The organism is Streptobacillus felis (genome assembly GCF_001559775.1).
Classification (GTDB): Bacteria; Fusobacteriota; Fusobacteriia; order Fusobacteriales; family Leptotrichiaceae; genus Streptobacillus; species Streptobacillus felis.
In genome coordinates this window covers 1-44969 of the sequence record NZ_LOHX01000121.1, presented here as the reverse complement: position 1 = coordinate 44969, position 44969 = coordinate 1, and the positions used below count along the sequence as shown (strand labels likewise).

At 27.8% G+C, this 44969-nt stretch carries 37 protein-coding genes and 2 tRNA genes; 30 read left to right on the top strand and 9 right to left on the bottom strand.

Translation table 11 applies throughout. The features are described from left to right. Positions 1 to 609, top strand: a 609-nt coding sequence (locus AYC60_RS08875) for a hypothetical protein (RefSeq protein WP_197416927.1), incomplete at its 5' end; no start/stop codon positions are given. Positions 610 to 829: 220 nt separating this feature from the next. Here AYC60_RS08875 and AYC60_RS02145 read toward each other — a convergent pair. Next, positions 830 to 3886, bottom strand: coding sequence for an alpha amylase N-terminal ig-like domain-containing protein (locus AYC60_RS02145; RefSeq protein WP_067320759.1), 3057 nt, complete (start codon positions 3884 to 3886; stop codon positions 830 to 832). Positions 3887 to 3977: 91 nt separating this feature from the next. Here AYC60_RS02145 and AYC60_RS02140 point away from each other — a divergent pair, with 91 nt between their 5' ends. The 10 genes from AYC60_RS02140 to AYC60_RS02095 are packed head-to-tail and all read left to right on the top strand — an operon-like array spanning position 3978 to position 15719. Then, complete coding sequence (locus AYC60_RS02140) at positions 3978 to 5021, top strand: oxidoreductase (RefSeq protein ID WP_067320756.1); 1044 nt, start codon at positions 3978 to 3980, stop codon at positions 5019 to 5021. 7 nt (positions 5022 to 5028) lie between these two features. After that, entirely contained in the window at positions 5029 to 6168 is a 1140-nt protein-coding gene (locus AYC60_RS02135) for a nucleotidyltransferase family protein (protein WP_067320753.1), read from the top strand. 13 nt (positions 6169 to 6181) lie between these two features. Then, a complete protein-coding gene (locus AYC60_RS02130; RefSeq protein ID WP_067320750.1) occupies positions 6182 to 7102 on the top strand; it encodes an alpha/beta hydrolase in 921 nt (306 codons plus the stop codon). Between the two features lie 40 nt (positions 7103 to 7142). After that, on the top strand, positions 7143 to 8462 hold the full coding sequence (locus tag AYC60_RS02125) for an MFS transporter (protein ID WP_067320747.1): 1320 nt from the start codon (positions 7143 to 7145) through the stop codon (positions 8460 to 8462). A gap of 12 nt (positions 8463 to 8474) precedes the next feature. Then, positions 8475 to 9284: a transketolase gene (locus AYC60_RS02120; protein ID WP_067320744.1), complete on the top strand. Its 810-nt coding sequence runs from the start codon at positions 8475 to 8477 to the stop codon at positions 9282 to 9284. Positions 9285 to 9291: 7 nt separating this feature from the next. Beyond that, entirely contained in the window at positions 9292 to 10218 is a 927-nt protein-coding gene (locus AYC60_RS02115; protein WP_156447640.1) for a transketolase family protein, read from the top strand. Between the two features lie 11 nt (positions 10219 to 10229). Next, positions 10230 to 11198 (top strand): cell division protein FtsX, encoded by a 969-nt coding sequence (locus tag AYC60_RS02110; RefSeq protein ID WP_067320737.1) that lies wholly within the window; start codon positions 10230 to 10232, stop codon positions 11196 to 11198. 1 nt (position 11199) lies between these two features. Further along, positions 11200 to 12483, top strand: coding sequence for a murein hydrolase activator EnvC family protein (locus tag AYC60_RS02105; RefSeq protein WP_067320734.1), 1284 nt, complete (start codon positions 11200 to 11202; stop codon positions 12481 to 12483). Between the two features lie 15 nt (positions 12484 to 12498). After that, entirely contained in the window at positions 12499 to 14226 is a 1728-nt protein-coding gene (locus AYC60_RS02100; protein WP_067320731.1) for a phospho-sugar mutase, read from the top strand. 8 nt (positions 14227 to 14234) lie between these two features. Continuing rightward, a complete protein-coding gene (locus AYC60_RS02095; RefSeq protein WP_067320727.1) occupies positions 14235 to 15719 on the top strand; it encodes a methyltransferase regulatory domain-containing protein in 1485 nt (494 codons plus the stop codon). Positions 15720 to 15766: 47 nt separating this feature from the next. Here the strand turns inward: AYC60_RS02095 and AYC60_RS02090 are convergent, their stop codons facing one another. Together AYC60_RS02090 and tsaD are read right to left on the bottom strand one after the other, a co-directional pair. Continuing rightward, complete coding sequence (locus AYC60_RS02090; protein WP_067320725.1) at positions 15767 to 16759, bottom strand: DUF4912 domain-containing protein; 993 nt, start codon at positions 16757 to 16759, stop codon at positions 15767 to 15769. Next, complete coding sequence (gene tsaD / locus AYC60_RS02085) at positions 16760 to 17758, bottom strand: tRNA (adenosine(37)-N6)-threonylcarbamoyltransferase complex transferase subunit TsaD (protein ID WP_067320722.1); 999 nt, start codon at positions 17756 to 17758, stop codon at positions 16760 to 16762. Between the two features lie 104 nt (positions 17759 to 17862). Here tsaD and AYC60_RS02080 point away from each other — a divergent pair, with 104 nt between their 5' ends. The 16 genes from AYC60_RS02080 (at position 17863) to AYC60_RS02005 (ending at position 36175) form a co-directional block, all read left to right on the top strand. After that, on the top strand, positions 17863 to 18423 hold the full coding sequence (locus AYC60_RS02080) for a histidine phosphatase family protein (protein ID WP_067320719.1): 561 nt from the start codon (positions 17863 to 17865) through the stop codon (positions 18421 to 18423). Between the two features lie 287 nt (positions 18424 to 18710). After that, the gene (locus tag AYC60_RS02075; RefSeq protein WP_067320716.1) at positions 18711 to 21197 is read left to right on the top strand and encodes a DNA translocase FtsK; all 2487 of its coding nucleotides are present in this window, start codon (positions 18711 to 18713) and stop codon (positions 21195 to 21197) included. Between the two features lie 12 nt (positions 21198 to 21209). After that, positions 21210 to 22268: a rod shape-determining protein gene (gene mreB, locus AYC60_RS02070; RefSeq protein WP_067320713.1), complete on the top strand. Its 1059-nt coding sequence runs from the start codon at positions 21210 to 21212 to the stop codon at positions 22266 to 22268. An 8-nt stretch (positions 22269 to 22276) separates the two neighbouring features. Next, complete coding sequence (gene scpB, locus AYC60_RS02065; RefSeq protein ID WP_067320710.1) at positions 22277 to 22810, top strand: SMC-Scp complex subunit ScpB; 534 nt, start codon at positions 22277 to 22279, stop codon at positions 22808 to 22810. After that, a complete protein-coding gene (locus AYC60_RS02060; RefSeq protein WP_067320707.1) occupies positions 22797 to 23483 on the top strand; it encodes a pseudouridine synthase in 687 nt (228 codons plus the stop codon). Before scpB ends, AYC60_RS02060 begins: the two co-directional genes overlap by 14 nt. 260 nt (positions 23484 to 23743) lie before the next feature. Continuing rightward, positions 23744 to 26251 (top strand): ATP-dependent Clp protease ATP-binding subunit, encoded by a 2508-nt coding sequence (locus AYC60_RS02055; RefSeq protein ID WP_067320704.1) that lies wholly within the window; start codon positions 23744 to 23746, stop codon positions 26249 to 26251. Positions 26252 to 26321: 70 nt separating this feature from the next. Continuing rightward, on the top strand, positions 26322 to 27353 hold the full coding sequence (gene hrcA / locus AYC60_RS02050; protein ID WP_067320701.1) for a heat-inducible transcriptional repressor HrcA: 1032 nt from the start codon (positions 26322 to 26324) through the stop codon (positions 27351 to 27353). Between the two features lie 8 nt (positions 27354 to 27361). Next, on the top strand, positions 27362 to 27919 hold the full coding sequence (locus AYC60_RS02045) for a nucleotide exchange factor GrpE (RefSeq protein ID WP_067320698.1): 558 nt from the start codon (positions 27362 to 27364) through the stop codon (positions 27917 to 27919). Between the two features lie 11 nt (positions 27920 to 27930). Beyond that, a complete protein-coding gene (gene dnaK, locus AYC60_RS02040) occupies positions 27931 to 29736 on the top strand; it encodes a molecular chaperone DnaK (protein WP_067320695.1) in 1806 nt (601 codons plus the stop codon). A 42-nt stretch (positions 29737 to 29778) separates the two neighbouring features. Beyond that, positions 29779 to 30645, top strand: coding sequence for an aldose epimerase family protein (locus AYC60_RS02035; RefSeq protein WP_082762543.1), 867 nt, complete (start codon positions 29779 to 29781; stop codon positions 30643 to 30645). Next, the gene (gene dnaJ / locus AYC60_RS02030; protein WP_067320692.1) at positions 30645 to 31793 is read left to right on the top strand and encodes a molecular chaperone DnaJ; all 1149 of its coding nucleotides are present in this window, start codon (positions 30645 to 30647) and stop codon (positions 31791 to 31793) included. Before AYC60_RS02035 ends, dnaJ begins: the two co-directional genes overlap by 1 nt. Before the next feature lie 72 nt (positions 31794 to 31865). Further along, positions 31866 to 32336, top strand: a complete 471-nt coding sequence (gene tsaE / locus AYC60_RS02025; RefSeq protein WP_067320689.1) for a tRNA (adenosine(37)-N6)-threonylcarbamoyltransferase complex ATPase subunit type 1 TsaE — start codon at positions 31866 to 31868, stop codon at positions 32334 to 32336. After that, a complete protein-coding gene (gene tsaB, locus AYC60_RS02020; protein WP_067320686.1) occupies positions 32305 to 32976 on the top strand; it encodes a tRNA (adenosine(37)-N6)-threonylcarbamoyltransferase complex dimerization subunit type 1 TsaB in 672 nt (223 codons plus the stop codon). The genes tsaE and tsaB overlap by 32 nt, the downstream gene beginning before the upstream one ends. Beyond that, positions 32963 to 33856, top strand: coding sequence for a signal recognition particle-docking protein FtsY (ftsY, locus tag AYC60_RS02015; RefSeq protein WP_067320683.1), 894 nt, complete (start codon positions 32963 to 32965; stop codon positions 33854 to 33856). The genes tsaB and ftsY overlap by 14 nt, the downstream gene beginning before the upstream one ends. Positions 33857 to 33932: 76 nt before the next feature. After that, a complete protein-coding gene (gene pta, locus AYC60_RS02010) occupies positions 33933 to 34958 on the top strand; it encodes a phosphate acetyltransferase (RefSeq protein ID WP_067320680.1) in 1026 nt (341 codons plus the stop codon). A gap of 20 nt (positions 34959 to 34978) precedes the next feature. Next, positions 34979 to 36175: an acetate/propionate family kinase gene (locus AYC60_RS02005; RefSeq protein ID WP_067320678.1), complete on the top strand. Its 1197-nt coding sequence runs from the start codon at positions 34979 to 34981 to the stop codon at positions 36173 to 36175. A gap of 22 nt (positions 36176 to 36197) precedes the next feature. Here AYC60_RS02005 and AYC60_RS02000 read toward each other — a convergent pair whose 3' ends face one another. The 6 genes from AYC60_RS02000 to AYC60_RS01975 form a co-directional block, all read right to left on the bottom strand. Next, on the bottom strand, positions 36198 to 36695 hold the full coding sequence (locus AYC60_RS02000) for a flavodoxin (protein ID WP_180135683.1): 498 nt from the start codon (positions 36693 to 36695) through the stop codon (positions 36198 to 36200). Positions 36696 to 36704: 9 nt separating this feature from the next. Beyond that, entirely contained in the window at positions 36705 to 39356 is a 2652-nt protein-coding gene (gene recJ, locus AYC60_RS01995) for a single-stranded-DNA-specific exonuclease RecJ (RefSeq protein ID WP_067320671.1), read from the bottom strand. 8 nt (positions 39357 to 39364) lie between these two features. Continuing rightward, on the bottom strand, positions 39365 to 39991 hold the full coding sequence (locus tag AYC60_RS01990) for a hypothetical protein (protein ID WP_067320668.1): 627 nt from the start codon (positions 39989 to 39991) through the stop codon (positions 39365 to 39367). A gap of 138 nt (positions 39992 to 40129) precedes the next feature. Further along, a complete protein-coding gene (locus AYC60_RS01985; RefSeq protein WP_067320665.1) occupies positions 40130 to 41182 on the bottom strand; it encodes an extracellular solute-binding protein in 1053 nt (350 codons plus the stop codon). 1 nt (position 41183) lies between these two features. Then, a complete protein-coding gene (locus AYC60_RS01980; protein ID WP_082762542.1) occupies positions 41184 to 42614 on the bottom strand; it encodes a UDP-N-acetylmuramoyl-L-alanyl-D-glutamate--2,6-diaminopimelate ligase in 1431 nt (476 codons plus the stop codon). A gap of 3 nt (positions 42615 to 42617) precedes the next feature. Beyond that, positions 42618 to 43568: an alpha/beta hydrolase fold domain-containing protein gene (locus AYC60_RS01975; RefSeq protein ID WP_067320662.1), complete on the bottom strand. Its 951-nt coding sequence runs from the start codon at positions 43566 to 43568 to the stop codon at positions 42618 to 42620. Positions 43569 to 43691: 123 nt separating this feature from the next. On the opposite strand from AYC60_RS01975, the gene AYC60_RS01970 reads away from it, so the two are divergent. From AYC60_RS01970 to AYC60_RS01960, 3 genes are all read left to right on the top strand, one after another. Beyond that, positions 43692 to 43767: transfer RNA gene (locus tag AYC60_RS01970), tRNA-Val, on the top strand. A 7-nt stretch (positions 43768 to 43774) separates the two neighbouring features. Further along, positions 43775 to 43851: transfer RNA gene (locus AYC60_RS01965), tRNA-Asp, on the top strand. 102 nt (positions 43852 to 43953) lie between these two features. Beyond that, the gene (locus tag AYC60_RS01960; RefSeq protein WP_067320659.1) at positions 43954 to 44886 is read left to right on the top strand and encodes a two-partner secretion domain-containing protein; all 933 of its coding nucleotides are present in this window, start codon (positions 43954 to 43956) and stop codon (positions 44884 to 44886) included. Positions 44887 to 44969 lie beyond the last annotated feature (83 nt).

The window sequence follows — 44969 nt, the reverse complement described above, 5'->3', positions numbered from 1 at the left end:
AATTTAGATATTAATTTATCATTTCCAATAAAGAATAATAAGATATATCTAAAATATAGTAATACAAGATATTTAAGAAGTATAATTACAGATAATGAGAATATATATGATATATCGGGACTAAGTAATAGATATGAAATAAAGGTTGATAGAAAGATAAATAAAACTATTGATTTAATAAGTTCATATTCATATATAGATAGAAGATCATATGTAGAAGATGTATTAAGTAGAAGAGATAGTATACATAATTTTTCTATAGGTTTAGATAGTAGAATTAGAGATGACCATAAACTATTATTAAAATTAAATAATAAGATAGAAAATGGAAAATATTTACAATCCTTTAATTTAGATTATGGATATAGAGATATTGTAGGTGTTAGAAATATTATAGATGGTAGTGTTTTAAATACTAGTTTAGATATAAACTTAAAGTATAAAAAACTTTATTCAAGTATAGGATTTGATACAGACTATAAGACATTTAATCCTAGGGTAAAGCTTGGGGTAAATTTTGATTTATCAAGATTAAATATAGACTCGTCTATAGAATACAATAAAAGATTTAGAGCACTTTTTGCTTTGAAGTTTGATGTGGTAAAATAAGAATTTGGAGAGTATTGAAATAAGTCTGTAAATTGAAAAAATATAATTTGTATATATGCAACTAGATAAGTAACAAAAGCTGTAACCCTTTATTTTAAGGACTTACAGCTCTTTATATATCAATCAATTGACAAAGTCAGGAAAAATGTACCTCCAAACTTTTAACATTTCTGTGTCGAGTTTATTGGTATATCTTCTATTCCCATTATTTTTTGATTTTTTATTCCTTATCCTTTTTAGGTAGATAGAATATATATCCTTTTTTTGCTTTAATATCAAATTTCATTTTCCCATTTATATCACTCTTAATTTTCTTACCTGATAATAAATCTAAGTAAGTTTTAGAATTATGGAATGAAGTTATAGTAATATTGCTATGGTTTTCAAAACTATTATTTAATACAACTATTATACTTTCATCTTTATCGTATCTTTCATAAGCAATAATATCTTTTTCGTTATTGAAATATATTGGTTTGATTCTACCGTAAACTAAAGATTTATGCTCTTTACGTATTTTAATAATTTTTCTATACCATTCAAAAAGCTCCATATCTGGTTTTTGAGAGTATACTTCACCGTTATTAATATATGAAGTATTTCTTTCATCATCGTACCAAAATTCATCCCAAAGCATAGGTTTTCTACAATAAGGGTCTGTTGCACCCCACATTCCAACTTCATCTCCATAATAAAGCATAGGGGCACCTATGTATGTCATTTGGAATATAGAAATTAATTTTAAAACATCTTTTGGTTTGATATGGCTGTTTTTCCAATCTATAGTTGTGTTAGGATGATAATTTCCAGCAAGGTCAGGTCTAATAATATTATATCCCTTTTCATATTGTTTACCTTCTTCTAGATTTCTACCTATTCTATCATTGACTATTCTAGAGTACAGTCTATCAGTATCATGAGAACCATTAAGGTTTTGACAAGCCTGTACAGCTTGTAATGGATACCATGTTCTTTTCTCTCTTAACTCTAAGAAAAATTGTTCGGCACTTAGTTTGTAACTATCATCAAAATTATTTCCTTGATTAATAAAGTAACCTATTACAGCTTTTAACCATTCATAGTTCATTACAGCATCAAATTTATCCCCAGAATTAATATCATCTCCAGCATTAGACCAAAGTTCTGCAGTAATGTATGCTTCTTTTTTACAATTTTTAACAACTTGTCTCCATTCTTTCCAGAACATTTGATTTTCTAAATTATTTGGAACATCAAGTCTCCAACCATCTATACCATCATCTTCTTGCCAATTAGAATGTTCTTTACCATCAGGACCTAACATCCATTTTCTAGTAATATTGAATATGTAATCTTTCCATTCTTCATTAAAACTATCAAATACAGGTAAAGTATCAAATCCAGCCCAACCATTGTATTTTAAATTTTTTCTATTTAGGTTTACAATATTGTATGCTTCTTCTTCTGACATTTCATCTTTTACTTTGCTATAGTTTTTATAATCTGTGAACTTATACCAATTTGCATATTTAGAATCCTTGCCTTCAGCAAGAGCTAAATTAAATGCAAAGTTATAGTTACTACTATGGTTAAAAACAGCATCAAATATTACTCTAATACCATTTTTATGTAATTCCTTAATTAAATCTACCATAATTAAATCAGATTCTGTCCAAACCCAGCTGCTTGGATCATCAGTTTCAAGATATCCATTTTTGCCTTTATTTTCTCCTGTTAAACTAACTTCTAATAATTCGAGCTCTGAATTATTAACACTTTCTTTTCCAAGAACATCTAGATAACTCTTATTACCATACTTGTTTTCTGGATTAATATATACATTATGTAATTTACCACTAGTTCTAATAGTACCAAAATCTGGTGATATATGTCTAAAATCATTTGCACCATATTTATGGTTTTGGAATGAATAAAATACTGGATTTAACCATACTGCATTTATTCCTAACTTTTTAAGGTATGGGATTTTCTCTTTAATACCTTTTAAATCTCCACCAAACATTCTTGCATATTTTAAAGAGTAATTAATGTTTGATTCCATATGAACTTCCCAATTAGTTCTTTCACTAAAATCTGAACACCATCTATTTCTTTCGAATTCTAATGCAAATTCATTTTTATTCCATCTATAATCTTTAATGAATTTGCTTTCATAGTTAAGATTTTTTTTGAATTTTTCAGGTCCAAATTCATTGAAAATAGGGTCATTATACATATCACCATTGTAGAATCTATCAGGGAATATGTTGTACCATATAGCTTCTCTAGTCCAATAAGGTATATAGAATATGTTTTCATTTTCTTCTTTAGAGTAAATAAAAGATTCTGTTAATTCTTCTTCTAATCCATTAATTCCATAGTAGTTTTTAACTCCTCCATCTTCAAGTATGAAGAAATATTCGAAGCTTTCTATATCTTCCTTAAATGTTAATATTCTTTTGAAGTAGTCAAAAGAATTAGTATAGTCTATGTATCTTTCAAGCTCATATATTCTATTTAATCCTTTTCCTTCTTTAGTATAAGGAACTACAGAGATATATAGTCTTTCTACATCAGACATTTGAGTTCTTATACTGATTTCAAATTCTTTTTCAGTAATTTTATTGAAATATATTAACTTATTAATATCATGTAATATCGCAGTTATTTTACTTCCTGTATTAATATTCTTGCTAATTTCATTTACAAATTTACCATTACCTAATTCACCTTTTGGGAATAGATTACCGTTTTCCCCTACTACTAATATTTCGTTTTTTTCTGGGAACCATTTATGGTCAATAAGGAATTTGTATTCATAAAATCCATTTTCTACATTAAGTATCACTTCATATAAATTGTCTTTTATATGATTTATAGGTTCTGTATCAGGACACCAATTATTAAAATCACCGGATATTTCAAAAATTTTTGGATTATGGATACCAAATTTTGATATATCTATGTTAAATCTCACGAACTTCTTTTTTTGTAGTAAGAAATTAAAATCATGAGGGTTAAATTCAACTAAAATATCTATTCCAGATTGTATACCAGATATAGATTTTGGGGAACTTTTACTGTCTGCATAAGCTCTAAATTCAGAAGCAAATGGACTAGTATGATTGTAGGTAATATTGAAATTTTCTTTATTTCCATTTTCAATTCTAGTTATAGTAAAAAAATATGATGCAACCTCTACTCTTGCCCATTTATATACATATCTATCGTGTTTTTTTCTTAATTTTACTTCTTTGAAAAATTTACCATCTTTGTAAATTCCTAAAATATATTCCATTTTAAAAAATCTCCTTTCACAATCAGTTCTATTATACCAAAAAATGTAAAAATATGCTATACTTAAGATAAATAAAGGAAGGTAGGGATATATGGAATTATTAGATAAATTTTACTTAGGGGATTTAGAACTAAAAAATAGAGTGGTGATGCCTCCTATGGATACATATGAATCTATAAATGGTTTCGTAAATGAATTTCATTTTGCACATTATGGTGCAAGGGCTATAGGAAATGTTGGATTAATAATACAAGAAGTAACATCGGTAAGAGCAGATGGTAGAATAAGTACGCAAGATTTAGGTATATGGAAGGATGAGCATGTTGAGGGGTTAAAGAAATTAGTTGATAGTGTTCATAAATTAGGTAGTAAAATAGGAATACAGATTGGTGATGCTGGAAGAAAGGGTCTTATAAAGGATGGAGATATATTATCAAGTTCGAACATTCCATTTAATGATTATTTTAACAAACCAAGAAAAATGAATAAACAAGATATTTTAAATGTAATAAATGATTTTAAACTTGCATCAAGAAGGGCACAACTTGCAGGTTATGATTATTTAGAATTACATGCAGCACATGGATATTTAATTAATCAATTTCTTTCTGAATTTTCAAATGATAGAAATGATGAATATGGAGGAAGCTTTGAAAATAGGACGAGGTTTTTAAAAGAAATATTAGTTGAAGTAAGAAAAGAGTTTAGGGGAGTAGTGGGTATTAGAGTTTCAGCATTTGAATGGACTAAGGATGGATATTTACCTGAAGAACTAGCTAAAGCATTACTAAGTTTTAAGGATAGTTTTGATATTGTTCATGTAAGTAGTGGTGGAACAGTAAATGAAGGAGAACTTTCGTTTTATCCAGGATATCAACTTAACTTTGCTAAGAAAATGAAAGCAATTTTAAACAAACCAGTTATATCAGTGGGTCAAATAGATAGCTTTGATATTGCTGAACTTGCTATTAGAGAATTTGATATAGATTTAATAGCGGTAGGTAGGGCCTTACTTAGAAATCCAAACTGGATTATGGATGAATCTTTTAAAAATGGTTTAGAGATGGAATCTAGGAAAGTGATAAATAGAGGTTATTATAGGGAGAGATTTTTAGAAAAAAAATTAAGAAAATAGGAGTGTTATGGAAGAAAAAATTGTAGGAGTTGTTGCAGAATTCAATCCTTTTCATAATGGACATAAATATCAAATTGATGAGATAAGCAAACAAAGGCCTAGAATAAAGATAGCTGTAATTTCAGGTAATTTTGTTCAAAGAGGTGAAATTTCTATAATAAATAAATTTATGAAGGCAGAACTTGCTATATTAGAAGGTTATGATATAGTTGTTGAATTACCTGTTTATTATTCTATACAAAATGCAGATGTTTTTGGTGAATTTTCTGTAAAAATACTAAATGAATTGGGTTGTAATATTCAAGTTTTTGGAGTAGAAGAAGAAAACACCGAAAAGCTATATAGCATCATAAGGTTACAAAATAAAAAAGAATACCTAGATAAGTTAAAAAACTATGTTAAAATGGGTAATTCATATATTAAATCACATGAAATGGTACTTGCTGAATATGGATATAGGGATGTGTATAAGTCAAATAATATATTGGCACTTTCATATATCAGGACTATTGAAAGAAATTCATTTAATATTAGACCTTATGGAATAAAGAGGGTTGGAAGTGGATATAACGAAGAGGTAAGTTATGGTAATATTGCTTCTGCAACTATGATAAGATCTAAGGAAATAAATGAGGTATCAAATTTTGTTCCCAAAAATACTTTGTACATGCTAAGTAAAAGGGTATATAGAAATCATGAGGAAAAAATATTTGAATGGTTTAAATATCTTTTCAATGTTAAAACAAAGAATGAATTAATAAAAGTATATGATTTTAATGATAGTATGTATAATAGGGTGAATAAATATATTAAGGATGCTACTGATTATTATGACTTTGTTAATAAATTTAAAAGTAGAAATTTTAGTATTAATAGACTAAGAAGAATAATGCTTAATTTAATTCTTTATATAGATTCTGAAGATATTAAATTGTATGATGAAATAAAGTATATAAGAGTACTTTCTGTAAATGAAAAAGGTGCTAAATATATCAAAGAATTAAATAATCCTAAAGTTTTTGTAAATTGGAAAGATATAGAAAAGAATATTACAAATAAGTTAATAAAAATAGAAAAAAATGCTTTTGCTTTCTACGAAATACTTACAAAAGAAAAAGAAATTTTAAATTTGAAATATATAAAATAGGAGGAGGTATTATATGTTTTTATTTGATAGTTATCTTTTAAACGCAATAGAGAAGTATCCAAGAGTTACACTTGAAATGTCTTTAAAAGATGTAATGAAAAGTAAAAATAGGTTAATTTGTGGAAAATATTCCCCTCTTTCTTTTGATATGGAATTTGAGGAAATTGAATATAGCTCAGGTAATATTAAGCTTTATGGTTGGTATATTCCTGTAGATGGAGCAAAAAAAACAATAGTTATTAATCATGGGAGGAAAAATAATAGGGTATTTAGTTTGAAATTTTTACAACTATTTATAGATATGCAACTTAATGAGAAGTACAATATATTTTTACCTGATTTAAGGAATTCAGGTAAATCAGATATTGCTAAAACAGCTTTTGGTTATAGATTTGCAGAAGATATTAAAAACACACTAATAATGTTAAATGAAAAATTTTATACTACAGATTTTGTTCTTTATGGTTTTTCTCAAGGAGGTATGGGAAGTGCTTTAGTTCCTTATCTATATGCTGAAGAACTAAGTTTAAAAGGAATAAATATTGAAAAAATGATACTAGATTCACCAGTATCAAATATAAAGGAAACAATATTACACCATTCATTGTTTTTAGGGCTGAAAATTCCTTCAGTAATTATGAGTTTTCCACTTGCAAGATTTAATTTTAAGATAGATGGGAGATTAAATGAATTAAGGCTTTCAAAAGTTTTAGGTAAGGTTCCTACATTAATACTTCAATCTGAAAAAGATGATGTAACACCTTATGATATGATAAATAAGGAATATCAGATAATCAAAGACTTGTGCAGTCATGATGATGGTTTAGTAAAACCGATATTTAAGGTATTTAGGAAAGGTCAACATGTTAGAATTTATTTGCAATATAAATGGGAATATACAGATTCTATACAAAATTTTTTGAATTTGGAGTAAAATATGATAAAATATACAGTGGGGGAAAAAGGAGATAAATATGTCAAAGAGATTAACTAAAGCAACATACATTTTTTATGGACTTGGTGTTGCATATTTTATGCTAGATCAGATTTTTAACCAGTGGATACAATATTTTTATTTACCATCTGAGAAGGCAATTGCAGATTATGGTATTAGTGTAATAATGCCACCTATATATCTTGCTATAGCTTTTGTTATAATGAGATTCGTAGATGCGATAGCAGATCCTATAGTTGGATATATGTCGGATAATTCAAATTCGAAAATAGGTAGAAGAAGCATATATATGTTAACTGGGATTATACCACTTGCACTTTCTATGATAGCTTTTTTTTATCCATTAACAAGTAGTGTTTTAATTACAACACTTTATTTAGCTTTTGTAGGTAGTGTCTACTTTGTGGCTTATACATTAGTAGGAGGTCCGTATAATGCTTTAATACCGGATCTTGCAACTAATAAGGAAGAACGGTTAAACCTTTCTACTTCACAATCAGTATTTAGATTAGTATTTACAGCAATACCATTAATTCTAAGTCCTGTCATATTATCTAATATGATTAAATCAGGTATGAATTTCATAACTGCAATAAGAATTATGGTTACAGGATTTTCATTTTTAAGTGCTGTTATAGTAATAGTTTCAGTAATATTATTAAAAGAAAATAAGATTGCTGTCAAAAAAAATAGTGATGCAAAGAAAATTAATTTTAAGGATGCATTCTCTTATTTAAAAAACAAAGAAATAATGCTATATTTCATAGGTTTTTTCTTTTTCTTTTCAGGTTTTAATATTATTAGAAACTCAGTATTATACTATGTTACTGTAATATTAGGTCAAAGCGAAAAAGCAGCAAGTATACCAACTACTATACTTTTTGTGGTTTCTGCACTTTTCTTCCCTATAACACAGGCTTTATGTAAGAAATTTGATTATAGGAAGATTATGCTTTTTGATCTTGCATTAATAATATTTGGAACTTTTGGATTAATATTTTTAGGTGCAAAATCTAAATTATTATTTTTTACTATGTTTTCTATAGTAGGAGCTGGAGTAAGTGGATCGGCATTCATATTTCCACCTGCTATGCTTAGTGAAATATCAACAAAACTTTATGAAAAATATAATGTGAGTGTTGAAGGAATGATGTTTGGTATACAAGGACTATTTTTAAAACTTGCATTATTACTTCAAATTGTAACTACTACCTTAGTACTACCTTTAGGAGGAAATGGTGGAGCTACTAAATTAGGTGTGTTAGCAACTTTAGTAATAGCTATAATATTTTTAATCATATCTTTTTTAAGCTATTTTTTAAAAAAGAGTGAAATATAATTGGAGGACGAGATGGGAAAAAAAGAATTAAAAGAGATTTCAACACGTATTAGAAGAAATATAGTGGAAATGATATACCACGCGAAATCTGGGCATCCTGGAGGTTCACTTTCAATTGCAGATATTTTAACAGTACTTTATTTTGAAGAAATGAACATAGATCCTAAAAATCCATTAATGCCTAATAGAGATAGATTAGTATTAAGTAAGGGACATGCAGTTCCAGGAGTATATGCTACATTAATGGAAAGAGGATATATAGATAAAAGCTTAATAACTGAATTAAGAAAATTTGGATCTCCTTTACAGGGTCATCCAGATTTAAAAAAATTACATGGTATAGATATGTCTACAGGTTCATTAGGGCAAGGATTATCAGCTGCACAAGGTATGGCCCTTTCTGCTAAAATTTTTGGTGATGATTTTAGAGTATATGTAATACTTGGTGATGGTGAAATGCAAGAAGGGCAAATTTGGGAAGCATTTATGTCATCAGCTCACTTTAAATTAGATAATTTAGTTGCATTCTTAGATTCAAATGACTTACAAATAGATGGTAATGTGTCTAAGGTTATGCCTATTAATCCTATTGCAGATAAGTATAGAGCATTTAATTGGCATGTAATAGAAATTAATGGCCATTGCTTTGATGAAATAAGAGCGGCTTTAAAGGAAGCAAGAGAAACTAAAGGGAAACCAACTGTTATAATAGCTAAAACCTCTAAAGGTAAGGGAGTTTCATTTATGGAAGATAATGCAGGTTGGCATGGTAAAGCACCAAATCTTGAAGAATTAAATAAAGCTTTAGAAGAATTAAAGTAGTAGGAGGATAAAAATGAAAGCGACAAGACAAGCATACGGAGAAGCATTAGTTAAATTAGGTAAAGTAAATAAAGATGTAGTAGTTTTAGAAGCTGATTTATCAAAATCTACTATGACTACATTCTTTTGTCAAGAATTTCCAGAAAGACATATAAATTTAGGTATAGCAGAAGCTAATATGATAGGCACAGCAGCAGGTATAGCCACTACAGGTAAAGTACCTTTTGCATCTACATTTGCAATATTTGCAGCAGGTAGAGCATATGATCAAATTAGAAATTCAGTTGCCTATCCTAAATTAAATGTGAAAATATGTCCAACACATGCCGGGATTTCATTAGGAGAAGATGGTGGATCTCATCAATCAGTTGAAGATATTGCTTTAATGAGAGTAATACCAGGTATGGTTGTATTACAACCTGCAGATGCTACAGAAACTGAAAAAATGATTTTTGCTGCAGCAGAATATCAAGGTCCTGTATATATTAGACTTGGAAGATTACCTGTTGCAGATATTTATACAGATGGGTATGAGTTTAAAATTGGTAAGGCTACTACATTAACAGAAGGGGAAGATGTTGCAATAATTGCAACAGGTTTACTTGTTAATGAAGCACTAAAAGCTGAAAAAATACTAAAAGAAAAAGGAATTAATGTTAGAGTAATAAATATGTCTACTATTAAACCGTTAGATGAAGAAGTTGTTTTAAAAGCAGCAAAAGAATGTAAGTTTGTAATAACTTCAGAAGAACACTCTGTAATAGGAGGACTTGGAGGAGCAGTAAGTGAATACTTATCTGAAAATCATCCTGTTAAAGTAATCAAACATGGAATTAATGACATGTTTGGTCAAAGTGCTGATGGTAATGTAATGTTAGACAAATATGGTTTAAGAGCTGAAAGAATAGTAGAATTAGTTCTTGAAAATATTTAAGGAGGAAAACAATGATAGGTAAATTATTCGGAGGGGTTAAGGACAATATTAAAGCGGAAAAGGGAGCTTTCTTTTCAGCTGTTACAACATTCATATTAATATTTACATTGATAAATATATATATATTCGGTGCATTAAATGCAGATTCATATAGATTAAAGGAAGAACAGGCTAACCAAGTTATCTTATACATCAACGATTTAAATGATGAAGAAAAACAAGCTCTTCAAGCTAAAGTTTTAAACTTAGATGGAGTAAGTTCATTAAGATTTGTATCAAAAGATGTAGCTTTAAAATCTCTAGAAAAAGAATTAAATGTTGACTTAAGTTCAGAAGCAAATCCACTAGAAGATGCATTCTTTGTTCATTTAAAAAGAGATGTAAATATAGATGAATTAAGTACAAAATTAAGTGGATTAAGTGAAGTTTCAAGTATAGATTTAAGAGCAAAAGTTGTAAACCAAACAGTAATGTTTAGTTCAGCACTAGACTATTTCTTAAAATATGCAAGTATATTCTTAATAGTTTTTGCTGTAATAATAATATTTAATATAGTTGGATTAACAGTTAAAACAAGAAAAAGAGAAATACACGAAAGCTTATTAGAAGGAAAATCTAAAGGATTTATAAAAACAACTTTCTTTTTAGAATCAGTATTAGCAGTATTAATTTCTGGAGGAGTAAGTTACTTTATGTATGTTAAGATTAGAGAAGCAATAGTTAATCTAATTGAAAAAGCTAAAGGGATAACTGCAGTTCAAGGATTTAGTACTTTAGAAAAAGAATCATATGTATTATTAGTTGTTTTAGGAATAACATTAGTTTTAGTATTCATAATTAATTATTTATTCTTAAATAGATACTATAATTTAAAATACTATGAAAAAATTAGAAGAGAAGAATGTAATTGTCCTGTAGTAGAAGAAAAAGTTGAAGAAGTAGTAGAGGAAGATTTCCAAGATCTAAGAGAGGAGCAATAATATGAAGAAAAAGATTATGCTTTTTCTTGCTCTTTTATCTTTTGCGGCTTTTGGAGATAATATTGATAAAAATAAGAATAGAATAAATCAAATAGACAAACAAGTTAAAGATAATACTAATAAGATTAATAACAATAATAGTAAAATTAATAATGCTAAAAAGGATGAAGCAGCTATTAAAAAAGAAATACAAGGTTTAGATGCTTTAATTTCTAAATTACAAAAAGAATATAGTATTATTGAAAATGAATATGTAACTTTACTTAAAGAAATAGGTAAAAGTGAAAAAGAAATTAGTTTAAGTATAAAGAAAATTGAAGAAAGTAGTAGAAAAATAACGGAAGGGAAAACGGATTATTCTAACAAGATTAAAACATGGAATAAGGTATTTAACTCTAAAGTTTTTCAGAAGAATTCATTTTCTGCAGAATCTGCAAAGAAAACTAATGATTTAATAAAAATATTAGAGCAAGATCAAAGTAATATACAAAAAATTGAAAAGTATAAGCAACAAGAAGAAGATCACAAGAGACAAGAAGAATTTTTAAAGAATAAAACTCAACAAGAAGCAAAAAAAGTTGAGAAGAAAAAGTTAGAATTAGAAAATAAAAGAGATGAGTTAAGAAGGGCTAAATCTAGTAAGGATAAGGCTGTTAAAAACTTACAATATCTACAAAGTAGTTTGAAAAATGAAAACAAAAAAATAGAGAAAACAAATTCTAATTTAATAGCTGAGAAGAAAAAATTAGAACAACAAATAAATGCTATTATAGCAGCCGCTAAGAAAAGAGAAGCAGAAGAAAGAAGAAAGGCTGAAGAAGCTAGAAAGAAAGCTGAAGCTGCTAAGAAAAATCAATCTAGTGGTGAAACAAATACTAAATCAGAACCAGTTAAAGAAGTTGTTGTTCCTAAAGGTACAGGTAAGTTTATAATGCCTATAAATGGAAGTATAGTAGTAGCTTATGGTCAAGAAAAAACTAAAGGTATTACAAGTAAGGGGATAGAAATACGTGGAAGTTTGGGACAGGCAGTAAAAGCTTCTGATAGTGGAGTAGTACTTTATTCTGGTTCATTAAAAGGACTTGGAGCTGTAATTATGATAGACCATGGAGACTTTATAACAGTATATGGAAATCTTTCATCTGTTAGAGTTGCAAGTGGAGCTAAGGTAACTAAAGGTCAGACTATAGGTGTGTTAGGAAGAGATAGTATTACAAAAGAGCCTAATCTATACTTTGAGGTAAGAAAAGGTGTAAATTATGTAAATCCAGCAAATTATTTATAATGAAGGAGAAGTAAAATGAATTATATGGATAAATATAATGAGTGGTTAAGTAACAAAAATTTAGATACAGATTTAAGAAAACAATTAGAAGAAATCTCAAATGATGAAAAAGAAATAGAAGATAGATTCTATCAAGAGTTAGAGTTTGGTACAGCAGGATTAAGAGGTAAATTAGGAGCGGGTACTAATAGAATGAATGAATATGTTATAGCTCGTGCTACACAAGCTTTAGCAAACGTAATTAAAAAAGAAGGTCAAGAAGCTATGGATAGAGGTGTTGCTTTTGCACATGACTGTAGAATATTTTCTCCAGAATTTGCACTTAAAGCTGCATTAGTTATGGCAAGTAATGGTATACGTGCTTATTTATTTGATAGTTTAAGACCAACTCCAGAATTATCGTATGCTATTAGATACTATAAAACTATATCTGGAGTTAATATTACAGCAAGTCATAATCCTAAAAACTATAACGGATATAAAGTATATTGGGAAGAAGGTTCTCAAATTAAATCTGTAATATCTGATGCTGTATTTGAAGAAATTTCAAAATTAGATATTTTTGGAAATTATGTAACTTTAACTAAAGAAGAAGCAATAGAAAAAGGTCTATTAGTAATGATAGGAGAAGAAGTAGATGAGGCTTTCTATAAAGAAGTAATGAATACTTCTTTAAGATCTAATGATGAATTAGATATGAGTATTAAATTAGTATATACACCACTAAATGGAGCTGGAAATATACCTGTTAGAACAGTTCTATCTAGAAAAGGTTATGAGAATGTTTATGTTGTTAAAGAACAAGAAATGCCTGATGGAACTTTCCCTACATTAGTTTATCCAAACCCTGAAGATTTAGCAGCATTTGAATATTCAGAAAAATTAGCATTTGAAAAAGATGCAGATATATTAATAGCAACAGATCCAGATTGTGATAGATTAGCTGTTGAAGTTATGCATAAAGGTAAAATAGTGGCATTAAATGGTAACCAAACAGGAGTATTATTAATTAACTATATAATATCTACTATGAAAGAAAAAAATATATTCCCAGAAAATCCAGTTATAGTTAAATCTATTGTTACAGGAGAAATGGGAACAGCAGTAGCAAATAAATATGGAATAGAAATGATAGATGTATTAACTGGATTCAAAAATATTTGTGCTATAGCAAATATGTATGAAGAAAGTAAAGAAAAAAACTATATCTTTGGTTATGAAGAAAGTATAGGATATAACATAGGAACTTTCTTAAGAGATAAAGATGGTGTTTCAGCTTCACTTATGTTAACTGAAATGGCAGCTTATTACAAAAAACATGGAAAGACACTTATAGATGTTCTTTATGAATTATTTGAAGAATTTGGATACTATAAAGAAAAAGGAGTATCTGTAGTACTTGAAGGTATGGAAGGAGCTCAAAGAATTAAAAGAATGATGGTTAAATTCAGAGAAATATTCCCAAGAACTATAGGAGATGCTAAAGTTAAAGAAGTTATAGACTACAAAGCACAAACAGTTTTAAATGTTGAAACAGGAGAAATTACTCCATGTCATATTGAAGCTACGGATGCTGTTAAATTCTCATATGATGATGGAAGCTGGTATACATTAAGACCATCAGGAACTGAACCTAAAATTAAACTTTATGTTTATGTTAAAGATGGTGTAGAAGAAAAATCAGTTGAAAAATTATCAGTATTTGAAAAAGAAGTTTTAGAAATTTTATACAGCATAGATTGAGGTAGATGATGGACAATATAAAAGAAGTTGAAAAAACATATGATACAATACCATATATTTCAAAAAGTTTTAAAAAATGTCAGCCAATACATTTAAAAACTATGATGAGAATGTTAGGGTTTGAAACTCCAAAACTTTTAAATTCTAGAGTTTTAGAGATAGGATGTTCTTTTGGTGGTAATATTATACCTATGGCTATAGCTTATCCTAATTCTGAGGTAATAGGTCTTGATTTATCTAAGGTACAAATAGATGAAGGAAATGAAATAATAAAAAAAATAGGTCTTAAGAATATAAAATTATATCATAAAAATATTTTAGAGTATGACAATGAATTTGGAAAGTTTGACTATATCATTTGTCATGGGGTATTTTCATGGGTTCCTGATGAAGTAAAAGAAGCTATATTAAGGGTAATTAAATCAAGTTTAACAGAAACTGGTGTAGCAGTTATTTCATATAATACTTATCCTGGTTGGAAAAGAATAGATGTTGCTAGAGATTTAATGTTATTTAGTATAGACAATTTAGTAGATAGATCTCTTGAAGTTAATGAAAAAGATAAAGTTGAAATGGGGAAAAATGCAATAAGGTTTTACTTAAATAACTCTATAGTAGACAAAAATATGAAAGATGTATTAGAAAATTTATTAGATAAGGATACTCACTATATTTATCATGAATATTTTGAAAAATACAATGATCCAATATACTTATATCAATTTTCAAAAATGCTTGAAAAACATGGATTGATTCATGTTGTTGATAGTAGTATATCTAACTCATTTCCTAATTTTAATAATGAAGTTAAATCTGCAATAAATAATGAATGTGGTGATAATAGGTTAGCGAAAGAACAGTATTATGATTTTTTAAGGAATACTCAATTTAGGACTAGTATTATAACTCACAGTAATAATACGTCTAAGATAAATTTAACGGATAATATTTACTTAACGGATTTAGATGATATTTATGTTAGAGGCTTATATGTAAAAGAGGAAGAGTCTTGGAAGTATGGTAATAGAAATATAAATGGAAATAATGAAGAAATATTTAATTATTTAACTAAAATTTATCCTAAAAATGTTCAAATAAAAACATTAGTTGAAAAATTTGGTAATGAAAATTACAAAAGTATATTTTCATTAATATATAATGAAGAAATTGAATTTAATATTTCCCCACGTGGAGAAAAAATATATAATAAGTTCGGTAAAAATTATTTAAATTATTTAAAATATTATCTTGAAGATAATAGTAAAATTACTTTTTCAAATTATAAAGGTGAAATAATAGATATTTCTGACTACTTTAAAGTTATTATAGATTTTTTAGATACAGATGATATAAATTCTATTAAAGTCAAGATAATAGAAAAATTTGAAGATGGTTCTTTAGTCTCAAATGGAGATAAAAGTTATGATGAGCTTGCAGATTATATTATAGATAATATTAAAAATTTAATTAATTTTTTTGAATTTTATAAATAAGAAAAAGGTTTGAATTTTAGAAAATCTAATATTCAAACCTTTTTATATTAATTAATTTTATTTGATGAACCTAAAAATGATGATCCTTGATAAGAAGATCCATTTAATAATTTAGATTCTTCTTCTCTTCTTACTAATGATTGTATTTCTTCATCTGATAATAATTCTTTATCTAATACTTCTTGTTGATATCCTAAATATGATTCTATGTTATTTTTATCAACAGACCTAAAGTTAATAATTTGATATCCATTAATATTTTCTATTTCAGATATTCCCCATATTACATCAAAGTTATTTGACGGTACTGGATTTGGAACATTTGCTTCAGTTGAGTGTGCAACTTCTATAAAGTTATTGAATTCATCTAAGTAACCTAAGTATACTATATATTCTTGATTAGGATCTACATTGTTAATATACATACTTCCATTTCTAGTGAAAGTTTGTATTTTTACTTTTTCTTCTCCTTCAATAGTTTTTAATATTATTATAGGATTTTCATTATTTAATCTTATTTTTTGACTTAAATCATAGTAATAATCTTCTCTTATTTCCCAATATGTGAATAATGTATCTGTATTTTTAGGAATTAGAACGATTTCATTTTTATGGTATTGTTCAGGAAGTGGTCTTTTATTAAAATATTTAGCTTCTTGTTGTTCAAATAAAATATATTTAGACATTTCTACTTTCATTTTATCTTCATCATGATTATTTTCAGTGAAAGTATAACCTCTATTTAAATATTTTGGTTTTCTTCTATAAATATGCTTTAAAGAAATTTGATTAGGATAGTTTCTATAACTACCAATTTTAACCCTTTTAAGTTTTAAAATTTCTCTTAGACTTAAATCTGAAGTTTCTAAATCTATCATTTCTACTTTTTCGACATCATCATTTTTTACCATAGTCCCAACCTCTTTTACATTTTTTTTTTCTTTTAAGTCAATTACCGTGTTTTCAGTTTTTTTTCTTTTGTTTTTTATGTATGCGACTGCTAATAGTAATATAAGTACTGATATAATAGTTCTGTACATTTAGAATCCTCCTTGTTTTTTTCTTTTTGTATTTATTGCATCTATAAACATATTCTCTTCTTTTAAGTTTTTATGATAACAAGCTGCAGCAATCATTGCAGCATTGTCGGTACAATATTCAAACTTAGGGAATATTATATCTATATCTTTAAAATTATCTGATTTGACTATAGCTTCACGTATTGCCTTATTTGCTGAAACTCCTCCGACTACTGATAAACTTTTAATATTATTCTCTTTTGCTGCCGTAGATAATTTGGCTACTAATACTTCAATAACCTTATCTTGGAAGGCTTTAGCTACATCTTCTTTTGAAAAATCTTCACCTTTCATTTTCTTCTTATTAATGTAGTTAGTAATAAATGTTTTAATTCCACTAAAACTAAAATCATATCCTGAAACTTGAGGAGTTGGTATTTCAATACTATTATTACCCATAAATGCCAATTTTTCAAGTAGGGGACCTCCAGGATATTCAAAACCTAAAATTCTTGCAACCTTATCATAGGCTTCTCCTATAGCATCATCTAGGGTTTCTCCAAGTAAATTTAATTCTTTATTTTCATTAATTAAATATAGGGAAGTGTGTCCTCCTGATGCTACTAAAGTAAGCATAGGCAATTTTGGTTCATTATCTATAAATGTTGAAAAAATATGCCCATCAATATGATTTACAGGTATTAATGGTATATTATTTGATAAACTTAGTCCTTTTGCAAACATAAGGCCAACTAAAAGTGACCCTATAAGTCCAGGAGTATTAGTAACAGCAATATATGATATATCACTAATTTTGCAGTTTGCTTCTTTTAATGCTTTATCATATACTGTTAAAATATTTTGAATATGGTGTCTTGAAGCAATTTCAGGAACTACTCCACCATATTCTTTATGTATATCTATTTGACTTGCAATAACATTACTTAAAACTTTTTTACCATTTTCAAGTATGGCAACAGATGTTTCATCACAAGAACTTTCAATAGCTAAAATTAACATAATATATACCTCTTTTCTAGTTTCATTTTAACAAATTTTAATAAACTTGTAAAGGGGAATATATTGTGATAGAATGGTAATGATTAAAAGTTTTGGAGGTAAAAGTGAAAGTATATTTAGTAAGACATGGAAAGACAGAATGGAATCTTGCAGAAAAGATACAAGGTTGGGCAGATTCACCATTATTACCTGATGATAAATCTCCTGAAAAGGCAGCAGAGAAATTAAGGGGTATACACTTTGACTATATTTGCAGTAGTGATTTAGGAAGGGCAGTTGAAACTAAGAGAAGAATATTAGATATATTAGGTTTAAAAAATGATGGAAATGAACATCCTGAATTTAGAGAAGTTGGGTTCGGGGTATTAGAAGGAGCACCTATAGAACTTCTTAAGACTGAATATGCAGAATTATGGAGAAAATATAAGACATATGTAAAAGATTTTACTCCCTCAGATCATTTTGAAGGTTTTGAAAGTGTAAAAGATGTAAGGAAAAGAGCTTTAGATAAATTAGAGGAGATAAAAAGAATTTATGGTGAAAATTCAACTATATTAGTTGTAGCCCATGGTTCGATTATGTCTATATTAGAAAATGATGGTAGAGAATTAGAAGAACCAGCAGTAATAATTGAAAACGGAGGAATACTTGAATTAAACATCTAAAATTCTAATTAAATTCTAAGAATAAACTATACCTAAAACAAAGGAATGTACTATATAATCTACTCATACCAAGAGAAAAAGCGAAGAACTTTTTCTTCATAACTCCTTTTTAAGGCCGTTTTACCAACGGCTTTTTGTTTTATAAAATATATACTAGTTAAAATTAACCTCTTTATTGAATAATCAGTAAGGAGGTTTTTTATTCACTGTAATTTTGTAAACATTTTCTCTTTAAAAAAAGTGGTATATATGTTAAAATTAAAGTAATGTATTTAGGAGGAAAATATATGTCTAAGGAAAAGAAAAGAAATAATAAAATAAATAAGAATATTAATAATATTAAATATAATGTATGGGTAAATACTACTATACTGGTGATATCAATTTTTCTACTAGGTATAGTACTTATGGAAAAATTCATATCTACAGATACATTTATAGAAACTTTTTTAGGTTTAATAGTAACAAATTTAAAGATTGTTTTTGGTAAAACTTTAATAATTTTACTATTATTGGTAATAATTTTTAATTTTTTTGCTATTAAAAATAGAAGAAAAATTTCTTCTATGCCATTAATAAGAAAGGTGGTTTGGGTACTTGCATTTCTTTTCTTTGCTATGACTTTAACAGTATTTAGCTTAGGAGAGATTACAGGTACAACTATTTTAGATGCAGGACAAGAAATACTATCATATGCATTTATGCAAAAAGGTGGAGGGGTTATAGGAGCTATAATGTCTATACCTTTTTACTCTTTAGTTAACTACTCTTGGTTTTTCTTTTTAAGTTTATCTCTTTGTTTAATAACTACCTTCCTTGCTATGGGTAAAACTATAAGGCTAATATATCTAAGTATAAATAATACTTTAGAATATTATTCTAGTGAAGAATATTTAAATAAAAAGAAAATAATAGAAGCAAAAAAAGTTTATGAAAAAAGAATGCAAGAAACTGAGGACAAACAGTTTGAGGAAGATTTTGTAAACTATTTTGTAAATAAGACTAACAAGAAATTAGATGATGAAATATTTAAAAAATTAGATGAAGATAAAGAAGGAAAAGAAGTAGAGTATTATAGTGAAAAAGAACTTACAGAAAAACAAAAAGAGTGGAATAGATATTATGACAGAATGCTTGAGATCAGAAAATATGAAATTGAAAAATCAAAAATAGAACAAGAAAGAAAAGCTCTTCAAAAAATGGAAGAAGATAATAAAGCAATATTAAGTAAAAAAGAAGAGATAGCTGAAGTAAAAGAAGAAGTATGCAATCCTGTAATAGAAATGGAAGAAGTGTTTGAAGATGAAGTGGAAGAAATAGAGGATGTATTAGAAGAAGAATTTGAAGAAGAAATAGAAACAAAAAATGTGGAATTAAATCAAGAAATGCAGGCCATAGATAGAGAAGAACTTAAAGTTGCTCTTTCAGAGGTATTTAAAGATAAAAGTATGGATCCTGAGAAAATTGCTGAAATGAAAAGAGAAATAGAAAATAATATAGAAAACCTTGAAGAAGTATTAAGAAACTTTGGTGTAGATGCTAAGGTTGTTGATTATGGTACAGGACCTACTATAACAAGATATGAAATAAAAATACCTAAAAATGTTAGAGTTAAAAAGGTAACTGAACTTGAAGATGATATAGCTATGTATTTAAAAGCTGAAAGAATAAGGATAGAAGCCCCTATACCAGGTAAGGATGCTATAGGAATAGAAACTCCTAATAAGATTAAAGAACCTGTATACTTTTCTAACCTTATTAAGTCCAGAGAATTAGATCAAGGTATATTACCTGTAGTTTTAGGTAAAGATATAGTTGGAAATAATAAGATAATAGATATAGCAAAACTTCCTCATTTATTAATAGCAGGTACAACAGGAAGTGGAAAATCTGTATGTATAAATACTATAATCTCATCACTAATAAGTAAAAAAAGTGATGATGAAGTTAAATTCATAATGGTTGATCCTAAGATGGTTGAGCTTATGCCATATAATGGTATAGCACATCTATTAACTCCTGTTATTATAGATCCTAATATGGCAGCTATAGCACTTAAGTGGGCGGTTAATGAGATGGAAGAAAGATATAAGAAGCTTGCTAGTCTTGGTCTTAGAAATATAGAGGCATATAATAAAAAATACTATAGAGAAAAATTACCGTATATAGTAATAATAATAGATGAGTTAGCTGACTTAATGATGGTTGCATCAAATAATGTAGAACAATCTATTGCAAGAATTGCACAAAAAGCAAGAGCAATAGGAATACATTTAATAGTTGCAACTCAAAGACCTTCGGTAGATGTAGTTACTGGTATGATTAAAGCTAATTTACCAAGTAGAATATCATTTGCTTTAAGATCAAATACAGACTCTAGAACTATATTAGATCAAGTTGGAGCTGAAAAACTATTAGGAATGGGAGATATGTTATTCTTAGATAATGGTAAGGCTAAACTTGAAAGAATACAGGGAGCATATATATCTGATGATGAAATAAATAAATTAACAGATATTATTAAGAGTAAGAAAGTTGCTGTATATAATGAAGAGATATTAGTAGAAGAAGAACAAAACAATAATAATAGAGATCCACTTTATGAAAAAGCTGTTGAAATAGCTAAAAGACCTAATATAGATAGATTATCTATTTCTTTACTTCAAAGAGAATTAAGTACAGGATTTAATAGAGCATCTAAATTATGTGAAGAGCTTAGAAATAATGGTGTGATAGATGAACAAAATAGATATATTAATTCAGAATTAAATTAGAGAGAGGGAATTATGTTTAAAAATTTAATTAAGGCATTCAAGAAAAATTTTAGTTTAAGTAAAAATACTAAAGATATAGGGATAGATTTAGGTACAGCAAATACTGTACTTTATGTAAAAGGGGAAAATATAGTAATTAATGAACCAACATATGTTGCTATAAACACAAAAACTGATGATAGTATAGAATTTATTGGAAAAAAAGCTAAGGAAATTATGGGTAGAACTCCTGGATATATGGAAGTTAAAAGACCTTTAAAAAATGGAGTAATATCTGATTATGAAATCACTGAAAAGATGTTATCTATATTCTTAAGTAAGATAAAAAAAGGTGAACTATATAATGATAGAGTAATAATATGTGTTCCAAGTGGAGTTACTCAAGTTGAAAGACGTGCGGTTGTTGATGCAGTTAAAGATGCAGGAGCTAAAGAAGTGTACTTAATTGAAGAACCTATAGCAGCAGCTGTTGGAGCTGGAATAGACATGTTTGAACCTAAGGGTCATTTAATAGTTGATATAGGTGGAGGAACTACTGAAATAGCCTTTATAGTTTCAGGAGGAGCAGCAAAAACACATTCAATAAAAACTGCAGGAGATCAGTTAAATACTGATATAATAGAATATATTAGAGATAATTTTAATTTAAATATAGGAGAGAAAACTGCTGAAGATTTAAAAATAGCAGCTACAAATTCTGAAGATTTAGAAGAGCTATATCAAATAAAAGGAGCTGAATCTGTTACAGGTATACCTAAAGAAATTAGAATTTCAGTTAAGGAAGTTAATGACGCTATTAATAAGAGTGTGGATCATATAATTTATGAAATAGATAAGGTTATAGAAGAAATAACTCCTGAAATAGCAGCGGATATTTATGAAACAGGAATATATTTATCTGGTGGAGGAGCTAGTATAAAGATATTAAAAGATAAAATAGAGGAAAAATTTAAATTAAAAGTTACTGTTTGTAATGAACCTATTTATGCGGTAATAAATGGTATTGCAAACATATTCCAAGAATTTAATAAGTATAAAAATATGTTGATTCCAACTACAAGTGAATATTAAGGGGAAATATGAAATCGGATTTAGAAGCTATCTTATTTATCTCTAAAGAAAGTATAAGTCTTTTAGAATTATCATCTTTTTTTAAGGTAAATGAAGATGAAATGAAAAAAGTTATAGAAGAATTAGTATTAGAATATAAAGATAAGGGAATAAATGTATGTTTTGAAAATGATGAAGTATTTTTAAAAACTAATGCTTTAAAAGGTGAGGTTATTAAAAATTTCTTCACACCAGAACTTAAATTAAGAAAATTATCTAAATCAGCATTTGAGGTTTTAGCAGTAATAGCATATAAAGGGCCTATTACAAAATCTGAGATTGAAGAAATTAGAAGTTCTGGAGCAGATCACATTATTCCTATATTACTTGAAAAGAAGTTAATATATGTAAGTGGTAAGAAAAAGGCTTTAGGTAATCCTAACTTATATGAAGTAACACAGGATTTCTATGCATATTTAGGTATAAAAGATAAAGAGGAATTACTTGAATTTGATAAAAGTAATTGGTTGGTAAAAAGAAAGGATGAAGATGAGAATAAATAAGTATATAGCTGAATCTGGATTTTGTTCTAGAAGAAAGGCTGATGAATTAATTGTTGATGGTAGAGTTACTATTAATAAAAATATTGCTGTAATAGGTAGTGAAGTTGAAGATGGAGATATAGTAAGAATAGACGGAGAAAAAGTAACAGTTAAAAAAGAATACGAATACTATATCTTAAATAAACCTAAAAGAGTACTTTGTTCTAATGAAGATAGACAAGGTAGAACTCTTGCTGTAGATTTAATTAAATCTAAAAAAAGATTGTTTACTTATGGAAGACTAGACTATATGACTGAAGGTTTAATAATAATAAGTAATGATGGAGATATATATAACAATGTTATGCATCCAAAGAAAAAACTATATAAAAGCTATATAGCTAAAATAGATAATGATATAACTGATGATCATATTGATGCTTTAAAACATGGGGTAGTTATAGATGGTCAAAGAACTCTTCCTGCTAAGGTTAAAGCTATAACTAAGAGAGAAATAAGAGTTGCCATACATGAAGGAAGAAACAGACAAATTAGAAAAATGTTTGAAACTTTAGGATACACTGTTAGATCTTTAAGAAGAGTAAAAGTTGGAGAATTATCTTTAAAAGGTTTAGAACCAGGTCAATATAGAAAAATGACGGAAGAAGAAATTGAATATATTAAAAGTCTATAGTATAAATTTTGGGAGATTAAATGATAGGGTTGAATCTTAAAGATAAGGAGTGGAAATATACCTAATTAGGAAGATTAATATCTAATAGAGAAATTCCTATTATTGAAGAAGTAAAGAAAGTTATGTCTGCGATGTACTGAAAATGTATGTTGTAGACTTTTTTATATATTTTCTTGACAATGTAATTTTTTTGGTATATAATACAATTAGCACTCAAGGCAGTGGAGTGCTAATAATAAATTTAAAGGAGATGAATATATATGAGAAATTTTACAAGAAAGGCTATGGAAGCAATTGAAAATGCAGTAAAATTTGCTATGAATTTTAAAAGCTCTAATGTTAAGTTAGAACATTTAATGTTAGAATTAGTTTCTAATGATGATACTACAGTATCAGTTTTAAATAAGGTGGGTGTAGATAGAAATGAATTACAACAAAACTTGTATTCTAAATTAAATTCTATGCCTAAGATGAGTGGGGGAGAAGTAAGTTATTCTCAAGAATTTGCTTCTATGTTAAATGACGCGTCTAATATGGCAAGTAACGGAGGGCATGAATATATTTCTGTAGTATTTCTATTAAAAGCTATGCTGAAAATAAATAATTTTGGATTAGATGTTAAAAAAGTTAATGAAGTGCTTGATAATATGATGGAGGGAAGAAAAGTAAATAGTGATGGTTTTGAAGAAAGTCTAGAATCTTTAGAAAAGTATGGTAGAGATTTAGTTAAACTAGCATCTATGGGAAAACTTGATCCAGTAATAGGAAGAGATAATGAAATAAGAAGACTTATACAAATTTTATCAAGAAGAAACAAGAATAATCCTATGATAATAGGGGAACCTGGAGTAGGTAAAACAGCCTTAGTTGAAGGTTTGGCCCAAAGAATATTTAGTGGAGATGTTCCTGATAATTTAAAAGATAAAACAGTATTTTCTTTAGATATGGGAGCTTTAATAGCGGGCGCTAAATATCAAGGAGAATTTGAAGAAAGATTAAAAGGAGTGGTAGATACTCTAGAAAAAAATGAAGGAAAAATTATACTTTTTATAGATGAAATACATAATATAGTAGGTGCTGGAGGGAATAACGGTGCTATGAATGCTTCTAATTTATTAAAACCTATGCTTGCAAGAGGAGAGATAGAAGTAATAGGTGCTACTACATTAGCTGAGTATAGAAAGTATATAGAAAAAGATGCTGCACTTGAAAGAAGATTCCAACCTATACAAGCATTTGAACCTAGTGTGGATGATGCAATATCTATACTTAGAGGACTTAAAGAAAAATTTGAACAATATCACGGCATAAGAATATCTGATAATGCTATAGTCGCTGCAGCAACTATGTCTGATAGATATATTCAGGATAGATTTTTACCAGATAAAGCTATAGATTTAATAGATGAAGCTTGTGCTAAGGTTAAAACAGAAATAAATTCTGTTCCAGTAGAATTAGATGAAATAAATAGAAAATATGCTCAACTTGAAATAGAGAGGGAGGCTTTAAAAAAAGAAGAAGATAAAGTATCTAAGAAAAGATTGGAAGATATAGTAAAAGAATTAGAAGAACTAGGGGAAGAAAAGAGGGTTTTAGCTTTAAATTGGAATTCTGAAAAGGAAAATGTTTTAAAATTAAAGGGATTAAAACAGGAATTAGATGAAGCTAAGATTAAATTAGAGGAAGCCAAAAGAGTTGCAGATTATGCTAAGGCTGCTGAATTTGAATATGGTATCATACCTGAAATTGAGAAAAAGTTAAATGAGATTAGAGAAAAATCTGAGAAAAATTCTCTAGTATCACAAATTATTGGTAAAGAACAAATAGCTGAAATAATAGGTAAATGGACTGGTATACCGGTAGGTAAACTTATACAAAGTGAAAGTGAAAAAATATTATCTTTAGAAGAACATATTAAAAAATCTGTTATAGGTCAAGATGAAGCTATTAGTGCTATATCTGATACTATACTTAGATCTCGTGCAGGTCTTAAAGATCTTAATAGACCTATAGGTTCTTTTATGTTTTTAGGGCCAACTGGTGTTGGTAAAACATATTTAACTAAAAAACTTGCACAAAATCTATTTGATGATGAAAATTCGATAATTAGAATAGATATGAGTGAATACATGGAGAAACATTCAGTGGCAAGACTTATAGGAGCTCCTCCTGGTTATGTAGGGTATGAAGAAGGAGGGCAATTAACAGAAAAAGTTAGAAGAAAACCTTATTCAGTGATACTTTTAGATGAAATAGAAAAAGCACATCCTGATGTATTTAATGTCTTGTTACAAGTGTTAGATGATGGGAGATTAACTGATGGTAAAGGCAGAGTTGTAGATTTTAAAAATACTATAATAATAATGACTTCTAATATAGGGTCACACTATATACTTGAAGGAAAAAATGAAATGGTTATGGAAGAATTAAAAGTTAGATTTAAACCTGAATTCTTAAATAGAATAGATGAGATTATTATGTTTAAATCACTTAAAGAGGATGCTATAAAAAATATAGTTAAATTAGAACTAGAAAAAATGAATGAAAAATTAAAAGATAGGATGATAAAACTAATATATGGAGATGAGGTGATTAAATACGTATTCGAAAATGCATATGATGAAAATTATGGTGCAAGACCTATAAGAAGGTTTATACAAAAACAAATAGAAACAGATTTATCTAAATTAATATTAAAAAATAATATTAATGGTAATGTTGATATTAAGATTATTGTTGGTTCAGATGGTCTTGAATTTAAAATATAGCTTGACTTTATAACAAAAAAGGTGTATACTAGCACTATACAATACAGAGTGCTAGTAGGAGGTGATGTATATGAATGAAAGAGAAAAAGAAGTCTTTAGTATGATAATTAATCACTATTTAAATAGTGGAGAATCAGTAGGTTCAAGAACTTTAGAGAAGAAATACAATATAGGAGTTTCATCAGCAACTATAAGAAATGTAATGTCTGATCTTGAAGAAATGGGATTAATTACTAAAACACATACATCTTCTGGACGTATACCAACTCTTGATGGATATAGAATGTATATAGACGAGCTTTTACAAGTTAGTGAAGTTGATGAAGAAACTAAAGAACAAATATATTTACATTATCAAAAAAGAATTAATAAGACTGATATAATATTTAAGGAAACTGTAAAGCTATTGTCTGAATTATCAGGATCTGTAGCAGTTGCTTTAGAACCATCATCTGATGAAGAAAGTATTAAAAAAATACAATTTATTAGGATTACAGAAAAAGAAGTTTTCGTAGTAGTTGTTATGAGAAATAATATGATAAAAACATCAACGTTACTTATGAATACTTATGTAACTGAAGAAAATGTAAATAATCTAAATTCATATATTTCTAATTTAATGAGCACCACTCATAAAAGATTTACATTAAAAGATATGGAAAGATTTTTGAAAAATATTAGTAGTAATGATTTCAGATTTGAAGAAAAAAGAATATTTGAAAACAGTAAAGTTTTTGTTGATGGAGTTCAAAATTTATTATCAAGAGAAGATATTCCTATGGAAAAAATAATAGATAATATTAAAGTGATTAATAATGAAAATGAAATGGATATGTTATTTAAGCACTTAGCATCAAAGGTTGAATATAATTTAGAAAGTAATATCATATTTGGTAATGATATAGAAATAAATGGTTTTGAAGAATCTGTTTTCATATTTAAATGTTATGAATTTGGAGAAGATAAAGGTATTTTAGGTCTTATAGCAAAAACTAGAATAGATTATTCTAAAACAGTCGCTTTACTTGATTTGGTAATAGATATGTTAAAGAAAATGTTAAATCAAAATTATGAGAATAAATTTATAGGTTATAAAGATTAGGAGATGAAATGTCGGAAGAAATTAGAGAAGAAGAAATATTGGAAGAAAAAGTAGAAGAAAAAGTATTAGAAACTGATGAAATAATACAAAAATTGAATGCAGAACTTGAAGACTATAAAAAAGCATATGCTTTAAAACTTGCAGAATTCCAAAATTTTTCAAAAAGAAAAGAAAAAGAATTACAAGAATACAAAGAATATGCATCTAAAGATATTATCTTAAAAGTTTTAGAAAATTTAGATAATTTAGAAAGAGGTATTGAAGCTTCTCGTTCTACAGAGGATTATAAAACATTAGTAGAAGGATTAGAAATGACTATAAAAAACTTTGCTGAAATGCTAGTTAATGAAGGTGTTACTGAAGTTGAGGCATTAGGAAAGGAATATAATGCATATGAACAACATGCAGTTCAAGTTATGAATAATCCTGAAAAAGAAAATAATGAAGTATTAATGGTACTTCAAAAAGGATATAAACTTAAAGGTAGAGTAATTAGACCAGCTATGGTAGTAATAAACAAATTAGAAGAAATAAAAAATAATGAAGAAGAAAATAATAATAATTAGGAGGAAATAAAATGAGTAAAATTATAGGAATAGATTTAGGAACAACAAATTCATGTGTATCTGTTATGGAAGGTGGAACATTTACAATAATACCTAATGCTGAAGGAGAAAGAACTACTCCATCAGTTGTATCAATAGAATCAAATGGTGAAATAATAGTAGGATCTACAGCTAAAAGAAAAGCTATCACAGAGCCAAAACAAACAGTTATTTCAATTAAAACACATATGGGTTCAGATTACAAAGTTGATATACACGGTAAAAACTATACACCACAAGAAATTTCGGCTATGATACTTAAAAAATTAAAAAAAGATGCTGAAAGTTATTTAGGTGAAACAGTAAAAGAAGCTGTAATTACAGTCCCTGCATACTTTACAGATGCTCAAAGACAAGCAACTAAAGATGCTGGAGAAATAGCAGGTTTAGAAGTAAAAAGAATAATTAATGAGCCAACTGCAGCAGCACTTGCATATGGAATGGATAAAGAAAGAGAAGAAAAAATATTAGTATTTGACTTAGGTGGAGGAACATTTGACGTTTCAGTACTTGAAGTTGGATCAGGACTTGTAGAAGTTAAAGCAACAGCTGGAAACAATCATTTAGGAGGAGATGATTTTGACTCATCAATTATTAATTGGCTTGCAGATGAATTCCAAAAAGAAACAGGAATAGATCTAAGAAAAGAGCCTCAAGCTTACCAAAGATTAAAAGATGCAGCTGAAGATGCTAAGAAAAAATTATCTACTACTTTAGAAACAACAATTTCTTTACCATTCATAGCTATGGATGCAACAGGGCCTAAAAACTTAGAAAAGAAATTAACTAGAGCAGCATTTAATGAATTAACTAAACACTTAGTAGAAAAAACAAAAGAACCAGTAAGACAAGCTTTATCAGATGCAGGACTTACAGTTAAAGATATAGAACAAGTACTATTAGTTGGAGGATCAACAAGAATACCAGCAGTACAAGAATGGGTTAAAGAATACTTTGGTAAAGAACCTAATAGATCAATAAACCCTGATGAAGTAGTTTCAGTAGGGGCAGCTATACAAGGTGGAGTATTAGCAGGAAATGTTAAAGACGTTCTATTATTAGATGTTACACCACTTTCTTTAGGAATAGAAACTATGGGTGGAGTATTTACTAAAATGATAGAAAGAAATACAACTATACCTACTAAGAAATCACAAGTATACTCAACAGCAGTTGATAATCAAACAGCAGTTACTATACATGTATTACAAGGTGAAAGAGCTCAAGCTTCACAAAATCATACTTTAGGACAATTTAACTTAGAAGGAATACCAGCTGCACCACGTGGAATTCCTCAAATAGAAGTTACATTTGATATAGATTCTAATGGTATAGTACATGTTACAGCTAAAGATTTAGGAACAGGAAAAGAAAATCAAGTTACTATTTCAGGCTCTTCTAACTTAAGTAAAGAAGATGTAGAAAGAATGAAAAAAGAAGCAGAGGCTAATGAAGAAGCAGATAATAAATTTAGAGAATTAATTGAAGCTAGAAATATGGCTGACCATTTAATAATATCAACAGAAAAAACTATAAAAGAAAATGAAGACAAATTAGAAGGAAATGAAAAAGAAGATATTGAAAAAGCAATAGAAGAACTTAAAAAAGTTAAAGATAGTGAAAATATTGATGAAATCAGATCAGGTATAGAAGGATTATCTAAAGCAAGTGAAGCATTTGCAATGAGAATATACCAAGCTGCACAAGCTGCACAAGCACAACCTGGTTCTGAAAATACAAATAATGATGATGTAGTAGAAGCAGAAGAAGTAAAATAGGTCTATGACCTATTTTCTTCACATATATATCAGGGAGGCACTATGGTAGTTTTAAAAAAAGGTTTAATGGAATTAAAAATAGAAGAATTTGGTGCAGAGGTAAAGTCATTTAAAATAGATGGAGATGAATTTCTTTGGAATAAAAATGAATATTGGGCTAAAACTTCACCATTACTTTTCCCTTTTGTAGGTGGTTTAAGAGATGGTAGTTACAACTATAAAGGAAAAGAATACTTTGTTACAACAAGACATGGTTTTGCAAGAGATAACATATTTCAAGTAGTTGAAAAAGAAGAAGATTATGTAAAATTAGGATTTTATTCATCTGTTGATACTTTAGAAAAGTATCCTTTTGAATTTGAAATTTATTTAATATATAGATTAATAGAAAATGGATTTATATTAGAATATGTTGTGAAAAATAAAAATGAAGAAGATATGTATTTTTCTATAGGAGCACATCCTGCTTTTATTCTTAATGAAAATTATGAAGAAGATGCATATATAGAATTTGAAGAAAAGGAAGAAGGATTAAAGTATAAGCTAGATGAAAGTGGATTTTTTAAAAAAGATAGAGTTAAGTTCAAATTAATAGATGATAAAAAAATAAATATAACAGAGGAAAATTTTAAAGAAGATGCTATAGCTTTAAAAAACACTAATTCCTCTGTGGTATATATTAAATCTAGAAGTAGCGAAAGAGAAATTAAAACAACTTACAAAAACTTCCCATACATAGCCTTTTGGAAAATAAATGATGCTCCATTTATTTGTGTTGAACCATGGTTTGGTATAACTGATATATTGGGTGCAAGTAAAGACTTGACATTAAAAGAGGGAATACAAAAATTAGAAGCTAAACAAACATTTAGTGCTAAATTAGTATTTGAATTTAAGAGAGGTAACTAATGAAAAAAGATTATTATGAATTACTTGGACTAGATAAAAGTGCAAGTGAGGCAGAGATAAAAAAGGCATTTAGAAAGGCTGCGATGAAATATCATCCTGATAGAATGGCCAAAGCTGATGAAAAAGAAAAGAAAGAAGCAGAAGAAAAATTTAAGGAATTAAATGAAGCTTATCAAGTACTTTCAGATCCAGAAAAAAAACAGTTATATGATCAATATGGTCATGCTGCATTTGAACAAGGTGCAGGAGGGTTTGGTGGTCAAGGATTTGAAGGCTTTGATTTTAGTGATATATTCTCAAGTTTCTTTGGTGGATCTGGAGGATTTGACTTTGGAGGATTTGGTTCTAGTGGATTTAGTCAAAGAAGAAAACAAGGACAAGATCTATTATACACTGTGGATTTAAGTTTAGAAGAAATAGCAGACGGAGTTGAAAAAGAAATAGAGTATAGCAGAACAGGGAAATGTTCTAGTTGTAGTGGAACTGGTGCTAAAGATTCTAAAACTAAAAAATGTAATACTTGTGACGGAAGAGGTTTTGTAACTAAAACACAAAGAACCATACTAGGTATGAGTAATGTAAGAGTAGAATGTTCTCATTGTCATGGTATAGGAGAAATTCCGGAACATAAATGTAATGCATGTAATGGTGATGGAAGTAAGAGAGAACAGGTTAAGAAAAAAATTAAGATTCCTGCAGGAGTAGAATCTGGACAAAGATTAGTTGTTAGAGATGGTGGAAATTATGATGGTCCAGGTAGTGACTTTGGAGATCTATATATACAAATTAGAGAAAAAAGACATGAACTATTCCAAAGAGATGGATATGATATTTACTGCAAGGTACCAATTAGTTTCTTAACAGCCACTTTAGGTGGAGAACTTGAAGTTCCTACTTTAAGAGGTAAGACTAAAATAAAGATTGCAGAAGGCACACAAAATGGAACTAAGATGAGAATTAGAGATGCTGGTATAAAACATGGAGTATATAAAGGTTCTCAGATTATAGAGATAAATGTAGAAGTACCGAAAAATCTAAATTCTAAACAAAAAGATAAGTTAAAAGAATTTTATGAAACATTAGGTGTTGAAAACGAGGAGAAGACAACGTCTTTCTTTGATAAGATAAAAGATTTTTTTAAAGATTAATTTAGGGGTGGCAACACCTCTTTTTATATACTAATATCTAATTTTGTGTTATACTACTATTATGGAGGTATTATGAAAAAAATACTTAACTTTGAGCAGATAGATAATTTAGTTGATGAATTAAGTGAAAAAATATTAAAGGATTATAAATTTAAATCTATAGCACTAATAGGGGATTTAGGTGTTGGTAAAACATATATATCTAAGAGAATATGTAAAAACTTAGGGGTAAAAGGAAATGTTAAGAGTCCTACATTTACTTACTTATTAGAATATGATTTAGGGGATAGAAAAGTAGTTCATTTTGATCTTTATAGACTTTCAAATATAGATGAGCTATATGAAATAGGTTATGAAGATTATATAGAAGATGGAAATATATTTCTAATTGAATGGGCAAATAATGTTCCTGAAGCTATACCTGAAAATACCTTGTATATTTCGTTAGAACATAATGATGAAACTTCAAGAATAGTTTCAGTATATGAAATAAAGGATGGTGAAGTAATTTATGTCGACATTAATAATTACAACTTCAACTAAACTAGCATCTATATCAGTTTATGAAAAAGATATGATGTTAGGTAACATTAATATTAATGTAAAAAAAACACATTCAAGCTATATTATTGATCAAATATCATCACTTTTATCTTGGACTAACATAAAAATAGATGACATTAAAAAGGTAATAGTTTCAATAGGTCCAGGTTCTTTTACTGGAGTTAGAATAGCAATATCTGTAGTAAAAGGTATGTTTGTTGGTAGAGATGTAAAAGTATTTGAAGTAAATGAATTAGATGCACTTGGTTATCAAGGAAATATGGTATATAACAATAAGGTTATAGCTATGATAGATTCTAATAAAGAAAAGATATACTATGGAAAATATGAAGATGGCAAAAGATGTGGAGAACTATTAATAGGAAAACTTGATGATGTAATAAATCTAGTTAAAAATGAAGGATATAAATTAATAGGAGATGCAGTTTTAGCATATGATAAAAAAATTAAAGAAAATGGGATAGATATCTCACTTTCTGATATGTTTTTAAGAATAAATTCAAGCATATTCTATACTATGTATAAAGAAGGATTGTTAAGAGAAATAGATTTATTTAATTTAGTGCCTGATTATTTAGAAAAATCTCAGGCAGAAAAGGAGAAAAATGGGAATATCTGATTTATTAATAAAACCTAAAAAAGGATTTTTTACTAAACTTAAGGAATTTTTTGTTGGAGAAGCTATTACAGATGATGTATATGAAGAGTTAGAAGAGCTTTTAATTCAATCTGATTTAGGAATGAAAATGACTATGGAAATAGTTGCTAACTTAGAAAAAAATGTTAGAAGTAAGGGTATAAAAACTAAAGAGTTGATGTATGATGAATTAAAATTACTACTTTCTGAAAAGTTAGAAGTATTTCAGGATAATTCATTAAATATACAAAAAGGTAAATTAAATGTTATTTTAGTTATAGGTGTAAATGGAGTAGGTAAAACTACTTCTATAGGTAAAATAGCTATGAAGCTAAAAAAAGAAGGTAAATCTGTAATTATTGGAGCAGCTGATACTTTTAGGGCAGCAGCTATAGAACAGGTTGAGATGTGGGGTCAAAGAGCAGGTATAGAAGTAATAAAACAAAAACATGGTAGTGATCCAGCTGCAGTAGTATTTGATACTTTAAATACTGCAAAATCAAAAAATGTTGATGTTGCAATTATAGATACTGCTGGAAGATTACATAATAAAGTAGATTTAATGAAAGAGTTAGAAAAAATAGATAAAATTATCAAGCAAAATGTTGATGAATATGAATCACTTATAGTTATAGATTCTACTACAGGACAAAATGGTTTAGAACAGGCAAGAATTTTTAACAGTATATCAGATATTAGTGGTATTATACTTACTAAATTTGATGGAACTGCTAAAGGTGGTATAATATTTTCTATAGTAGCAGAGTTAAATAAACCTGTAAAATTCCTTGGAGTTGGAGAAGGAGTAGAAGATTTAAGAGTATTTGATTCTAAAGAATTCATAAATGAAATGTTTAACTAATAGTTTTTGTTTTATTTTTTAATGTTTTATGTTAAAATAATATTAAAGTTGTTTAAAAAATGAGGAGATGAATAAGATGGCAGATTTAATTAAACAAATTAAAGAAAAAGAAAAAGAACACAAAAAAACAGTAGTTTTACCAGAAGCTGAAGATGAAAGAGTATTAAGAGCTGCTGAACAAATTACTAAAGAAGGATTTGCAAACATTATTTTAGTTGGTAAAGATTATCAAATTAGAGAACATGCTGTAAAAATTGGAGTAGATTTAAGTGGAATACAAATAATTGATCCTATGTCTTTTGAAAAGACACCAGAGTTTATTAGACAATTTGTTCATTTAAGAGCTAAAAAAGGTATGACAGAAGAACAAGCGCGTGAAATAATACAAAATGATGTAAGATTTTTCGGAGCTATGCTTGTTAGAAACTGTGTAGCAGATGGTATGGTTGCTGGTTCTAATTCACCAACAGCTAATGTATTAAGAGCTGCAATACAAGTAATTGGACCAAAAACAGGTTTAAAAACAATTTCAAGTTCATTTATCATGCAAACAAAAACTAAAGAATATGGAGTAGATGGAACATTAATATTTGCAGATTGTGCAGTATTACCTAATCCAACTGCCCAACAAATAGCAGATATAGCAATATCATCTGTTGAAAAATCAAGATTAATAACTAAATTCAGTGATCCAAAAGTAGCACTTTTAGCTTATTCAACCAAAGGTTCTGCAGAAGGGGATCAAATTACAAAAATGAGAGAAGCTTACAAAATCTTAGAAGAAAGAGGAGTAGACTTTGAATTTGATGGAGAATTACAATTAGATGCTGCAATAGTTCCTAGTGTTGCTGAACAAAAAGCAAAAGATTCTAATGTTGCTGGTAAAGCTAATATATTAGTATTCCCTGATTTATGTGCAGGAAATATAGGGTATAAATTAGTTCAAAGATTTGCAAAAGCTAAAGCTTTAGGACCATTTATACAAGGACTTGCAAGACCAGTACATGACTTATCTAGAGGATGTAGTGTAGAAGATATAGTTGATGTAGTTGCTGTAACTTGTGCAGAATGTGCAGTATTTTGTGAAATTTTAACATTATAATTTAGGAGGAAAAATAAAGAATGAAAGTATTAGTAATAAATAGTGGAAGTTCATCATTAAAATTTGAATTAATTAATACAGAAGATAATCACAGCTTAATTAAAGGTATATGTGAAAGAATAGGAATATCAAATTCAATATTTACATTAAAAAATTTAATTACTGGAGTTAAAATTGAAGAAAGACCAGAAGAAATGCCTAATCATAAAGTGGCTATAGATTTAGTATTAAGAGAATTAGTAGGAGAAAATGGTGTATTAAAATCTATAGATGAAGTTGACGCTATAGGACATAGAGTAGTTCATGGTGGAGAATATTTCAATGATTCAGTTTTAGTTGATGAGGATGTAATAGCAAAATTAGAAGAAATTTCTGATTTAGCGCCATTACATAATCCAGCTAATGTTATGGGAATTAAAGTAATGAGAGAATTACTTCCTGGAAAACCAAATGTTACAGTATTTGATACTGCCTTCCATCAAACTATGGAAAAACATGTATATACTTATCCATTACCATTAGAAGATTATGAAGAATTAAAAGTAAGAAAATATGGATTCCACGGTACAAGTCATAAATATGTATCAGGTGTAGCAGCTGAAATGTTAGGTAAAAAAGATTCTAAGATTATAGTTTGTCACTTAGGAAATGGAGCTTCAATTTCTGCGGTTAAAGATGGTAAAGTTGTAGATACATCTATGGGTCTTACACCACTTGCAGGAATAATGATGGGAACTCGTTGTGGAGATATTGATCCTGCAGCAGTATTATACATCATGGAAAAAAGAGGATTAACTCCAAAAGAAATAGACACAAGAATGAATAAAAAATCTGGATTCTTAGGAATATTTGGTGAAAGTTCAGACTTTAGAGATATTCAAAAAGGTGTTCAAGAAGATAAAGAAAGAGCCAAACTTGCATATGATATGTTCTGCTATAGAATAAGAAGCTATATAGGTGCTTATGCTGTAGCTATGGGTGGAGTAGATGCTATCGCTTTCACTGGAGGTATAGGTGAAAATGCTGGATATGCTCGTGAAGGTATATGTAAAGGTTTAGAATTTTTAGGTGTAGAATTAGACTATGAAAAAAATATGGAAAGAATATCTGGAAATGTAGATTATTCATTAGCTAGTTCAAAAGTTAAAGTATTCAAAATAGAAACTGCTGAAGAATTAATGATAGCAAGAGATACACATAGATTAGTAAAAAAATAGTGGGATTTAACATCCCACTTTTCTATTTTCCGAATTCTTCTTTTAATTGATTACACCAATCTTCTATTCTATCATCACTTAATTCTGGTTGATTTAATTCATCTATTGCAAGTCCTACAAATTTTCCATTTCTCATAGCAAGAGATGCTGTGAAATCATATCCATCTGTATCAGTGAAACCTATAATTTTAGCATTAGCTTTTTCAGCTTTTTTGTATAATATTTCTATAGCATCTATGAATGAATCAGCAAATGAAGCTTGGTCTCCTGTACCAAATAATGCAACATATTTATCGCTTAAATCCATGTCATCTATTTCATCTACACACGCCATCCAATCATCTTGTAAATCTCCTAATCCCCATGTTGGAGAACCAAGTATTAATAAATCATAATCACTAAAAGTATCTATACCTTCTGAAACTTCTATTACATCTACATCATCAAAATGATTTGAAATTCTATTAGCAATATCTTCTGTAGTTCCTGTTGTAGTTCCAAAATAAATTCCTGTTTTCATTATTCCTCCTTAAAAATATTCAATTATACTATCATCAGTATATATTACTTGACCAATTTTTGCTTCCTTGATTAATGATAATTTATTTTTTATAGGTAAATATTCTAAGAATATTTTATCATAATCTATAGAACTTAATATTTTTTTATTAAGTCTAAATATGTTTGGTGGTAAATAAGTCTCTTTTTTTATAACATATAATTTTGTTTTTGTATAGTCTTTATCACAAAAAAATACTGCTTTTTCATATTTTAGTTTAAAAATTGGCATTCCTATACTATTAAAATCAAATATAGCATTATCTATTTTATCTTTAATATCAACCTTATTTTTAAATTCAAAGTAGTTTCTTAGATAATTATTTTTCACAAAAAACTTATTTTTTGTATAAAATACCATTTTTTTATCATGATCAAAAAAGTATTTCATACCTATGGTTAATAGTAATGGATAATAAAATTGTTCTTTAATTTTAATTTTATCTTCATCTATATAGTAAGATATATTGTTATTTGAAATAAATACCGACTCATCTTCTTTGTAGTACTTAGATAGTATTTCTTTAGTTACATCATTGTATTCTTGTTCTCCAAGTATTTGTTTTTTAATATTTCTAAATTGTACCTTATCTTGGTTAGAATAATTTTGTATTTCATAGTTTCTCTTTATTAATATGTGAACAATTTTATGATTTTCTCTAATTTCTACATTTTCCATTTTTATTTCAAATTCAAAACCATAAAAATCATTTAAATTACTTAATAGAGTTGAAACATTTGTATCTAATTTAGAAAGAGCTCTTTGTCCAGACATTACAGTATAAGTGTTAAAGCTTCTTTTTAAGTATATTTTTTCTATATCAATATCTTCTAAGTCTAAAGTTGTATAAAATACAGATTTCATAGGGAAAGAAGTATTGTACATTGAATGATAATATTGGAATCTATCGTCTTTTAATTTAGATTCTTTCATATCTTCTATCAAAATACTTGGATAAAATCTATCTTTGTATTCATTAGTTTCTAATTTAAATACAACATCGTAGAATATATTGTTTTTCTTTAACTGTTTTAAATTACTTCCTCCATTAAACCATATTGCATTTTTTACAGAGAATCCTTTTTGATCTATATCAAATTTTAGATGTTGTTCTGTATTACCAACAGTTTTTGGATTATGTATTATACAATTTTCACTTAAAAGTAGAGGAGTTGGATTCCCAAATCCAAAAGGTTTTAATAAATTTAAACTCTGTATAAATTCGTAGCTTACTTTTTGAGCGGGAATCTTCATATCTATTTTAATATTCTTAGTTAGTTTAATATTTTCTAATTCATTTTTTGCATATTTTTCTATTTCTTTTTTAAATTGTTCTAGATTTTCAAGCTTTATAGTAAAACCGGCAGCATTAGCATGACCACCAAATTTAACTAATAGTTTTGAAACAGAAGATAGAGCTTTAGTAATGTTGAAACCTTCTATAGATCTACAAGATGCTACTGCTATACCTTCATCAGGGTTTTCTTCCATTATTATACAAGGCTTATAGTATGTTTCTAAAACTTTAGATGCAACTATACCAATTATTCCATGATGATAAAGTGGTGAATGGGAAATTAGAATGTATTTATCACTTAAGTCTCTGTCTTTTAATTCATTTAATACATTATCAATAATTTCATCCTGTATTTTTCTTCTATCTATATTATTTGAAATTAGATTATCTGCAAGAACATTTATTTCATTTTGATTATCACTAATTAATAATTTTACACCTAGCTTTGCATCAGCTAGCCTACCGGCAGCATTGAAAATTGGAGCAATTTTAAATGAAATATCACCAGTTGTAAGTTCTTTACCTGTAAGTTCTGTTTTATTTAATATAGTTCTTAGTCCTAAATTTTTACTGTTTCTTAATTTTTCAAGTCCATACTTTACTATTATTCTATTTTCTTTGATTATAGGCATAATATCAGCTATAGTACCTAATGTAGCTATATCAAGATAATTATATATTTCATCTTTCATATCTAGTCTTCTAAATAATTCATATGATAATAGAAAAGCTACACCAACACCTGCTATATTAGGGAATGAATATTCATTGTCAGTCCTTTTAGGATTAATACATGCAAGAGATCTAGGTAATCTTTTATCGCTAGGTAGATCGTGGTGATCTGTTACTATTACCTTCATATCAAGTTCATTTATGTATTCAACATCATAATATGAACTTATACCGCAATCTACAGTTATTATTAAATCTGTTCCCTTATCCTTAATTTCTTTTATAGCATCCTTGTTTAAACCATAACCTTCATTTCTAAGAGGTATGTAGTAGTCAAGGTTTTTAGCTCCTATTTGTTTTAGCACTAAATACAAAAGAGATGTAGAGGTTATACCGTCTACATCGTAGTCACCATATATACATATATTTTGATTTTGTTTAATAGCTTCCAATATATATGAAGCTGCTAAATCTAAGTCTTTTAACCTTAGTGGATCTTCAAGATTTTCAAGATTAGGATTAATGAAACTAACTATATCTTTTTCATCTACTATACCTCTGTTAGCCAGTATATTTAGAATATTATTATCTATAGGTAAATCAAAGTTAGTTAACTTAGATTTAATCTCAGATAGTATCCATTTAGTTTCCATAAAAACTCCTATTTAAGTACTGTTTGTAATGATGGTAATAAGAATGGAATAAATAGTACTCCATCAAAAGCATCAGTTGCTTTTCCTTTATTAAATATTAAGATTAATGAGTCTTCTTCTAAGTAGAAAGAACTTACTGAATCCCAATCAGCATATTTTTTACTTGCTTTAATTCCAAATGCTCTTATTCTATCATTTAATGCAGGTCTTAAAACATCTTCGTATTGATCAGCAAATAGATCAGATAATTTTAATTCTTTTCCTGTATTGCTATCAAATACCATACCTTTGTATGAATTTTCTGTTATATTTTTTTCAGTATCAGTTTTTGCTGAAACAATAAGTATAGACATAAATCTAGAATTGTTAGCTGTTAAAAATACATTAGCTTTAGTATTTTCATCTTTTACAATTTCATTTACAGCTTTTTCAATTTTAGAGTTAATATTGTCTGAAACTTTAGTTTCCTTTGCAGTGAATTTTAATATACCAAATTTTTCATTCACTTCTTGGTTAACAGTTAGCACAGGTTCTGTACCATATGAATAACCATTAAATGTGAAATTAGCATTAGCTATAGTTGAAAAACCAAGTGCTAATATACTAATCATTAACATTTTCTTTATTGATTTCATGTTTACACCTCTTTGTTTAATATATATTAAAGTATATACTAAAAAATAAAAAAAATCAACAGAACTAAGACTTGTGTAAGATTTATGAAATGATATTATAAAAAAACTCTTAAAACCTAAGTTTTAAGAGTCTTAATATTATTTTCCACTTGATTTAATTTCTGTCCAAATTTTATCGTGTAATTCTTTAGTTTCATCATCTAAAGCACCAGGTAATTTAGATTTTTGAACTATTTCTTCTGCTGAAATTATAGGTTTAACTTCAGAATTTTCTTCTACACCTTTAATTATACTTGGGTTTCTTAATACATTTAATACTTCTATGAAGTTTTCTGGTCTGTATAAGAATTCAAGGAACTTATATGCATTGTCTTTGTGTTTTGAACTTGCAGGTATAGCCATAGAATCTATATACATCATAGCACCCTCTGGAGCGAAGTAAACAAATTTATCAGCTTCTTCTCCTTCAACTTCGTAGAATACATCTGGATAACCATGAACTATAGCAAATTCTCCACTAGCCATTCCTTTACCAGCAGCATTAGAATCAAATTTTGCTAAGTTTTCAGCCCAAGAAAGTATTTTTTCTTTAGCTTCATTTAATTGATTAATATCTTTAGAGTCAGATGGGTATCCTAAATATTGTAAAGCAAGTCCTATTACTTCACGTCCATCATCTAACATAGTCATACGTCCTTTAAATGCTTCATTTAAGAAGATGTCAGGAGTTTTAACAAAATCATTACCAACAATTTCAGTATTTACTGTTATTCCTGTTGCCATGAATGAATAAGGTATAGAATAATTTAAACCTTCATCATAAATTTTAGAAATTTCCATTAAATTTAATTTTTCATCCATGTTTTCAAAAGTTTTTCCTAATTTAGATTTATCTAATTTTTCTAATAAACCTGACTGTATCATTACTGGTATGTAGTCAGTTGATGGTGAAACTATATCATAGTCTCCTTCTCCACTTTCTATCATTAATTTAGCTATCATAGTGTCGTTGTTATCATAATAGCTTATATTAACCTTAATTCCAGTTTCTTTTTCAAAGTCTTCTATAACTTTATCTGGCACAAAATATGTCCATGTATAAATGTTTAAAACATTCTCGTCATTGCTACTGCTTCCTGAACAGCTTAATAACATAATAAAAGTAAAAATTGCGAATAATAATTTTTTCAATTTATCTACCTCCTAAATATTTTCTAGCCATTTCTCTATCATCGAAATGTATTTTTTCTCTACCTATAATTTGGTAATCTTCATGCCCTTTTCCAGCAATCAATAGTATATCATTTTTTTGTAGGTTTTGTATAGCATTTTTTATAGCATTTTCTCTATCACAGATTCTAGTATAAGGAATTCCTTCAACCATACCTTTTTCAACATCATTTAATATTAATTCTGGATCTTCTGTTCTTGGATTATCAGAAGTTAAGTATACATAGTCACTATACATACACGCAGCATTTGCCATTTTAGGCCTCTTAGTTTTATCTCTATCTCCACCTGCCCCAAATAAAGTGACTAATCTATTTTTTTTCATAACTGAAAGTGTTTTTAATATATTTATTAGACCATCAGCAGTATGAGCATAATCAACTACTACCATTACATCTTTTTCATTGTCAATTATTTCAAATCTACCTGCTATAGACGAAATCTTTTGTACATCAGAAATAATCTCGTCTAAATCTATTCCTAGATTGTATGCAGAAAGTATAGCACCTAAAAGATTTTGCAAGTTGTATTCACCCATTAATTTTGTTACAAAAATATATTCTTTTTCATCTTTTGTGATTTTAACCTTCATACCTTTTAAAGTATATTCTAAAACTTCACCTTTAATATTAGCGTTTTCTTTTAAAGAGAATGAATCAGAAACATTTAATAAACGTCTACAATATTTATCATCCTTATTAATTATTAATCTAGCATCTTTTTTCATATGATTAAGTATTGAAGCTTTTGCTTCAAAATATTTTTCAAGAGTTTCGTGGAAATCTAAATGATCTTGAGTTAAATTAGTGAAAATTGCACTATCAAACTCTAACATTTTTACTCTACCCTGACAAAGTGCATGAGAACTTACTTCCATTATAAAATGAGTAACTCCTTTATCTAAAGCTTCCTTCATTAATTTTATTAAGTCTAAAGATTCTGGAGTAGTATTTTTTGCTTCGTATTCTTTATCGAGTATTCTATAACCTGTAGTACCAACTCTAGCAGAATTTTTGAATATAGATTCTAATATATATGTAGAAGTTGTTTTACCATTAGTACCTGTTACTCCAATTATTTTAAGATTTTTTTGAGGCCAGTTATAGAAATTGCTTGCAATTTGACCTAAATTATCTCTTAAATTTTTAACTAATACTAAAGTAATATTATTTGGATAATCAAAATCCTCTCTTTCTGCTATTATCATTTTAGCACCATTATCTATAGCAGATTTAATATAGTCATGACCATCAACTACATTACCTATTAGTGCAACGAAAATATCTCCTTCTTTTATTTCTCTTGAGTTATATGACATATTATTAAAATTATCTTTTTCTACTACATTTTTTACATCATATTCTACACCTTTAAAAATTTCTTGTATATTCATGTTTTATCTCCCTAATCTTTTTTTATCAAGGAATTCAAATATTCCTTTAAATGATGTTTTTGCTTCTTCTGATTTAAGTATATGGTATACATGGAAAAGTCCATCAACTGTTACAAATCTATTTTCTATTTTTTCTTTATCTAGTTTTTGTTTCATAATATATGAATCATCAAATAATAGTTCTCCATTATTTACTTCTATATATGTAGGTGGAAAACCTTTAAAGTTTCCAAAAACTGGAGATATATATGGATGTTTTTTATCTTTTTCATATTTAAAGTATTCATTATCCACTAAAAGTTTAGATGGTTTGTAATCACTTGCAGCAGATCCTATTAATAAGTCTGTTTTAATATTTTCTTTTCTACTAGGAACAGTATATGAAATATCTAAAAATGGAGATAAAAGAACTGTTGCATGAGGTAATTTCTTTTTCTCATCTATTCTTTTTAATATACTTGAGACTATTAAGTGTCCTCCTGCAGAATCACCCATAGTATATACATTTTTATACTTAGAAAATACATAATCTAATCCGCTTTCATAATCATCATGACCACTAGGATAGAAGCTATAAGGTAGCTGCCTATAATCAACAAAAACGATATCATAATTATCATTTAGTCCTATCATAAATTCTGCAAGATCCCTATAATAATTAGATAGAGGATAAAGGAAAGCACCTCCATGAGCATAATATATTACAGAATCGTTAACCTTATCTTTTTTCTTTATTAATTCAAGTTTAGTATTACCATCATAAAGTATCTTTTCATGATATATGAAATCTAAGTGATTCCACTTAGGTTCATAACTTGATACAGCTCTTCCAAAATTAACTAAATTAGTCTTTTCACCTCTATATAGAAAATTTGTTGTTTTAAGTATAGAAGTTGTTAATGTAGAACAACCAACAAATGTAAGCATTGATAAAAGTAATAGATATTTTTTCATTGTTAATCCTTTCAAAAAACCTTTATTTTAAGTAAATTATACTATTTTTTATGTAAAAAATAAAGAAATAATATAAAAAAGTATTGAAATAAATTTCATTTTATTGTATACTTTATTGGTAATGGTCGCATAGCTCAGTTGGGAGAGCACCTGCCTTACAAGCAGGGGGTCACTGGTTCGAGCCCAGTTGTGACCACCATTTTTTTGGAGGTGTAGCTCAGTTGGTTAGAGTGCTTGCCTGTCACGCAAGATGTCGCGAGTTCGAGTCTCGTCACTTCCGCCATTAATTCTGTTCCTAATTAGGAACTTTTTTTTTCAAAAAAACTAGTATTGTGTGATAAAAAATGATAATATTTAAATATAGTAAAAATAGGAGGACTTCAACATGAAACATACATTAAAACTAACTTTTCTAGCATTTTTAACTACATTTTTTTCATATACAAACATAACAGTAGATGGAAAAACTAATGTATATGTAGAAAAGAGTAATAGTGGTGTAGACATCATAAATATTTCAACTCCAAGTCCTAAAGGTGTAAGTCATTCAACCTTTAAAGAATTTAATGTAAGTGAAAAAGGTGCTGTAATAAATAATGCAAAAAATATTGCAAGAAGTAGAATAGCTGGATTAATAAATGGAAATAATAATATAAAAGAGACAAGAGCAAAACTTGCACTTCTAGATGTAAAAGGATTAGAAGAAAGTAAACTAAAAGGAATACTTGAAGCATTAAGTAAAGATAAACTAGATGTAATACTTTCAAATCCTAATGGAATAACACTAGATGGTGCAAGTTTTTTAAATATACATAATATGGCTTTAACAACATCAAAACCAATAATAGAAAATGAAGAAATAAAAGGATATAGTAATACTAAAGGAAACATAAAAAGCTTAAAAGAACTAAACACAGATGAGAATTTAGAGATAATATCTAATACCTTTAAATCAGAAGGAGATATAAAGGTAAAAGAATTAAAAGTAACAACATATGCAGGAGAAGAAGGCATAAAGCTAAGTGCCGACATAATAGGTTCTATACATGGAGATGTAGTAAAGATAGTAGCAACAAAATCAGGTATAGGAGTTAAAAGTATAACTTCAAAAGATTTAACATTAGAATCAAAGACACAAGCTAAAATAGAGGAAATAAAGACAAATAATCTAAATGTTAAGGTAGAAGAAGATTTTACAAATAGAGATAAAATAATATCAAATAATAATATAAATATATCAGCTAAAAACATAATAAATGATGGGAATGTATTAATAAGTGATAACATAAACCTATGTAGTGGTATAATAAATTTGTAACAGTAGAGTAAAGTGGTGTATAATATAATTAAGGAAAAAGGAGAAAAAATTATGATACAAAAACACTCAGAAGAATTAAAAAA

What these genes read in the sequence shown, in the direction of transcription:
- AYC60_RS02145 (WP_067320759.1), bottom strand. Translation starts at nt 3,886, where the DNA reads ATGGAATATATTTTAGGAATTTACAAAGATGGTAAATTTTTCAAAGAA.
- AYC60_RS02140 (WP_067320756.1), top strand. Translation starts at nt 3,978, where the DNA reads ATGGAATTATTAGATAAATTTTACTTAGGGGATTTAGAACTAAAAAAT.
- AYC60_RS02135 (WP_067320753.1), top strand. Translation starts at nt 5,029, where the DNA reads ATGGAAGAAAAAATTGTAGGAGTTGTTGCAGAATTCAATCCTTTTCAT.
- AYC60_RS02130 (WP_067320750.1), top strand. Translation starts at nt 6,182, where the DNA reads ATGTTTTTATTTGATAGTTATCTTTTAAACGCAATAGAGAAGTATCCA.
- AYC60_RS02125 (WP_067320747.1), top strand. Translation starts at nt 7,143, where the DNA reads ATGTCAAAGAGATTAACTAAAGCAACATACATTTTTTATGGACTTGGT.
- AYC60_RS02120 (WP_067320744.1), top strand. Translation starts at nt 8,475, where the DNA reads ATGGGAAAAAAAGAATTAAAAGAGATTTCAACACGTATTAGAAGAAAT.
- AYC60_RS02110 (WP_067320737.1), top strand. Translation starts at nt 10,230, where the DNA reads ATGATAGGTAAATTATTCGGAGGGGTTAAGGACAATATTAAAGCGGAA.
- AYC60_RS02105 (WP_067320734.1), top strand. Translation starts at nt 11,200, where the DNA reads ATGAAGAAAAAGATTATGCTTTTTCTTGCTCTTTTATCTTTTGCGGCT.
- AYC60_RS02100 (WP_067320731.1), top strand. Translation starts at nt 12,499, where the DNA reads ATGAATTATATGGATAAATATAATGAGTGGTTAAGTAACAAAAATTTA.
- AYC60_RS02095 (WP_067320727.1), top strand. Translation starts at nt 14,235, where the DNA reads ATGGACAATATAAAAGAAGTTGAAAAAACATATGATACAATACCATAT.
- AYC60_RS02090 (WP_067320725.1), bottom strand. Translation starts at nt 16,759, where the DNA reads ATGTACAGAACTATTATATCAGTACTTATATTACTATTAGCAGTCGCA.
- tsaD (WP_067320722.1), bottom strand. Translation starts at nt 17,758, where the DNA reads ATGTTAATTTTAGCTATTGAAAGTTCTTGTGATGAAACATCTGTTGCC.
- AYC60_RS02075 (WP_067320716.1), top strand. Translation starts at nt 18,711, where the DNA reads ATGTCTAAGGAAAAGAAAAGAAATAATAAAATAAATAAGAATATTAAT.
- mreB (WP_067320713.1), top strand. Translation starts at nt 21,210, where the DNA reads ATGTTTAAAAATTTAATTAAGGCATTCAAGAAAAATTTTAGTTTAAGT.
- scpB (WP_067320710.1), top strand. Translation starts at nt 22,277, where the DNA reads ATGAAATCGGATTTAGAAGCTATCTTATTTATCTCTAAAGAAAGTATA.
- AYC60_RS02060 (WP_067320707.1), top strand. Translation starts at nt 22,797, where the DNA reads ATGAGAATAAATAAGTATATAGCTGAATCTGGATTTTGTTCTAGAAGA.
- AYC60_RS02055 (WP_067320704.1), top strand. Translation starts at nt 23,744, where the DNA reads ATGAGAAATTTTACAAGAAAGGCTATGGAAGCAATTGAAAATGCAGTA.
- hrcA (WP_067320701.1), top strand. Translation starts at nt 26,322, where the DNA reads ATGAATGAAAGAGAAAAAGAAGTCTTTAGTATGATAATTAATCACTAT.
- AYC60_RS02045 (WP_067320698.1), top strand. Translation starts at nt 27,362, where the DNA reads ATGTCGGAAGAAATTAGAGAAGAAGAAATATTGGAAGAAAAAGTAGAA.
- dnaK (WP_067320695.1), top strand. Translation starts at nt 27,931, where the DNA reads ATGAGTAAAATTATAGGAATAGATTTAGGAACAACAAATTCATGTGTA.
- AYC60_RS02035 (WP_082762543.1), top strand. Translation starts at nt 29,779, where the DNA reads ATGGTAGTTTTAAAAAAAGGTTTAATGGAATTAAAAATAGAAGAATTT.
- dnaJ (WP_067320692.1), top strand. Translation starts at nt 30,645, where the DNA reads ATGAAAAAAGATTATTATGAATTACTTGGACTAGATAAAAGTGCAAGT.
- tsaE (WP_067320689.1), top strand. Translation starts at nt 31,866, where the DNA reads ATGAAAAAAATACTTAACTTTGAGCAGATAGATAATTTAGTTGATGAA.
- tsaB (WP_067320686.1), top strand. Translation starts at nt 32,305, where the DNA reads ATGTCGACATTAATAATTACAACTTCAACTAAACTAGCATCTATATCA.
- ftsY (WP_067320683.1), top strand. Translation starts at nt 32,963, where the DNA reads ATGGGAATATCTGATTTATTAATAAAACCTAAAAAAGGATTTTTTACT.
- pta (WP_067320680.1), top strand. Translation starts at nt 33,933, where the DNA reads ATGGCAGATTTAATTAAACAAATTAAAGAAAAAGAAAAAGAACACAAA.
- AYC60_RS02005 (WP_067320678.1), top strand. Translation starts at nt 34,979, where the DNA reads ATGAAAGTATTAGTAATAAATAGTGGAAGTTCATCATTAAAATTTGAA.
- AYC60_RS02000 (WP_180135683.1), bottom strand. Translation starts at nt 36,695, where the DNA reads ATGAAAACAGGAATTTATTTTGGAACTACAACAGGAACTACAGAAGAT.
- recJ (WP_067320671.1), bottom strand. Translation starts at nt 39,356, where the DNA reads ATGGAAACTAAATGGATACTATCTGAGATTAAATCTAAGTTAACTAAC.
- AYC60_RS01990 (WP_067320668.1), bottom strand. Translation starts at nt 39,991, where the DNA reads ATGAAATCAATAAAGAAAATGTTAATGATTAGTATATTAGCACTTGGT.
- AYC60_RS01980 (WP_082762542.1), bottom strand. Translation starts at nt 42,614, where the DNA reads ATGAATATACAAGAAATTTTTAAAGGTGTAGAATATGATGTAAAAAAT.
- AYC60_RS01975 (WP_067320662.1), bottom strand. Translation starts at nt 43,568, where the DNA reads ATGAAAAAATATCTATTACTTTTATCAATGCTTACATTTGTTGGTTGT.
- AYC60_RS01960 (WP_067320659.1), top strand. Translation starts at nt 43,954, where the DNA reads ATGAAACATACATTAAAACTAACTTTTCTAGCATTTTTAACTACATTT.